Annotated in this window: 34 protein-coding genes (1 of these 34 running past the window's edge); 24 read left to right on the plus strand and 10 right to left on the minus strand. The window is 41.1% G+C overall.

The window, feature by feature from the left end; genetic code table 11:
- Nucleotides 1-154: 154 nt before the first annotated feature.
- Nucleotides 155-1,078 (minus strand): RluA family pseudouridine synthase, encoded by a 924-nt coding sequence (locus A372_RS0114410; protein WP_019421567.1) that lies wholly within the window; start codon nt 1,076-1,078, stop codon nt 155-157.
- Nucleotides 1,079-1,356: 278 nt separating this feature from the next.
- Between A372_RS0114410 and recQ the strand changes: the two genes are divergently transcribed.
- The 5 genes from recQ (at nt 1,357) to A372_RS0114435 (ending at nt 7,307) form a co-directional block, all read left to right on the plus strand.
- Complete coding sequence (gene recQ, locus A372_RS0114415) at nt 1,357-3,186, plus strand: DNA helicase RecQ (RefSeq protein ID WP_019421568.1); 1,830 nt, start codon at nt 1,357-1,359, stop codon at nt 3,184-3,186.
- The gene (csaA, locus tag A372_RS0114420; RefSeq protein ID WP_019421569.1) at nt 3,183-3,539 is read left to right on the plus strand and encodes a chaperone CsaA; all 357 of its coding nucleotides are present in this window, start codon (nt 3,183-3,185) and stop codon (nt 3,537-3,539) included. Before recQ ends, csaA begins: the two co-directional genes overlap by 4 nt.
- A 43-nt stretch (nt 3,540-3,582) precedes the next feature.
- On the plus strand, nt 3,583-5,379 hold the full coding sequence (locus tag A372_RS0114425) for a B12-binding domain-containing radical SAM protein (RefSeq protein ID WP_019421570.1): 1,797 nt from the start codon (nt 3,583-3,585) through the stop codon (nt 5,377-5,379).
- 482 nt (nt 5,380-5,861) lie between these two features.
- Nucleotides 5,862-6,764 carry a DUF2167 domain-containing protein gene (locus A372_RS0114430; RefSeq protein WP_019421571.1) on the plus strand — a complete coding sequence of 301 codons (903 nt, stop codon included), beginning with the start codon at nt 5,862-5,864 and terminating at the stop codon, nt 6,762-6,764.
- Between the two features lie 75 nt (nt 6,765-6,839).
- Complete coding sequence (locus A372_RS0114435; protein ID WP_019421572.1) at nt 6,840-7,307, plus strand: hypothetical protein; 468 nt, start codon at nt 6,840-6,842, stop codon at nt 7,305-7,307.
- 104 nt (nt 7,308-7,411) lie between these two features.
- Here the strand turns inward: A372_RS0114435 and A372_RS0114440 are convergent, their stop codons facing one another.
- From A372_RS0114440 to A372_RS33970, 6 genes are all read right to left on the minus strand, one after another.
- Complete coding sequence (locus A372_RS0114440) at nt 7,412-8,152, minus strand: ABC transporter permease (RefSeq protein ID WP_019421573.1); 741 nt, start codon at nt 8,150-8,152, stop codon at nt 7,412-7,414.
- Nucleotide 8,153: 1 nt separating this feature from the next.
- Entirely contained in the window at nt 8,154-8,867 is a 714-nt protein-coding gene (locus tag A372_RS0114445; protein WP_019421574.1) for an ABC transporter permease, read from the minus strand.
- A complete protein-coding gene (locus A372_RS0114450; protein ID WP_019421575.1) occupies nt 8,864-9,778 on the minus strand; it encodes an ABC transporter ATP-binding protein in 915 nt (304 codons plus the stop codon). Before A372_RS0114450 ends, A372_RS0114445 begins: the two co-directional genes overlap by 4 nt.
- A 70-nt stretch (nt 9,779-9,848) precedes the next feature.
- The gene (locus A372_RS0114455; RefSeq protein ID WP_019421576.1) at nt 9,849-11,213 is read right to left on the minus strand and encodes a sensor histidine kinase; all 1,365 of its coding nucleotides are present in this window, start codon (nt 11,211-11,213) and stop codon (nt 9,849-9,851) included.
- A complete protein-coding gene (locus A372_RS0114460) occupies nt 11,210-11,884 on the minus strand; it encodes a response regulator transcription factor (protein ID WP_019421577.1) in 675 nt (224 codons plus the stop codon). The genes A372_RS0114455 and A372_RS0114460 overlap by 4 nt, the downstream gene beginning before the upstream one ends.
- A 380-nt stretch (nt 11,885-12,264) precedes the next feature.
- The gene (locus A372_RS33970) at nt 12,265-13,500 is read right to left on the minus strand and encodes an MFS transporter (RefSeq protein WP_019421578.1); all 1,236 of its coding nucleotides are present in this window, start codon (nt 13,498-13,500) and stop codon (nt 12,265-12,267) included.
- Nucleotides 13,501-13,622: 122 nt separating this feature from the next.
- Between A372_RS33970 and A372_RS0114470 the strand changes: the two genes are divergently transcribed.
- Nucleotides 13,623-13,946, plus strand: coding sequence for an ArsR/SmtB family transcription factor (locus A372_RS0114470; protein WP_019421579.1), 324 nt, complete (start codon nt 13,623-13,625; stop codon nt 13,944-13,946).
- Between the two features lie 25 nt (nt 13,947-13,971).
- Here the strand turns inward: A372_RS0114470 and A372_RS0114475 are convergent, their stop codons facing one another.
- Nucleotides 13,972-14,820: a CPBP family intramembrane glutamic endopeptidase gene (locus tag A372_RS0114475; RefSeq protein WP_019421580.1), complete on the minus strand. Its 849-nt coding sequence runs from the start codon at nt 14,818-14,820 to the stop codon at nt 13,972-13,974.
- 171 nt (nt 14,821-14,991) lie between these two features.
- Here A372_RS0114475 and A372_RS0114480 point away from each other — a divergent pair, with 171 nt between their 5' ends.
- Nucleotides 14,992-16,842, plus strand: a complete 1,851-nt coding sequence (locus A372_RS0114480; RefSeq protein WP_019421581.1) for a helix-turn-helix transcriptional regulator — start codon at nt 14,992-14,994, stop codon at nt 16,840-16,842.
- A 644-nt stretch (nt 16,843-17,486) separates the two neighbouring features.
- Here A372_RS0114480 and A372_RS0114490 read toward each other — a convergent pair.
- Nucleotides 17,487-17,963 (minus strand): small multi-drug export protein, encoded by a 477-nt coding sequence (locus tag A372_RS0114490; protein WP_019421583.1) that lies wholly within the window; start codon nt 17,961-17,963, stop codon nt 17,487-17,489.
- A gap of 202 nt (nt 17,964-18,165) precedes the next feature.
- Between A372_RS0114490 and A372_RS35490 the strand changes: the two genes are divergently transcribed.
- The 3 genes from A372_RS35490 to A372_RS0114505 are packed head-to-tail and all read left to right on the plus strand — an operon-like array spanning nt 18,166 to nt 21,932.
- Nucleotides 18,166-18,933 (plus strand): helix-turn-helix transcriptional regulator, encoded by a 768-nt coding sequence (locus A372_RS35490; RefSeq protein ID WP_019421584.1) that lies wholly within the window; start codon nt 18,166-18,168, stop codon nt 18,931-18,933.
- A 51-nt stretch (nt 18,934-18,984) separates the two neighbouring features.
- On the plus strand, nt 18,985-19,257 hold the full coding sequence (locus A372_RS33980) for an acyl carrier protein (RefSeq protein ID WP_019421585.1): 273 nt from the start codon (nt 18,985-18,987) through the stop codon (nt 19,255-19,257).
- A 29-nt stretch (nt 19,258-19,286) separates the two neighbouring features.
- Entirely contained in the window at nt 19,287-21,932 is a 2,646-nt protein-coding gene (locus A372_RS0114505) for an alpha/beta hydrolase (RefSeq protein ID WP_019421586.1), read from the plus strand.
- A gap of 204 nt (nt 21,933-22,136) precedes the next feature.
- Here A372_RS0114505 and loaP read toward each other — a convergent pair whose 3' ends face one another.
- Nucleotides 22,137-22,718: an antiterminator LoaP gene (loaP, locus tag A372_RS0114510; RefSeq protein ID WP_019421587.1), complete on the minus strand. Its 582-nt coding sequence runs from the start codon at nt 22,716-22,718 to the stop codon at nt 22,137-22,139.
- 836 nt (nt 22,719-23,554) lie between these two features.
- Here loaP and A372_RS0114515 point away from each other — a divergent pair.
- From A372_RS0114515 to A372_RS0114580, 14 genes are all read left to right on the plus strand, one after another.
- Nucleotides 23,555-24,637, plus strand: a complete 1,083-nt coding sequence (locus tag A372_RS0114515) for a serine hydrolase domain-containing protein (protein ID WP_019421588.1) — start codon at nt 23,555-23,557, stop codon at nt 24,635-24,637.
- Nucleotides 24,638-24,669: 32 nt separating this feature from the next.
- A complete protein-coding gene (locus A372_RS0114520; RefSeq protein WP_026011075.1) occupies nt 24,670-26,286 on the plus strand; it encodes a carbamoyltransferase family protein in 1,617 nt (538 codons plus the stop codon).
- A 41-nt stretch (nt 26,287-26,327) separates the two neighbouring features.
- Nucleotides 26,328-27,314, plus strand: coding sequence for an ABC transporter ATP-binding protein (locus A372_RS0114525; RefSeq protein WP_026011076.1), 987 nt, complete (start codon nt 26,328-26,330; stop codon nt 27,312-27,314).
- The gene (locus A372_RS0114530; RefSeq protein WP_019421591.1) at nt 27,311-28,108 is read left to right on the plus strand and encodes an ABC transporter permease; all 798 of its coding nucleotides are present in this window, start codon (nt 27,311-27,313) and stop codon (nt 28,106-28,108) included. Before A372_RS0114525 ends, A372_RS0114530 begins: the two co-directional genes overlap by 4 nt.
- 2 nt (nt 28,109-28,110) lie before the next feature.
- On the plus strand, nt 28,111-28,926 hold the full coding sequence (locus A372_RS0114535) for an ABC transporter permease (protein ID WP_019421592.1): 816 nt from the start codon (nt 28,111-28,113) through the stop codon (nt 28,924-28,926).
- A gap of 56 nt (nt 28,927-28,982) precedes the next feature.
- On the plus strand, nt 28,983-29,993 hold the full coding sequence (locus tag A372_RS0114540; protein ID WP_019421593.1) for a PLP-dependent cysteine synthase family protein: 1,011 nt from the start codon (nt 28,983-28,985) through the stop codon (nt 29,991-29,993).
- 9 nt (nt 29,994-30,002) lie between these two features.
- Nucleotides 30,003-31,235 (plus strand): ATP-grasp domain-containing protein, encoded by a 1,233-nt coding sequence (locus A372_RS0114545; protein WP_019421594.1) that lies wholly within the window; start codon nt 30,003-30,005, stop codon nt 31,233-31,235.
- A 108-nt stretch (nt 31,236-31,343) separates the two neighbouring features.
- Nucleotides 31,344-32,378 carry a GntG family PLP-dependent aldolase gene (locus tag A372_RS0114550; RefSeq protein ID WP_019421595.1) on the plus strand — a complete coding sequence of 345 codons (1,035 nt, stop codon included), beginning with the start codon at nt 31,344-31,346 and terminating at the stop codon, nt 32,376-32,378.
- Nucleotides 32,379-32,455: 77 nt separating this feature from the next.
- On the plus strand, nt 32,456-36,253 hold the full coding sequence (locus A372_RS0114555; RefSeq protein WP_019421596.1) for a non-ribosomal peptide synthetase: 3,798 nt from the start codon (nt 32,456-32,458) through the stop codon (nt 36,251-36,253).
- A gap of 25 nt (nt 36,254-36,278) precedes the next feature.
- The gene (gene fabD / locus A372_RS0114560; RefSeq protein WP_019421597.1) at nt 36,279-37,541 is read left to right on the plus strand and encodes an ACP S-malonyltransferase; all 1,263 of its coding nucleotides are present in this window, start codon (nt 36,279-36,281) and stop codon (nt 37,539-37,541) included.
- Entirely contained in the window at nt 37,528-41,316 is a 3,789-nt protein-coding gene (locus tag A372_RS35495; protein ID WP_019421598.1) for a type I polyketide synthase, read from the plus strand. Before fabD ends, A372_RS35495 begins: the two co-directional genes overlap by 14 nt.
- A gap of 13 nt (nt 41,317-41,329) precedes the next feature.
- Nucleotides 41,330-45,922, plus strand: a complete 4,593-nt coding sequence (locus tag A372_RS0114570; RefSeq protein WP_237728538.1) for an SDR family NAD(P)-dependent oxidoreductase — start codon at nt 41,330-41,332, stop codon at nt 45,920-45,922.
- A gap of 20 nt (nt 45,923-45,942) precedes the next feature.
- A complete protein-coding gene (locus A372_RS0114575; protein ID WP_019421600.1) occupies nt 45,943-53,658 on the plus strand; it encodes a non-ribosomal peptide synthetase in 7,716 nt (2,571 codons plus the stop codon).
- A 149-nt stretch (nt 53,659-53,807) separates the two neighbouring features.
- A protein-coding gene (locus A372_RS0114580; RefSeq protein WP_019421601.1) for a non-ribosomal peptide synthetase crosses the window boundary here: on the plus strand, nt 53,808-57,671 show its 5' portion. Its footprint extends 639 nt past the window's final position; 3,864 of the gene's 4,503 nt are visible here — the first part of the coding sequence; its start codon is at nt 53,808-53,810; its stop codon lies beyond the right edge, outside the window.

Here is a 57,671-nt window from a genome sequence, read left to right on the forward strand (position 1 = left end):
CCAGTGGGAGAGTGAAGCAAAGAGCGCCACGAAAACTATTGCTTCGCTCAATCTGAGGCACGGGTGGCGAAACCGCATTCAGTATACAAAAAAACTCAAGCCTTATTTCAGCTTGAGCTTATAGCTCACCACCTGTGCTGTCTGGGTTAGTCCCTCATTCGGCCGAATCGTTGCGGAACGGACTCAGCAGCGCCTTGGGGATGTTAGTTTCGAATCGCATGTTGGTTCCTGTGGTCGGATGCACAAAAGCCAATACCCGCGCATGGAGTCCGAGCCGGCCAATCGGCTTTGTTTTCGCTCCGTACTTTTTATCCCCTACAATGGGATGTCCGATATCCTGCATATGGACACGGATTTGATTTTTCCGTCCTGTCTCCAGATGGACCTCCAATAAGGAGAAGTTCCGATTGGATTGCACGGTCTTATAATGAGTGATGGCATGCAAGCCGTCATTTGGATAGGGGCTCGAATACATTTTTAACGTTTTGCTTTCTTTCAGCCACGAGGAAATCGTACCCTCCGGCTTCTTGACCAATCCCTCCACCAGCGCGATGTAGGAGCGCTCCTGCACCATATCCTTCCACGATTGCTGCAGCTTCTGCTGCACCTTCTCGCTCTTCGCGAACATCATGACTCCGGATGTATCCCGATCCAGCCGGTGCACGACAAAGATCCGATGCTTGGGATTGTCTTTGCGAACGTGCGTCATCAGCTGCCGATAGGCTGTCAGCTCTTGCTCCTGCGCTGAAGCGATCGAGAGCAATCCGGCTTCTTTTTGAATGACGATAATGTCTTCGTCTTCGTGTAGAATGTTAAGCCCAATGAAAGGGGGCTCATCGGATATTCTATCCTTGGAAATCGTGATAGTGTGCCCAGGTTGAAGCGGGAAATTGTATTTCGTCACCACCCGGTCATTTACGGAGACTTGTCCGCGCGCCAAAATGGATTTAACAGAGTTGCGTCCCATATTGGACATTACAGTCAATAAATAGGGCAGCAATTCCATCGGTTCCTTGACCGTATACCGTTTAGGCGCGGAATGGTGGCTGGAATGTGAATGATGTGCTTTCTTCTTCATGTCATACCTCCTGTTACATCGCTAACGAAGCTCACGAGAAGCAGACGACGGTAAAATCTTCTCCATCCAGTTCTAACCTCGCATATCGAATGTTCTTACTATAGCAAAAAGCCCGTTCGGATGCACGGAATCCCATCGTGAACAAGGGAATTCAATACCGTGCGCACAAAGGCCATGATATAATGGGGTCAATGTGATTTCGATTATAGACGTCGTTCGTGAGCTCGTTAATTATCGCTAACCTTGTATTAAAATGGGAGAAAAAAGGAGTTATTGCAATGATATCGATGGACCAAGCGCGAAGCACGTTGAAGCGGGTGTACGGCTACGATGACTTCCGCGCGGGACAGAAGCGGATTATACAATATATTATAGAAGGAAAAAATACGGTGGGCATCATGCCGACGGGAGGCGGGAAATCGATCTGCTATCAGCTCCCCGCACTGCTTCTGCCGGGCGTGACACTGGTCGTATCCCCGCTCATTTCGCTTATGAAGGATCAGGTTGATGCGCTGCATAGCTTGGGTGTCGACGCGGCCTTCATCAACAGCACACTGGAGCTCGGGGAAGCGGGAGGCATTTTGCGCCAGGCGCAGAACGGGCGCTTGAAGCTGCTCTACGTGGCCCCGGAACGGCTCGAAAGCGAATGGTTCCGAGAGCGCGCCAAGACGCTCCCTATCTCGTTCGTGGCCGTGGATGAAGCGCACTGCGTCTCGCAATGGGGGCACGACTTCCGCACGAGCTACCGGGCCATCGCCCCGTTCATGAGAGAACTGGAGGTAGCCGGGCGACCGCGGCCGTTGATGGCGGCGTTCACGGCGACCGCCACGCCCGAGGTGACCGAGGATTTGACCCGGCTTCTGGAGCTCGGAGATTCGGAGCTGGTCGTCACTGGTTTCAAGCGGGACAACCTGGCCTTTACCGTGCTGCGCGGGGAAGAGCGCAAGGCGTTCGCGCTGGATTACGTGCGCAGGCGCGAGCATCAAGCGGGCATCATATACGCCTCGACCCGCAAGGATGTGGAAGATCTGCACGAGATGCTCCGTCGTGCGGGCGTCGCGGCCGGCCGCTATCATGCGGGCTTGGACGACGAGGAGCGGGTGCGCATGCAGGAGGCATTCCTGTACGACGACGTCCGCGTCATCGTGGCGACGAATGCGTTCGGCATGGGCATCGACAAGTCGAACGTGCGCTATGTCCTGCACTATAACATGCCGAAGCATATGGAAGCGTATGTGCAGGAGGCGGGCCGTGCAGGGCGGGATGGCGAGCCGAGCGAGTGCGTGCTGCTGTTCCATCCGCAGGATATTTTGACGCAGAAATTTTTCATTGAACAGAGCGAAGCGTCTCCGGAACGGAAGACGCACGAATATAAGAAGCTGCAGTCCATGATCGACTATTGTTACACGACGGGCTGCTTGCAGAACTACATGCTGCGTTACTTCGGAGAAGAAGGGGAAGAGCCGTGCGGCACGTGCGGCAGCTGCAAGGACGAGCGCGAATCGATCGACATTACGACGGAAGCGCAGAAGATCTTCTCTTGCATCTATCGCATGCGCGAGCGATTCGGCGTATCGATGGTCGCTTCCGTGCTGAAAGGCTCACGCAACAAGAAGGTCATTCAATACGGCTTCGAGAAGCTGTCGACGCATGGGGAAATGCGCCACTTGACGGAGAAGGCGATTGCCGATCTGATCTACGTGCTCATTGCCGAAGGCTATTTGCAGCTGAGCGAGGGCCAATATCCTGTCGTCCGTCTGCTTCCGCCTGCGGCAGAGGTGCTTAAGGGACAGCGGCAAGTGACGCAGCGTGTAGCTAAGTCGTTGAAGCCGAAGACCGCGTCAGCTGTGGATGAAACGGTATTTGAACAGCTGCGGCTGCTGCGGCGTGAACTGGCCCAGAAGGCAGGTGTCCCGCCGTATATCGTATTTAACGATAGCACCTTGCGTGAATTGGCGGAGGTGCAGCCGACCACGGAAGCAGATATGCTGCGCATCAAAGGGGTCGGTGAAGCGAAGCTGAAGCAATTCGGCTCACCGTTTTTGGCGTTTTTTCAGCAACGGGATGAAGAGGCAGCCAAGCTTGATAATCAGGAGGAATGGATATGATGGAAGATAACGAAATAACTACCCTTGCATCTATTGAGGATTTCATGAAGCTGGATGTGCGTGTTGGCACGATCGTAGAGGCTGAGCCGTTCGAGAAGGCGCGCATACCGGCGATTAAGCTATGTATTGACTTCGGTCCGCTCGGCAAGAAGCGCTCAAGCGCGCAGATTACAAAGCGTTACACACCAGACACGCTCGTCGGCCGGCAGGTTGTAGCGGTCGTGAACTTTCCGCCGCGGCGCATTGCGGGCTTTGATTCCGAGGTGCTCGTCCTAGGCGGAGTTCCGGACAGCGGCGATGTCGTCCTGCTTCGACCGGATGAGGAAGTCCCGAACGGAACGCCGATTGCGTAAGCGGCTGGCATGTCCCGGTTGTGCAGACGAGAAAGGAGCTACCATGAAAGTTGTACTTACTACGTTGAATGCGAAATATATTCACACCTCGCTCGCCATCCGTTATTTAAAGGCGAGTTGCGAGCATGAATTCGACGTCGAACTAGCCGAATATACGATTAAAGATCCGTCGATGAATATCGTCTCCGATCTGTATCAGCGGAAGGCAGATGTTATCGGATTCTCCTGCTACATTTGGAACATCGAAGAAACGATTCAAGTGGTCAGCATGTTGAGAAAAGTTCGGCCTGACGTGCGCATTGTACTGGGCGGACCGGAGGTGTCCTATGACACTGACTATTGGATGAAGCGGCTGCCTGACGTCAACTTCATCGTCATCGGCGAAGGGGAGGAGACATTCCTTCACCTGCTCCGTGAAATTCGCGATGAACAGAAATATCACTTTGTATTTGGACTGGCGTACCGCAAGGGAGAAGAGGTCATAATCAACGCTCCCCGTCCGAAGCTGGATCTGAATAACATTCCTTCACCACACCGTTTTGCGGAGGATGTTCCGACACTGGGCAAACGTGTCGTCTACTTCGAGACGAGCCGCGGCTGTCCGTTCAGCTGTCAATTCTGTCTGTCGAGCATCGAGGTGGGTGTGCGTTATTTTGATATTGAACGGACTAAGGCAGACTTGGTCTATTTAATCGATAACGGCGCCAAGCTGATTAAGTTCGTCGATCGGACGTTCAACATTAAACGTGAGTATGCGATGGAAATGTTCCAATTCCTCATTGATAACCATCGGGGATGCGTATTCCAGTTCGAGATTACGGCGGACATTATGCGTCCGGAGGTGCTCGACTTCCTGGCGGAGAATGCGCCTCCCGGTATCTTCCGATTTGAAATCGGCGTGCAATCGACGAACGATCCGACGAACGAGCTCGTCAAGCGGCGTCAGAACTTCACGAAGCTGACGCGCACAGTGACAAAGGTGAAGGAGAGCGGCAAGATTGACCAGCACTTGGACCTTATCGCAGGCCTGCCGCTGGAGGATTACGACACGTTCCGCAAAACGTTCAACGACGTGTTTGAGCTTCGGCCTGAAGAGCTGCAGCTGGGCTTCTTGAAAATGCTGCGTGGAACAGGATTGCGTCTGGACGCGGACAAGTACGGCTATGTCTATATGGATCATGCGCCCTATGAGATGCTTGGCAATGAGGTGCTGCCGTTCGAGGATGTAGTCCGCTTGAAGCGATTGGAGGACGTGCTCGAGAAGTACTGGAACTCGCATCGCATGGACCGCACGATGGAGCATCTCATGCAGCGTGAATTTGCATCTCCGTTTGATTTCTTTCAGGCGTTCGGGGATTATTGGGAAGCGAATGGCTGGCAGAAGATTGGCCATCAGCTGGAAGATTTGTTCGTGCGGCTGAGCTCCTTCCTGACAGACCATGGCTTGCAGCGGCCTGACGTGGCGCATGGTCTGATGAAGATGGACTACTTCATGAACCACAAATACAAGCCGCGCAAAATATGGTGGGACGTCGCGGTGAGGAAAGAGGAAGCCCTGCATATGCTGCGCGTGGCTGCGAATCATCCCGACCGGATCTCAGCAGACTTTGCCGCACTTGGTCTCAGCGAGAAGGAACTGCTTAAGCACGCGGTCGTGGAGCGGTTGCCGTTCGATACAGCCCAGTGGCTGCGCCTGGAACCATCCGTTGCGGAAGCTGTGTCCGCACAGCAGGGGGCGAAGCTGGAAGAACCGACGATCCTTATCGTACTTTACCAACAGACGAATGACGAGACACCTCTCCTGTTCGCTGTACCTGAACGCGTTATAGCCGGCAAGTAAGGTAGTTAGCTGATAGCAGCCGTTTTGTTTTTCAAGTGCCGCACTCCAAATTCAAGTAATTAGATGCCGCAAGAACAGCCCTAGATAATGTCGAAGTTTGTCGCATGAATATTCCGTATTTTAATAGTCCAAGCCTGATTGAATAAGGTAAGGATCTAAAGATACAAATTTTTTGCGGAAACATCTCTTCTGGGATGTGACACAAATAGACTATTCGTGATGAGAGTGCTGCAGAGAGTTTTCCTAACCAGCGCCGTTGAGAATGCCTGTTCTCTGGGTCTTGAACGTAATATTGATGAAGGCGCAGATGGTTCACTCATCTTCCACATCGGGTTAGATGACTGCAATGCAACGATACTGAGCGGCTACAGAAAATATAAGGAAAAAAGTCATGGTCTTTTTAGCTCATTTATCTCTGGTAATTATTCCTGTATAGTATATCGGGGTTAAAAAAGAGATAAATGTTCTAGGAGGAAAAGACCTTGAAAAGTTGGTTACAAAGATGCACTGTGATCGTTGCTAGTGTTGCAATCTTGTTCGGGGGCATCTCGCAAGCGGGAGCAGAACCGGTATTGAATTGGGTAGAAGGAACGGGTCAATCCATCGATATGGGTGAGGGTTTGGCGTCCTTTACGCTGCAAGAAGATATGATCTTTTTGAATGGCAAGGATGCACAGACGTTCCAAACGGAGAGTGGCGGCAAGCCGTCCGGCGAAGAAATTGGAGCTGTGTTCCCAGCAGCTGAAGATGCGACTTGGGGCGTATTCATTGAATATACCAATTCCGGTCATATCAAAGACGATGAGAAAGATAAGATTGATGCAGATGAGCTGCTTCAGAGCTACAAGAACGGAACCGAAGCTGCGAATGAGGAGTTGGATCCGAGCCGACACCTATTCGTGGATAGCTGGGATATCGAGCCTTCCTATAACGCAACGACGAAGCGGCTAACGTGGTCACTGCTTGCGCACAACTCCAGTAATGAGAAGATTGTAAATTACAACGAACGGATTTTGACGCGTGAAGGTTATATTTCCATCGTTCTGGTTTCTGATCCCGATCATCTGGCGGCAGACCGTGTCGAAATGGAGAAGACGGTACTGTCTAGCTTTAAGGTGAAGGAAGGAAAACGGTACGAGGATTTCGATAAATCTACCGATAAGGTGGCTGAATACGGCCTTACCGGACTCGTACTTGGCGGTGCGGGTTTGGCCGTTGCCAAAAAAGTCGGATTTTTAGCGCTAATTTTGGGCTTGTTCAAAAAGTTCTGGATCGTGGTAGTAGCTGCGATCGCCGGGCTATGGCGCCTTATTACGGGGAAAAAGAAAAAAGAGGAAACTACGGTTCCACCTTCTAATGATGACACTCCACAGTCGCTGACATAGGAAGATGGATTCTGCCGGTATGTGATATGGCAGGGCATCATCTTTGGAAAGTGTGGACATGAGGAGAATGAATAGATGACAGCGATGATGAAATATCGTTCGCAATCCGATCCAGACACGCATACGCAGAGCGCAAAAGAACTGTTCAACCTCGTATGGGAGCTGCTGGAGAAAACGACCCGCACGCAGGAAGAGACGGATCAGATGATTCATGCGGCTCATGCTTCCCGGTATCATTGGGGGGTAGCAGGAAATGAACTTCAATTCGCACGGGGAGAATGGCAAATTTCCCGCGTATATTCGACGGCAGGAATGGCTGAATCCGCGATGTATCATGCGAGACGGTGTGTGGATATATGCCGGAAATATAACCTAGGCGCATTTGATATGGCTTACGCCTATGAAGCTCTGGCCAGAGCTTCCAGTCTGCTGAATAAAGCGGAGGATGTAGAAGGTTATATTTCGAGGGCGGAAGAGCTTGCCCGGCATGTTGAGAACGAAGAGGATCGCCGTTATCTTACAGATGACTTAAAGACAATATAACACCGATATGACGCATGAATAACGCAACGCAGCGCAGCGTCCCAATGCTTGAATGGCAAGGAGTTTTCTCCTGGCCGTCCGGCATGAGGGACGCTGTTTTTGCTTTATATTTCTTTTCGGCTGAAATACATTAATCCCGCACTCAGGAATGCGATGAAGCTGCCGGCAATGATGAACAGCAGCGTCTCCATCGGCATGTTGAAAGCTCCGTAGTTATTATCGCTAATCAGCAGCATGGATCGAGCCGGTTGGGACCAGGGATACCACGGCCCGTACGTCTCCGAACTGACGACAAGCATGTTCGGCAGCGTCAGCATGACGTTGATGGCGAGCGGCGCCGCGAAGCTGGCCCAGGCCGTGGAAACGAACAACTGCAGCGCGGCAAGCGGCAGCGTGGCGAACCAACCGCTGCATGCGCGTCTAGCGAACTCGTCCCACGGAACAATATTCATCTCATATCCCTTCAGGAAGCCGACGGCAATAATGCCTGCTGTGAACAGCAGTTGAGCCAGCGCCAGCAAGAGCACAACGTGGAGGAACTTGGCCATATATAACCCGCTGCGCGATACAGGCAGGGCGAGGAGCTGCTTCCAGCCCCCGCCGTTATGTTCATAGCGGCATACGAAGGCGGAGAATACGCCTGTCAGCAGCGGCAGGAACAAAAGGGCGTGTATGCTGGCCATAATAGTCCACAGCAGCGGCCAAGCGTTCAACTCGGCATCCCTGTTCACCTCAAGCAGGCCGAGCAAGGACGCGAGCAGTGGACTGACGAATATTAGGAGCCAGATATTTGACTTGCGCAGCTTCATTCCTTCCGAATGGAACACATTCATAAAGGATTTCATGCTAATTCACATCCCTTCTGGCAAAATGGACGAGGCTTGCCGTGTAGATGACGGCGCCTGCCGCCAACCCGGCCAGAACGGAATATTCGGGCACGTCCGCCGCGTTTACTAAATGAGGCCATTTCAGCGGGATCCAATCCGGCATTTTTATGGAATACAGGGACAAAATCGTGCCCATGATTCCGCAGGTAAGCGGGATGGCTTGATTGCGCATCACGATGGACAGCCATAGCTGCAGGGCCAATACCGGCATGGCGGCAAAGAATGGATAGAAGCTGATGATGAACAGTCTTTGCCAAGGAATATCCCAACCGAATCCGAGTCCGGCGCCGAGAAGGATGGAGCCGGCCGCAAGCAGCACACAGGCGCTAAGCAGAAGGATGAGGTTGAGTGCGAATTTGGCGGTAAAGACGTGAAAGCGCGATACGGGCAGCGCCAACAGCTGCTTCCATGAATTCAGCCGATGCTCCAGTCCGGCGATCATCGACGCAATGAGCGTAATGCCGAACAGAAGCGCCGGTGCAGCCAAGTATTGAACATTATTCAGCAAGCCGCCCCACAGATCATCGGCATACAACTTCGTCAAATAGTCATAGCGCAGGCTGAAGTTGATTGCTTGCAGACTGACAACGCCGAACGGACCAAGGAAGATGAGCAGCCAAATCCACGTACGGCGGATTTTCATAAAATCGGACGACAGCACCTTGCCTATCATTGTCTGCTCCCCTCCCTGGTAAGAGCCAGGAACATCTCTTCGAGCGATTGGCGTTTCTCTTCCACCCGGTAGACGGAATGGTTGTTGCGAACGAGCAGCTCGACAATGGCGGCTACCTTGTTGTCCGGCATATAATCGAGAACTAACGATTCCTCGTTGAATTCTGCGCTGCAGCCAGAGGAGGCAAGCGTACGGAATGCCTGATCCGGGTTCGACACCGCGATTTGAATGCGATGCTGCGCCTGATTGTGCAGCGAGTCGATCGTGTCTTGAAATACCATCTCGCCGTGCTGGATGATACCGACGCGATTCGCCATCTGCTCCACTTCGCTCAACAAGTGGCTCGATACGAGCACCGTAATGCCGTGCTGCTGCGGCATGCTTTTAATCAGCTCGCGAATTTCCAAAATACCGGACGGGTCCAGACCGTTCGTTGGCTCGTCCAAAATGAGCAGCTCAGGCTGGCCCAGCAAGGCGCAAGCGATCCCAAGCCGCTGCTTCATGCCGAGGGAGTAGCCTTTCACCGGGCGCTTCGCATCTTGCGTCAAGCGGACGATAGACAATACTTCATCGATGCGGGATTTCGGCACATCCAAGATGCGGCGAATCGCCTCCAAATTTTCGTATCCTGTCAAATGACCATAGTAGGACGGATATTCAACCAAGGAGCCGACCTTTTTCAAGATCGACATCCGGTGCTTGTGCAAGTCTTTGCCGAAAATGTGAATGCGGCCCTGGCTCGGGCGAATCAGACCGAGCAGCATACGAATGGTCGTCGTCTTGCCAGCGCCGTTCGGGCCGAGAAAGCCGTAAATATCACCGCGCCGTATGTTCAAGGTAACTTCATTCACCGCTTTGCGCGCGCCATATTGCTTCGTTAATCCTTGAGTCTGAATAATGTACTCACTCAACTGGAATCACCTCGGTATATATGCTAACTGCCGAAGGTTAAATGAACGGGACTCGCAGGTTAATTCCAGTTTAATTTTTCGGATACATGAGGGTGATTGTGCCTCCGGAATTGCTGGCGACCTCCCAATGCAGCCGCATCTCCTGCACCATGAGCGCCACGATTGTCAGGCCGATGCCCGCGCCCTTTCCTTGGGAGACGGCTTCCATGCCCGGACCGCGGTCCTCGATGACGAGCGCTTCGCGTCCTGTGCGCATCTCCGTGCGTATCCCGATATAGCGGCCAGAAGCGGCGTGGCGCAATACATTTTGGAATAGATTGTCCAAGATGCGGGCGAACCATTGCGGGTCCACCTCCCATATAAGGGGATGCTCCGGCAAATCGACATTCACTTCGAAGCCCTCTTTCTCCCATACAGGGAACCATCCTGCCGCGGAAGCGCGAACGAGACGCAAAATATCGGTCCGCTCCGGATGAAACTCGTACTTTTTGGCGGACAAGAGGGTATAGGAGAGCAAATTGTCGATAAGCTGGGCCAAGTCGCCCACTTTCGTATCAATAAGCGTCAAAGACTGCATGCCGCGGTCGGACAGCGGCTCCTGCTGCAGGGAATGGGCATGGCCGCGTATCGTCGTCAGCGGGGTGCGCAGATCATGCGATAGATTCGCGATAAGCTTCTTGCGCAGATCCTCCTCTTCCCGTTGCCGCTGCCGGCTTTGCTGCAATTCGCCAATCATGCGGTTGAACGCGTGCTCGAGCTGGCCGATTTCATCGGAGCTCCTAACTTCTACAGGCGCCGGTATCCCGCTCCCGTCAGGCGATGTCATCGCTTCTTCCAGATGGACGAGCCGGCTTCGCAGCCGATAGAAGAACCACCAGGAGGACGCGATGAACAGCACGAATACGGCAATGACGATGATGAAGACGTGCGCGCTGTCAAATGAAGCGTTGGACACCATCAGCTTACGGGGAACCTGGATAACGATGAAGCCCTGTTCTGGCTGTTGCCCGATAAAGGCGACGGCGGTGAACGGATCGCCATTGAAGCTTTGCTTCATGAAGGCGATGCTGTCACCGGCGCTCCACTGCCGCGGGATGCCGGGCCGCTCGGGCAGCATGAGGCGCGTTCGTCCCGTCTGATCGACCCAGAATAGGTCGGCTTTCGGAAATTCCCGCTTCAATTCGCGCAGCCTCTGCGCAATCGCTGCTTCCTTCGCATCCTTCAAGGCGGCTGCCTCTTCGTGCCACCGTTTCTCAAGACGATCGCCGCCCGCATAAATATTTTCCTTCAGCTTCGCCTCATTGCTATAGTCAGTCGTTAACTGATACAAGATGGAGGCCAGCGGAAATATAATCGGCCATATGACGAGCGCGGCGAAGACGATGAGCATGTAGCGGACTAACAGCGACTTGCGAAAAAGAACGCGCGGCTTCATAGCTTCAACCGGTAGCCAATCCCGCGAATCGTCTCGATGATGCCGGGTTGGCTGGGATCGGATTCAATCTTTTCCCGCAAGTGCCGGATATGAACCATGAGCGTCTTGTCCCCCTCGATGTAGGACTCTCCCCAGACGCCTTCATATATTTGTTCCTTCGTTAAAATCTGATTGCGGTGGCGCAGCATGTATGTAAAAATATGATACTGTTTGCCTGTCAGCACAAGCTCTTCGTTGGTACGCGTATCCACGATGCGATTTTCCCCGAGATAGACGTGCAAATGCTTCAGTTCCGTAATTGCCGCCTCCTGCTTCTCGTAGCGCCGGAGCAGCACCTCGATTCTCGCTGCCAGCTCGTCAGGGTGAAACGGCTTGGTTACATAATCATCTGCGAACTGCAAGCCGTACAGCTTATCGTCGATGGCCGTGCGTGCGGACAGCATCAGGATGGGGGTATGGGGGTGTTCTTTTTTGAGCCGCTGACCGATCGTGAAGCCGTCAAGACCAGGCAGCATCACATCCAATAGAACAAGATCGCTGTTCTCTGCTGCATCTAAAGCCTGATCCCCAGAAGTAAGCCAGACCACCTCGTATCCCTTCTCGTGCAAATATTCGCTTGTCCACTGACCAATCTCTTGATCGTCTTCAATATACAGAAGTCGTTGTTTCATATTTGTTCGTGTCCCTTTCCGGCGTTATTGATGTGTAATCACAAAAAAGAAGCTGACGTCATGGGACGCCAGCTCAATAAGGGTAGGGTTACTGAGTTGGACTCATGTAATTGCGTGTATCCCTTCAATTCCAATTTTAAGAGTGCGGTAAATCTTTATATAGAAGACGGCGGCCCCATCTCGTATGAAAGAACAGACGTTTCAAGATGAAATATAGTTTATTCGCGGTCCAATAAAGTCCTAGAGCAACTGGCATTCTCCATAGGAAGAGAAGCGATAAGCCTGTCGCAAGCACAGGAAGCAGGCTCGCACCTAGCCCTTTCGTATAGTTATTCACTTTATACGAAAGACTGGGCGAAGTGTTTCACAAAATCCGGACGTTAGCTCCCAACGTTCGACGCCGAGGCGGAAGAGGTGACAGTTGACACGATCGTTATTGGTTTTAATATATGGCGAAACAGGATTAACGCAGCGGTATAGCTAAGCATCGTCAGGATAACTATAGCGGGAAAACCCGCTACCCGGGCATAGAGCAGGCCGGCCAATGAAGAACCGATCATCGTTCCGCCATACATAGAGCTGTTCGCCAGCGCGGCAATCGTTCCTCTTGCGGAAGGCTGCTGCTTCTGCAGCGTGTTCATCAGAAGCGGGAACAGAATGCCTCCCATGCAAGCAATCATCATATAAGCGAAGCCGACGACAGCAATATGATCGCCCCACATGACGAGCAAATACATGCTTATCATGCCGAGCAGAGCTGCCGTTACAGTAGCGCGAGTGCCCAGCCAGCGCTCGACTGGCGCGGTCATCAAGCTGCCGGCCAAATTGCCGATGCCGAAGACGAGGATGAACAGCCCTGTCTGTTGCACGGATAGCGCGAAATCATCCGCCAGCCAATTTCCCAAGAAGGAGAAGGTGGCAAAGGTGCCGAGCTGATATAAGAAATAACCGAGAAACGCCGCAATGGTTCGTCGCTCAGACAGCACGAATCGATATTGCTTCGCCAGCACGGTGACGGATACCCCATTCCGCTGTCGCGGCGGAATCGATGGCAGCTTCACAGTCAGAAGAACTGTGATGATTAGCGCTGCCCCGGCTACCGCAAAGAACGGGAAGCGCCAGTTGCTTGCGGCCAGCACACTGCCGAGCGGTACACCCATGCATTGGGAGACGGCTAGCCCTGCAGTGGCTGCGCTCATTGCTTTGACGACGTGGTGAGCAGGCAATAGCTGCGGAATGGAGGCCCACACTTGGGGAGAGGCGATGGCTGCGCTGATTCCCGCGAGTGCACGCAAGGCAAGCAGGGTGGAAAAATCAGCTGCCAGGCCACAACCTGCAGTAAAGAGGGAAAATCCAATCATGCCTGCCACAAGGCATGATTTGCGATTGAATCCGTCGGATAACGGACCAGCGATTAGGGCAAAGCCCGCATAGCCGAGCGCATAGGCCGATACGAGCCATCCCGACTGCTCAGCCGAAATATGTAATACCTGTCTTAAGGTAGGCAGCAAAGGGGAGACGATAAACGTGTCCGTGCCGATAACAAACATCGTGAAGAAGAACAATGCCATTATAATTCGAGCATGTGGTTGTGTGTCCGTTGATTTTAGTTGCATGTTGCTTGTCCTCCTGAAGAGCATCTGAATGAGTTGCGATTGAAAAGGCGCGCACCTAAATTCAATAGTTCGAGTGTATTCGAACTATTGAATGATGTCAACGATTGAAGTACAATGTTACTATGAGAACTTTATACCATCCGGAAACGGAACAGATTGAATTGCAGCATGTTTTCTACGCATTAAGCGAGCCTATTCGCTTCACCATAGTGCTGCAGCTAATGGATGCATCGGAATTGTCTTGCGGCGGATTTGAATTGGCGCTGCCAAAATCAACCCTGTCCCATCACTTTAAAGTGCTGCGGGAGTCAGGGGTCATTCGGACACGACTGGAGGGGACTCAGCGGTTTATCTCATTGCGGACGATGGATTTGGAATCACGCTTTCCTGGATTGTTGAAGGTCATTCGGGAGAGTGCCGCGGGAAACGTGGCACACGAAGCATAAGCAGATTGATCGCAAGCTGACCGCCCTATAGAGGCGGTCTTTGCGTTGAGGATGCTGCTGCTTGCCGAAGCGGAGCTATTGGAAGACGACGGAATACCCATACAGCTAATCCAACGTAACACAGCATGGTGATTACACTGTTGTCTCCGCTAATATAATAGGCAGAATCAGATGTTGGCGTCGTAATCACAGCCATAATCATCCAAGTCAAATTATGCGCCGTATGCAGAATGGAAGCCGGCCATACGCTTGAAGTACGCAGGCGCACATAACCGATAAATGGCCCGAGGCACAAGGTGCTGACGACAATGAATACACAGGCGAGCAAGGGATTCTGTTCCGCATGATAGCTGCCTGCGATGAGAATCATCGGCACATGCCACACTCCGTGAATGAACCCGCTAATGAGCAGGGCCCGGCGTTCTCCGCAGGCGGATGCAAGCAGCGGAAGCCAATATCCCCGCCATCCCAATTCTTCGCCTAAGGAACTGGTCAATACGTTCATAAGGAACGTAATCACAATTACGATTGGAAATTCACTCCATGGATATCCTTGGAAGTCATTTGGCACATGCAACGTCAGCAAAGAGGCTGCCCAAGCAATAGCATAACTGAGCACAATGATGGCAACTGGTATGATTAGACTTGCCGCCCACATGTGCAGTCCGAGACGGTGCAAGCCAAGTCTTGCCCATCCTGCTCGCTTCCAGCCGTCACGCGTCACGATGAACATCATAAGCACAGCGGCGATGGTAGGCGTCAACATATAGGCAAAGGAACTGATGTTCGGAATGAAACTGAATCCGAGTCCTAGGACGAGCACAAGTGCCATATAGGTGTAAGCTTTTGACCGATCTGATAAGTTATAAAACATGATGCATTCCTCCATGCTTTTCTTTTTTTCGCCTTATTAGCGCGTGTTCAAAGGGTGACTTTTTGAACAACCTCTATTAGCATATTAAAATGAACATTAGACACCTAGTGAGGAACATCGGAAATTGCAATCATATGAATATCACATTTTGCGAATGAAAGAGGAATGGTCATGAAAGAACGGCAATGGCATTGGATTGATTGGGCTTTACTGAGCCTTTATGGATTGTGGATAGTCTCCGGCATCTTGTATATGCTATTCACTCCCGGCTTTGTAACGCTTCCGGCTTGGCAAGCCTACAGTTTGTTCATTCTGTCCGGTGTAATTCCCTTATGGTTTTGGAGACCGGGATACATACGTCCGCGCCTATTTATTGCCTCGGAAATAATTTGTGCGGGCGGAATCAATGTGATCATGCATTTCTCGATGCCGATGTATCTAGACAATATGGTTGTTCCTTCGCTGTTAGCCGGATTTCTTTCATCCAAAAGGATGGTTTGGTGGTCGGCTCCTATCTTTACATTGTTTCCGTTACTAGGAATTTGGAGCGGAAAGATTGCCTGGTTTACTGTGCCGGATGAGATGATAAACCACCTCATTTTGTTTGGTATCGGATATGGCTTTAATGTCTTCTTGCATACCCAACAGCGGTTGCAGCAGCTGCTGCGTGAGAACGAACGGCAATTCCTCACGATTCAACAATATGCGGAGCAAGTGGAAAGACTTACGGTGCAGGAGGAGCGCTCCCGTGTCGCGGGGGAGTTGCATGATGCTCTGGGTCATTCGCAGGCAGCGCTCATTATGGGACTGGAGACGGTAAATTCGTTGCTGGACACTGAGCCGGAACAAGCGAAGCAGCGCTTGCGCAGTGTGCTGCAGCACGCCAGAAGCAGCTTTGCAGCGGTGCGTCATCATATACATGGCATAGCCTTAGTAGAGGATTCGGAGATAGATATGACCGAGCATGTGCGGAACATGCTGAACAGGATGAGCGAACAGACAGGAATCAAGAGTCGTCTCAATGTGAGGGGAACGCCTCAGTTCATACCATTTGTTCATCGTGTGACGTTGGAGCGGTGCGTGCAAGAAGCGATTACGAATGCTGTGCGCCATGGTCAAGCGGAACAAATTGAGGTGGAAATGACGTATGCCGCCAGTAAAATAAGTGTGACAATTGAGGATGATGGGGTTGGGAATGACGGACTCACATTTGGCTATGGGCTGACGTCGATGCAAGAGCGTCTGCAAGCTTACGGAGGCTCGCTGGACATCGCGTCGCATCCTGATGGAGGCACACGGGTGAGTTGCTGTCTTCCCGCTGTGCAGCAGCCTGAATCTGAACCGCCAATACGATTGTTCATGGCAGATGACGAACAGCTAATAAGAGAGAGTTTGAGTTTTTTGGCAGAAAAAGAGCAGGGGCTAATTGTTTCAGGAACGGCTGCCAACGGTCGTGAAGCCATTGAACGCATAGCCGGGGCGGAAGCAGAACCGCATGTTGTTCTGATGGACATTCGTATGCCTGAGATGGACGGTATTGCTGCGGCACTAGAAATAAAGGAGCGCTGGCCGCATATCAAGCTGATTATGCTGACTACGATCGATGAGATGGAGCATGCGGTACAGGCCATCGAAGCCGGAGCGGAAGGCTACTTGCTCAAGTCTATTCATCCGCAGGAGTTATTTGCGATGATTCGCCTTGTATCCCGTGGCAGCACATTTGTGCCGCAGTCGTTGGCGCTGGCCATGACCGAACAGATAAAGCGGGGGCAGACGGAAGGAGCAGAAATAACCGGAGCTGAAGAGGCCTCCACCGAAGATCCGTTTGGTCTTACAGAACGGGAACGCGAGGTGCTGCATTATTTGGCGGAAGGAATGAAGTATCGGGAAATCGCGGCAAAGTTATATTTGTCGGAGGGTACCGTACGCAATTACGTGTCCAGCCTGTATGCGAAGCTAGGCGTTCATGACCGCCAGTCCGCAGCGAATGCGGCCCGCAGGGCCAAGCTCGTGCGAGATTAATAAACACAAAATACTGCTGAAAGAGCTTCGAAGAAAGGGCAAATTTAAGTTAACTAATCAATTATTGAGGATGCGGCGTTGAGTGTCTAGTGACACCAACAGATGTCAGCAACCTCTTTCTTTGGCACATCTTTGCTGCAATACAAAATCAATTCCTGCAACGTCCCAACTTATACATTGATACGGCGTCGATCTGAAGCCGGGAGATATTATCTTGACTATTGAGGGGAAAAACGCCATAGCTCATTTTAAGCAACTAGAAAAAATTATTTCCGGAGCAGTGCAGCATAAACGGTTTAGTGCTTCTTTTCAATTTGTTAGAGGGAAGACATCAAGGGAAGCAAAGCCGAAGGATAGATGATTTTTGGAGGATACAGCATACCTTGGACGGGAAGGAAAGTATTGAAACATGATGGCAGCTAGCATCATCTTATCGGCATCGAGCCTACCGTGCCGATCGTTCGAACGCTTCAGGAGCTTCGCGAAGGGCGGGACGTGTTTATGGAACAAGTGATCCAAATTATAACGCCGCGAAAAATAATCATTAGAATAGAGCGGTTCTCTGCTTGCAATCTGGGCTGGACAAAGCCCCGCCGGTGGCTCTGTGTGCCAACTGGGGTTCCAGCCACCGGCGTTTGCAAGCTTCAAGAGGTTAAATATATAACAAAATCAAAGCCGTGCACGGTGCCGAGGGTCAACACGATCGACCAGACAGCTAGGCTTACGGTCATCCATACAATGACCCATTTGCGAGGAGAGCCGAACGACAGCGCAAGTATAGTGGCAATATCTGTCCCGATGAGAATTGGAGCAAGCAGTGATAATCCGGGGACGCCGTAGCGATCCCATATTTTTTGCGCCTTTGCCCATCTCGGAGACGGCTCAATGGGTTTTCCTCGTTTTTGTCTCCACTCCTGCCACTTTTTAAATAGCAGCCCAATGAGCAGTATCGGGATTAAATTGCCGAGAAACCCGGCCACAGCAACGGGAATCGGCGATAAGCCCATTAATATGCCTAGCGGAATGACGACAAATACTTCTAACCAAGGTAAAGCGGCAAACAAAAATAAGACTCCGTATTTCCATTCATCGGGTACGGAATATAGAAACTCCATGTCCATGTCCATTCCTCCCTAATATGTTTTGATTCATTTAGAAGTATCTCTCTGAAACGGGAACGGGGTGTCATTTTTTATTGATACATTTGTATAAAAATGTACGTATTTAGTTGAGAAAAAGCAAAAAAATCCAAGTATTTCCTGGCGGAAAAGAAAACAACTTGGTAACATAATGGAAAAAAATTATTTTTGGGGGATTTAGAGCATGTTTTTTTACATTACCCACTATCTCTTATTACCACATAGTATAATAACTGTCTATCCCACTAATGAATTTTCATTGTTTTTCTTTGGTACAGAAAATGAAGTAAGCGTGAATACTGATAAGGAAACCATTCTATTGAAAAATGGAATGTTATTCACTGGATTAAAAGTACAGATTTCTAACCTCAGCAACGAAATAGTTAAAGTATATGGTGCTTCTTTTTATGTACCAAAAAATATAAATTATCATAGGGAAATGTACAAAATCTCTATACAAAATATAGAAAATAATATGGCTAGAGAAATAATGAATGAAATAAAAAAAGTTGATTTTGATAGCAGTAAAATCGAAAAGATGACTTATAAGCTCATTGACTCATGTTTTGAAAAAGAATACATCTTTCGAAATGATAATGAATTTGCTAAGAAAATAGATTCTCGATTGTTAATAGTGAATCGCTATATAAGAAAAAATTATAGTCAACCATTAACACTATCTGACTTATCAGAAATAATCGCCTGTAATCCAGTTTATTTATGTAATACTTACTCAAAGGTATTTAATACTACTCCCATGCGCTATTTGCAGACGATCCGAATGCTTAAAGCTAAAGAACTAATTCTCCATACCAATCTTAATATTTCTGATATTTCAAAAGAAATCGGTTACATTTCAAATTCGCAATTTTGTAACACTTTTAAGAAATATTATAACATGTCTCCTGGGAATTATCGTTTGAAGTTTAGGATTAATTCACATATTCAATAGTTATTAATTATAAGTGGTAAAATTCCTGCTCATAAAAAATAGGAGGATAAAATGCAAACAGAGCTTATTAGCGGTTTGGTAGATTTAAAAATTGAAATAACCATAACAAAAATTGTTGAAAAGATAATAGACAAAGTTGAGGTAAAGAGTTGTGAGAATCTTTACCAAATTGGCTTCGATTCAGTGAAAATACTTAATTTAGTAGCGAAAATAGAAGAAGCTTTCAATATTGCATTTAGTGATGATGAGCTTTTATTAGTTAATTTTAAAACTATTAATGAAATTACAGAAAAAGTTCACATTAAACTGAAAAAAAATAAATGAATGTAGTGAAAAGGAGAAAATAGGGGAAAATGAACATTAGTAGAGAATTGTTGAAGAAAATAACTGTTAATTTAGGTGAAGAAACAAGAATTACTAAGTGTCTTGCGATTGGGCCAGTAGATAATCCTCACGAGAACGATTTTTTCAATTATAACTTACAGAAGATATTTCGTAACTTGAATCAGGAGTTGCACGAAAAAACACAAGTAGAGTTTGTTAACGGGAAAGAGTATCTAGTTAAATATTTCGACAATGTAGAGAAATTTAATGGGAATTGTAGCAGACCTTCACTTGATTTTAGCGAACATGATTTAACGAGTGAGCAACGTATTTTTATTATCGCAAATATCTATAGTAGCGAAGAAAAAGAAGTAATAATAAGGCTCGGGAGAACAAACAAATTAAAGCTATGGATGAACGAAAAATTAATATATAACAAGCATTGTGAAATTTTGGAGGGGTTTTATCAACCAGTCGGATTTTCTGATACTATTCTCATAAGCACATATTTGACAAAAGGAGATAATGTAGTTGTAGTTGAATTAAATTCAGCAATGGTATCAATTAAGATAAATGAGACTGAAAAAGAATTATCAGATATAGATGGGGAAATTCTAAAAGACTATTATAACCTTACTTGTTCCAATAAAATCAATGTAATTCAACAAAAAAGCAGCTATATTGAAGAAAAAGAATGTAAATTCATGGTTATACCAAGAGATTTCATTAATTTATCCTCTGATAGTAAAATACAAATACAGCTTAAAAATAAAAACTTTATAATAGATCACTGTATATCACAATTTTACGAAACAATAAATATTGATTTGGAACAAATAAGACAGACGTGGGATGAACTTTTTATATTGTCCATGGAAATTCATTATTTAGATAAAAATTCTTTCAAGCATAAATCTGAGTTTAAAGTCCTCGTCAGAGATATTGATGAAGAAGTGGAGCGAATTAATAATTATTTTATAGAAATAAATAATCAATATAAGCTGAATAATGAGGATAAAATAAATATAGCAGGAAGAATTGCTGATTTCAAAAAAAAGTTACCCATTGAATATGAAAATACAAGACCCTGGGCTATGGAAAGAGAAGCAACGAATCTTAAAAAGATCTTTGAAATGATTGAATCAGGAAAAAAAATTATTGATTATATAAAAAAAGGAGGTATAAATCGAGTATATTTCTTATCGAATTTAGACGATAGCATGCAAAGTTATACAATTCGTGTTCCGTTTGATTATAAGGAATCTAATTCGTATCCTATAATAATCAATTTGAGAGAAGACTCTAATACAGATTTTTTAGAGTTTCATGATAAGTTCAGACATGATGATATTTTAATGGCGGAAGTTTCGACTAGAGGATTTACTCAAGGAAGTTATATAGGTGAAGCAGCAATACTTGAAGCAATACACCAAATAATAGATACTTTTAATATTAATCCAAAACAAATTAGTTTAATCGGGTATTCAACAGGAGCTTTTTCTGTTTGGGGAATGATACAAAATTATCCGGATTTGTGTTCATCAGTAGCGACAATATCCGGATTTCCTTATGAACCTAATTTGAAAAATGTCTCCAATGTACATATTTTAAATATTTCTAATGATAATGATGATCTTATAGAGAGGGCATTTATTCAGCCCAACGAAATATTAGGGGGAATAAGCGACAAATACGAAAATATTCTTTTGAGAGATGGTGATCATCTAACCTTATATATTGCTTCATATAGTAAATACTTAATCGATTGGCTTCGGAAGTTTCAACGAGATGAGCGGCCTAGAAAAATCTATTTTAGAACGGAAAGATTAAGACATAATAAAGCCTATTGGGCTGAAATAGTAGATTTTTTTGAAGATTTCGGATTAATAGAGGCAGAAATTACTGATAAAGATATTTTACTGAACCTAACAAATATAAAAGAAATGTTAATAGAACCTCCATATGGAATTGAGAATGAGAACTTCTGTATTAGAATCAGAAATGATAATTTAATTGAGGACGTTTTTAAAATTAATAATTTTAATGCGAAACTTTGTATCTATCATGAAGATGGCCACTACAAAATTAGAGAAAGCAAATCATCGTATCAAAATACTATCAAAAAAAATAAAGGTATGGGATTACTGGATATTTACATGGACAGTTTGAAGATTGTTGTCCCTAGCCATTATGAGAATGAAGAAATAAGAATAGCTATAAATAAAACAGCAAGTAAATTGGCCAAAATAAATACCTTATCAGTAAAACCATCCATACAAGTAAATTACCCTATAGTAACAGAGAAAGAAGTTTCTGATTCTGATACAAGCAACTTAATTTTAATTAGCGCAGAGGATACTAGAATTAGTATTTATAATAACGCTTTGCCTTTTGAATTATATAAAGAGGGTTTCTATTATAATAATCATTTTGTAGAGGGTCAATATTGTATATTGTTTATTACTTATAGTAATCAACTTAATAAAAATAAGAAGATTATGGTGATACATACCAATCAGTATGGATTGCTCGAAAAGAATTTGTTTTTGAGAAAAATAATAATGCCTAGTTATTCTAACGGACTACACCCATACTTAAATAACGAGGCACTCATTTTTTGCAATAATAAATACTATGTAATTGATTGTATAGGGAATGAAATCAAAAAATTGTAAGATTATAGTGTGCAATAAGAAAAAAAGACGTTATTTTCTTAGTAATTGAACGAAATGTATTTCAACTAGTCAATGAACTAAAGCGGCTAATTCTCAGTGCTTCAGCAGAGAATGCCGCTTATTTTAAAAGCTAGTTTCTAGTCTGGGAGCAGCAAAATATGGCAGTAACCGTTCTTCCGTGCAGGATTGCTTGGTACAGGAAAATTATGTGGATAGATGTTTTAACATAATCACACCTACATCTACTAATTTAGAAGTATCAAAAAAATTAAGTAATATTTTAGCTCTGCCTTTACGTTTATCTAGTTTTTTGATGATTGCTTCATTTCCGACTAGTGGTCCAGATTTGACAAATACTTTTGAATTTACTGTAAAAACCTCAGAGTAATCAATTACTCCATCCCCGTTAATTAAATTTAATATCAAGGAGATATCTTCTTTTTTTAGTTCCTTGAAATATTGTTCTTCAACGTTTGAATTTTTATAAAATTTTATACTGTAGTAGTTTTTTAATTCATCATATTTGTTATTTCTGTAATTCAATAAACTATAGACTTTGGGAATTTCTTTGATTTTGTAATATGTTTCAAAATTCATCTCTGTATTAATTAGAATATATCCTGGGAATAATAACTTTGTTGTATCGTAGTTTAGACCCTTGTGTCTTTCTGAAACCCGTCTTTTTGGAACAATGCAATGAAGTTTATCTTTATCAAATCTATTTGATAACATCTCTCTTACCATGTCTTCCTTACCTGTTTCTACGAAAAGCACATACCATTTCATCTATGGCCCTCCTAGATAGTTACTCAAGAAATATCAAAAAATCGTAAGGAGAATTAGCTAATTGCCCAAATGAGCTGAAGTTCTTATCATATTAAATTTGATTATTAAGTTAAATTTGAAATTATAATTACATTAATGAGTTGTGTTAACGTTGATTTTTTGATTATCTCTTTAAGTTGGTGAAACTGACGTGCTTCAACTCATCTGGCATATAAAAATTTTTATAGCGCTTTCAATTGTTGCAAAGTGAACTAGATTAGGAATGCAATTAAAATGTTAACTTGTTCGAAAAAGTTCTTGAAATTATACTATCTGTATGTGTGATATAGAACAAGATTGATATAGTAATGATAAGCAATATATTAGTATATGAACAATAACTAATATTAAATAAACTAATTCTGGATACAGGTATAGATTGAATTTTTATAAAATTACTAACTTTAGTTCGAAAAAATTGTCGTTTATCAATTATGTAAAACGAATAAAGGGCCTCACTTTTGTTAAGTAAAGTTCGATTCAATAGTCCTTTTAGCAGTTTTTGTATTGTAATATTTTGATATAGGTAGTATAATGAAATTAATAATTTTATGATAAATATTGACACTAATCGATGTTTCGGCTCGTTAGTTCGGCTCGTTAGTTAATAAAGAATTAGTATTTGATAAATAATGCAGTTTTATTTGTGGACTGCATTATTTTGTGGTGGAATTTTTTGGAGATACGCTTATGAGTGCTCGAAGCTCATAAGCGTATCTCCCTTTTTATGTAATTTTAAATTGTTAGCTAATGAACCAATTGTACATTGAAAAAAGAAGAGATGGAGCCAAATTACAATGAGCAGCAATTTGCAAGAAAAATTAAATGATTTAGTTCCAAATTTAATGAAGAAATATAGGGTTGCTGGTTGTTCCCTTTCATTAATCTGGGGGGATAGAGTTAATATTACTAACTTCGGTTACAAGTGTAGCAGAAAAAAAATCAAAGTAAACGATGGGACTCAATTTCAAATTGCTTCTATATCCAAAGCTTTATCAGCTTTGGGATTGTTAAAATTATATCAAAAGGGTTTAGTTGATTTAGATATGCCAATATCTGTTTATATTACTCGTTGGAAATTTCCGAAAACAAAATATGACTGTTCGAAGGTTACACTAAGAAATGTCTTATGCCATACTTCGGGGCTTGGCGTTCCTCATTACTTTGGTATACATCCAGATAAACCATTGCATTCTATAGAAGAATCTTTGGATGGAAGGAGGTTTTTAAAAAAGGGTTTAAGCCTTGAATATCCCCCAGGGGAAAAATTTTTTTATTCTGGCGGGGGGTATACATTATTACAACTGGTTATTGAGGAGGTTACAGGTAAAAGCTTTTCCGAGTATATGAAAGAAGAAATTTTTACCCCTTTTGGCATGGAACAAAGCGGATATTTTGCGACTGAAAATACTTCTAAGTCATACTTTTTTGGTTCCTTTGAATTACCATGCTATAAGTTTACAGAGAAGGCAGCTGCTGGCCTATTTAGTACAACAGGCGATCTATCCAAATATGTTGTGGCTCATCTCAATCACATAGACGAGTGCATAGGAGGACTCCGAAGGAACATTATTCACTCCATGCAAAATCGGGTCTACCGCCAATTTCCCTATGGGCTAGGGATGCAAGTTAACGTGTTGCCAAACGGTCATAAGCTTTTTATGCATAGGGGGATCAATATAGGGTGGAGTGCAAGAATTATGGCAATACCGAAAGAGCAAGTGGGTATTGTTCTCTTAACGAATAGTACAACAGGGGAGAAACTAATATCTCAAGTTTTTTATAAATGGTTAAGTGCATTATGCGGGGAAATTCCCGGAAGTTACCATAAGAGTTTATGTATAAACAGTAGTGTATTTAGTTTGTTTAATTTTAGATGATTAATTTTCTATTGAAGAAACCGGAGGAAAAGATGAAAGTATTAGGACTTGGTGGCTCAACCCATGATTTATCAGCTAGTATAGCAATTGACGGGGATATTTTATGCGCGATTGAAGAAGAACGAATAACGAGGGTAAAACATTCAATTAATTTGGGTCTGCGTTCCTTTCGCTGCCGGGCTGGAGATTATTGTATGGAAGCAGCGGGAGTATCTATTAAAGATTTAGATTTAATTATTGGAAACGATATTTTAGATCCTAATTATTACTATAAATATAAAAATAACATTATGTTAATTAACCATCATTTATCACATGCAGCTAGCTCATATTATCTTTCTGGGTTCGATGAAGCGGCTTGTCTTGTAGTAGATGGATATGGAAGTCAAGTATCTGAAATGGATCATGAAACAACAACGATGTACCATATAAAAGGTAAAGACTTTACTCCAATAAAGAAGAGTTCAGGCCTTGTTGACAAAGAGCATGATTTGCATTTGTATTACAACTCTATAGGTGGTTTCTATTCTGTTGTCACAAAGGCGCTTGGATTCGGATTCCTGCAAGAAGGGAAAACTATGGGTTTGGCTGCATATGGTTGTGATAAATATGTGAATGAATTTTCGGAATTTTATAATTTAACCAACAATATGGATTTTATTTTTGAAAGGCGAGATCACGTAGCAATAAAGCAGTTTATATCTAATGTATTGAGCAATGAAATGGATGAAGAGAAGATTTTCTTGGAAAAAGCAAATCTGGCATATGCCTTACAGCATCATTGTGAAGTTGTTCTTATTCAACTGTGTAATGAGTTGTATAGAAAAACTAAAACAAGAAATCTTTGTATTGCGGGCGGAGTAGCACTGAATAGCGTCGCAAACTATAAAATATTACAGAATACTCCCTTTTCCAATATTTTTATACCTCCTGCTTGCGGTGATGCCGGCACTGCATTGGGGAGTGCGTTATACGGTTATTATAATATACTGAATCAAAACTATACACCTTTAAAACGACTGTTTTCTCCTTATCTTGGAAAGGCGTATACAGAACATGAAATAGACACTTCCATTTTAAAGAACAATGAGCTGATTCATGCTGAAAAACCGTTTGATTTAAATTTGGAAGTTGCCAAACTCCTTTCTAATGGAAATATAATTGGTTATTTTCACGGTAAATCGGAAATTGGTCCGAGAGCATTAGGAAATAGAAGTATTTTAGCTGATGCCCGTAATCCGGATATGAAAAATACCATCAATAGAAGAATTAAACATAGAGAAATTTTCCGGCCATTTGCACCAATTATACTAGAAGAAAAGCAAGAATTATACTTTGCCATGAAGCATCCTTCATACTATATGTTATTTGTCCCACCTGTTTTAGAGCATTGCAGAAGTGAACTTCCATCTGTTACCCATTATGATGGCACAGGCCGGGTGCAGACTATTAATAAAAATATCAATCCAAATCTTCATGATCTATTAACTAAATTCGAATCTTTGACAGGTACACCTGTACTTTTAAATACCTCCTTTAACGATAATAATGAACCAATTGTTGAATCTCCAGATAATGCATTATCCTGTTTTTTGAAAATCGATTTAGATTATTTAGTGCTTGGAGAATATCTTATTAGTAAAAAATGAAAGAGGACGTTTGATTTTGATAAGGGGCTATGAAAAATATGATGAATATAATTGAAGTTAATAAATTGAGTAAGACTTTCAGTTATTACAAAAAGCAACCTGGTTTAAAGGGAGCTTTTAAAGGTTTTTTTAGTAAACAGATAGAATGTAAAACAGCTGTAAATAAAGTGTCGTTCAATGTTGGTGAAGGTGAAATTATTGGCTTTCTTGGCCCGAATGGAGCAGGGAAAACAACAACGTTAAAAATGTTATCAGGTATCCTATTCCCATCGGATGGCGAGGCAACTGTACTGGGGCATGTGCCCTGGAAAAGAGAAACAGCCTTGAAAAAACAGATATCTTTTATAATGGGGCAAAAAAATCAATTGTGGTGGGATCTTCCGGCCAGAGAGTCTTTCATGCTGATAAAGCATATATACGATATAGATAATACAGAATATAAGCGAAATTTGGAAGAGTTGATTGAGCTAATGGAAGTCAAGGATTCACTTCACATGCAGGTGAGAAGACTGTCCTTTGGACAAAGAATGAAGATGGAATTAATTGCAGCCCTGCTGCATAGGCCGCGTGTGGTTTTCTTGGATGAACCTACCATTGGTTTGGATCTTATTTCACAAAAAAAAATAAGGAATTTTTTAAAAGACTATAATAATGAGAATAAAACAACCATCATTCTTACTAGTCATTATTTGGAGGATATACAAGAATTATGTGAAAGAAGTGTGATCATTAATCATGGAAGTGTTGTCTTTGACGGCAATCTCAATCATGTAAACGAGCTGTTCACCAAAAAAATTATAAAAGTAACTTTCTCCTCACCAATTAGAAATGATAAACTAGAAAAAATAGGGAATGTTAGATTGTTCGAGGAACAAACCGCAACACTTGAAATTAATAAAAACGAAATTAATAACTCTTTAGCAGCTTTAATGTCAGAATTCCCTGTTGAAGATATTAATATCAATGATATCCCAATTGATGAGGCTATTACATGGTTATATCAGAAGGAAGGATCGGAAGAATCATGAAAAGAAAATATCTGTATGCATTTAGATTGGGTCTATTAAGCTCAATGGAATACAAAGTTGATTTTCTTTTCAGCCTATTCGGGGCATTCCTACCAATCGTCATTCAATATTTTATGTGGAAATCGATATTTCACTCTAGTGGTGAATCTGTTGTGTTCGGATATACCTTTTCTCAAATGTTTATGTATACAGTTATTTCAGCAATAATATCAAAAATTATTTCTACAGGCATTCAATTCGAAATATCAGAGGATATTAAAAGTGGAAATCTAAGCAGTTTTTTGTACCGACCGGCATCGTACTCCATTTATAAAATCGCTTCTTATTTAGGCGGGAAAGTAGTTTATTTAACTGTATCTTTTTTTGTTATTTACATTGTGCTTTATGTATTGAACATGAGTCCAACAATGAATGGTTTTATGTTCGTTATGTTTATTGCCGCAATTATTTTTTCATTTATTCTGAACTTTTTAATTTACTATTTAATTAGCGCTTTGGCGTTCTGGTTAGAGCAGATTTGGTATTTTTATTTTGCAATGGGTTTCTTGATTAATTTGTTGAGCGGAGGAATTTTTCCTTTGGACATTTTTGGCGACGTTGTTTCTTCAATCTGTAGCTATCTGCCTTTTCAATATACTATTTTCTTCCCTGTAAATATACTAAATGGCAAGTATGGACTGAGTCAGATCTTAAGTAACATGTGCTTACAAATAATCTGGATTTTTATAGTGGGAATTTTCTCGAAATTGTTATGGACGATTGGAATGAGAAAATACAATGCAGTGGGAGGATAATTATGGGGAAGTGCGGTTCTCTAAAGACCATAATCCGATATCTATCCATATACTATATCATTGTTAGAAACTGCTTTCTGAATGAGTTGGAGTATCGAACTAATTTTATAATGCAAATATTCGCTTCTCTTGCGTCACTTTTATCTCATTTTGTATATGTTATCGTCGTATACAAATCAGGAGCCAATATTGCCGGACTTACTCCAGATCATGTTTTGTTGTTTATGGGCACGTATTTTATTTTGACAGCCGTCTATGCTTTCTTTTTTGTCAATAATTTTGTTGCTTTTCAACATCATGTAAGGCAAGGGACTTTGGACATGTACATTACGAAACCGGTCTCTTTACAGTTCATTCTTTCGGTGCGATTAATAAATATAATGGGTATATCTGATTTTATAGTTGGGGTAATAGTTGTTTGCTTTGCATGGAACAGATTAGGGATACAGGTAGATGCGGTGAATTTATTTGGATATGCGGGTTACATCATTTGTGGCGTCATTTTGACATATGCGCTGTTTATGCTTCCGCAGGTTTTAGCATTTTGGATTACTAATACAGGGAATTTGTACAACATCGGAGCTCAACTTTGGGATGCGAATATAATGCCTATGGTAATTTATAACCGAGCTATAAGGACAATTGGAACTTTTGTAATACCGGTATTTGTAATTTCCAACTTTGCTCCTCTCTATTTATTAGATAAATTGAATTTTTATGAGCTTCTATGGGGCATTTGCGTGCCTTTTCTTTTTTTGGGATTGGTAAGATACCTTTTCGTCCAAGGGTTAAAGAGTTATACAAGCGCAAGTCAATAATGGTATGACCTATGGAATTTTGAAAAATATTATCAAAAACAGGAGGGAAGGAAAAGTTGTATAGTTTAATAGATACGATAGGAAACACTCCAATCGTCAAGTTGCGTTTAAATGATTTATCTATTGGGAATGTCTTTGCGAAACTTGAATTGCAAAATTATTTTGGCATGAAAGATAGAGTTGCAAAGCATGCGATTTTAGATGCGATTCGCACGGGAGAATTACTCCCCGGAGCCCCAATTATTGAAAGTTCATCAGGTACTATGGCATGTGGGGTTGCATTGGTTGGGAGAGCTTTGGGGCATGATGTTCATATTGTCACGGATCCTCGGCTGGATAGAATTACACATTGCAAGTTAACATCCCTTGGTTGTCACGTTCATATCGTAAATAAAATGGGGAAACACGGGTGGCAAAGCGCACGTTTGGACAAACTGCGCAGCCTGATGGATAAGTTCCCTGGTGCCTACTGGCCTCGACAGTATGATAATCCAAACAATCCACTTGCTTATGAGATGTTGGCGACAGAGGTAATGGAGAGTATAGGGCACGTAGACATACTAATTGCACCTGTTGGTAGTGGGGGCTCACTGTCTGGAACTGCGAAAGCGCTTCAAAAAAACAATCCTAAACTTCGTGTGATTGCTGTGGATGCAACCGGCAGCGTTGTTTTTGGGCAACCTGATAATCCTAATCGTTTACAAAGTGGTCTCGGCAATAGTTTGATTGCTGCTAATGTTGATTTTTCAATAATCGATGAGGTTCATTGGATGAACGATGAAGAGGCCTTTGCGGCAACACTAGAACTTGCCAAATACGAACAAGTTTTTGCGGGCAATAGTTCAGGTTCAACCTATGCAGTTGCTCGGTGGATTAGCAGCCAAGTCAACGCTGATACCAATATTGTAGCTATCTTTCCCGATAGGGGGGATAGATATGTTGATACTATTTATAACGGAGATTTCCGTGCTCAACATGGCATTAACGGTTTAAAGATTCCCGTATGCCCTAATGAGGTTGCGGGAAATAGAGTTGTTCAAAGTTGGTCCTATAAAAAGCTTAGGTGATGGTGGAAAATGTGTGAAAAAAAAATTATTTTTATTGAGTCTAACACGTCAGGAACGGGAATGTTAGCTTTGGAGAAAGCAAAATCATGGGGGTTTAAACCTGTTTTTGTAACAAATGATCCTAACCGTTATAAAGGGTTGGATTCAATTCCTTGTGAGTTATATATCACGGATACAAACGATTTAGATGGATTAAAACAAATGAGTTCCATTTTCGATCCTTTGCAGATTGCAGCAGTAGTAACGACCAGCGAATTTTATTTGATTACAGCTGCGGAATTAGCCCTTCATTTGGGGCTTCCCAGCAACAATCCTCTATCTTTACAAATTTGTAGAAATAAGTATTTTACTCGTGAAAAGTTAAAGGAAGAAGGGTTTTTACAACCTGATTTTGTTGTCGTCCGTAACTTGGAAGATATTAAAACGGCTATTAACAAAATTGGTTTTCCATGTGTTGTTAAACCTGTGGACGATAGTGGTTCTAACGATGTGCTTCTTTGTTTTACTGAGGATGAAATATTTAAACATGTAGGCTTATTATTGTCAGACAAAATAAACGTTCGAGGACAACTAAAAGCGTCAGCTGTATTGATTGAAGAATATGTGAATGCTCCAGAGTACAGCGTAGAGACTCTCACCATTAACGGGGTAACAACAGTAGTTGGTATTACGGAAAAGCATACCACTTCATTCCCATATTTTGTTGAGTGCCTTCACGTTTTTCCATCGCAGCTTTCTGTAGAGGAAGAAAAAGAAATAGCACATACAGTATTGAAAGCCCTGGAAAAGATAGATATTTTAACAGGGGCTGTCCATACGGAAGTAAAGCTTACCCCACGAGGATGTTGCATTATAGAGATTAATTCCAGACTTGCGGGAGGAATGATACCAGAATTAATACGTCTCGTTACGGGTGTCGAAGTGCTTGAAAAGCATATACGTTGTTTTGCAGGCCAGTATGAGGTGGAGGATTATCGTAAAAACGGTTATGCAGCTATACACTTTATAACTCATTCGACGTCGGGTGTTTTGAGAGGTGTATCAGGAATTGAACAAGTCAAAAAAATGCCTCTTGTCAAAGACGTACATATCACATCTAAAACTGGCGAATGTATAAGAAAACCGAAAAATGCAAGCGATCGTTTAGGTTATGTGATTGTAAAAGGGAACTCATATGCTGAGACTATATTATGTGCAAAAGAAGCAGTTTCAAAAGTTGAATTGATTGTCACGAAAGAGTAGTCCCTAAATGAAGAACTGATGTTTAAAAATTGAATTTAAAAGTCACGCATGGTGTAAAAACAAATCATTATTTATGCACGCCATTAATTTATTGTGGAGGGACTAACAATGATAGAGCTTCGCAGTGATACCTTTACATTACCGTTACCTGAAATGCTGGAAACGATTCAATATGCTGTGTTAGGTGATGACGGGTACTCAGAGGATCCGACAGTGAAACAATTGGAGGAGCTTGCAGCCAGCAAATTGGGGAAAGAAGCGGGCGTTCTCTTGCCAAGCGGTGTAATGGCTAATTTGGCATCGATGATGGCTCATTGTCCGAGGGGAACGAAAGTGCTTGTGAGTAATGAATCGGATATCTATATATATGAAGCAGGTGGCGCCTCTGTATGCGGGGGATTAATTTATGAGCCAATTACAACTAGTTCGGATGGTTGTTTAGCAATTGATGAGTTGCGAAAGGCTTTTCCTTGGGATACACAGGATCCGCAGTATGCACATCCCGCTTTGATTTGCTTGGAGAATCCGCACAATCGAATGGGTGGGAAGGTGTTGCCGATTTCCTATTTACAGGAGGTACGCCAATTTGCAGATGAGAAGAAAGTGCCCATTCATATGGATGGAGCCAGAATTTTTAATGCAGCGATAGCTTTGGATATACCTGTAGAACAAATCGCGAAATTCTCTGACTCAGTACAGTTTTGTCTATCGAAGGGCCTCTCTGCACCACTCGGTTCTGTAGTTGTCGGCACGCATGTATTTGTTGAAAAAGTTCGTTGGATAAGAAAAATGTTAGGTGGCAGCATGAGACAAGCTGGTGTGATAGCTGCGCCAGGGATATATGCTCTTACCAATATGATTGATCGGCTAGAAGAAGACCATCAAAATGCCCGTCGATTTGCAAATGGTATTGCGGCCATACCAGGCATTGAAATAGACGTTTCGGAAGTGGAAACAAATATTGTAATCTTTCGCGTTTCAGAACGGCGAGTTAATTGGATAACTTTCATTGAAGAAGCACGCATTCGAGGACTACATTTGACCGAATTCGGATATGGAAGAATTAGGGCAGTTACCCATTCCGGCATCAATTCAGAAGACATTGATAGAGCAATACGTATAATCAGGGACATTCTCGCCTGATTTCAAACTCTTCTTCAAATTAAATTGCCTAGAAAATACCGGTGATTACAAGTAGTTTATGATGAAGGGAAAATACTATGAAGATAGAAAAAAGTCACGTAGAAGATATTCTTGCGTTAACCCCGATGCAAGAAGGAATGTTATTTCATTATTTAAAAAACCGGAATAAATCTGCTTACTTAGTTCAAATGAGTTATACGTTTTCGGCAATTATATTGAATATGGAATATTGCAAGCAAGCATGGGAGAAACTTACCGAGACAAATGAAATGCTGCGAACAGTGTATCGATGGGAGCAACTGGAGCATCCGGTTCAAATTATTTTAAAAAATAAACAGGTTCCCATTCATGAACATGATTTATCTCATCTTGAAAAAAATGAGCAAAAAAATGAACTCGACAGAGTTAGAGTATTGTACAGAGAGACAGGTTTGGACATTCGTACTAATCCTCTGATGATAAGTATTTGTATACTTAATAAACACGAATTCGAGATGATATTGACCTATAATCATATTATTTTGGATGGATGGAGCACGATGAATTTGATTCGAGCATTCATTCACAATTATCAACAACTCATGGGAATGAGTATATCTCAGACTCATTATAAATCGAAATACAAAGAATACTTATTATGGATTCAAAATCAAGAGGCAGATGCGCAGGAGTTATTTTGGAATGAATATTTCACAAATTTTGTTGGAAAGACGACTCTCATAAATGTGGCCCGTAAGGCAGAAGAAGTAAAAGGAATTCGAAGATTTCAATTCCAATTTCCAGAGCAGACAAAATGTCTACTTACTGAGTTTTGCAGCCATCATAAAGTGACGCCGGCTGCTATTTTTTATACAGCTTGGGGCATTTTGCTTCAGCAATATTGCAATTCTGACGACGTTCTTTTTGGAATTGTTGTTTCTGGAAGACCTCATGACATTTTAGGTGTAGAAGATATGGTTGGCCTCTTCATGAATACTTTGCCTTTGCGGGTAGTATCAGTAACCAATGAAACCATGATTGAGGCAGTGAACCGGGTAAACAGACAGTTAATTCAACGTGAGAATATGAACTATACTTCTCTTTCAAATATTAAGAGAAAGATCGGGCTTACACCGATGGATGAACTGTTTGATTCATTATTAATTGTGGAAAACTATCCGTTGCATGAAGAAATGGTATCTGGACAAGATAATATAATGAAAATCGTTGATCACAAGGCATATGAGAACATTCATTATCCTTTGACTATTGAAATAACCGTGTGGAAAGAACTAACCGTTAATTTTATGTATAATCCTGAACTTTTGAATTCAGAAACCATTAAACAGTTTTCTAGCCATTTTGCCAATATCGTTAATTCTATTTTAGCAAATCCTTATAATAAGCGCATCGATGTTGAAATGTTGGATGAGTTTGAAAAGCATGAACTTGTTTATACTTTAAACGAAACATCGGTTAATTTTGAAAAGGGACAAACAATTCATTCGCAGTTTATGAATAGTGTTGAACGGAATCCCAATAAGGTGGCAGTTGTTTGTAACCAGAAAAGTTACACATTCTATAAATTAAATGAAATGGCGGATTGCTTTGCTGCTTATTTGACTGATTTTGAGGGAGTAAGAGCAACTGATTTAGTAGGTATTTATATGGATAAAACCTGCGATATGATAGTTGCTCTATTATCCGTTCTGAAAATAGGCGGAACATATGTGCCTGTTTCTAAAGACCTTCCCCTGCAGCGGATTACTCAAATTTTCGAAGAGAGCAAGATGGCATTCATCATCTATGATAAAAGCCCGCAATTTGATTTGGATTCGTTAAAGTTAAGAAAGATCTCGATAGATACAATAATGAAATTAAAGAGCAATAAAGTGGAAGTACAAACAGAAGGTCAATTATCAGATACAAATCTAGCTTATGTAATATTTACTTCGGGTTCGACAGGAAAACCGAAAGGAGTTATGGTCACACATCGAAATGTTGTTAATTTTTTTGCAGGAATGGATCGATGTCTGAAATTGGAGGGAGATGACGTTATGCTATCTGTAACGAATATTTCCTTTGATATTTCGGTTTTGGAGATTTTTTGGACCTTAACCAGAGGAATAACAGTGATTTTAAAGCCAGATGGAAAAGAATACTTGGACAATTATGATCGGTATCTTTCTGGAGTATCTCCCCATAAGTTGGAATTCAATCAACCTATTACTATAATGCAGAGTACCCCTTCCAGATTAAAAATGTTACTTGATGATAAGAACTCAAGGAGATTTTTGGGGTCGCTTAAAGTGTTATTAGTCGGGGGAGAGGCTTTCTCGCTCAATTTGGGAAAAGACCTTCAAAATGTCACCAAAGCGAGAATCTTTAATTTATATGGCCCTACAGAGACAACTATATGGTCTACCTGTTATGAGCTTCCTCCAAATATCACGGAGCTTTCTGTCGGAAAACCAATTGCTAATACACAGATTTTTTTATTGAATGACAATCTAAAGCTGGTTCCTAAAGGGGTTACAGGTGAAATTTTTATCGGCGGTGAGGGTGTAGCGAAGGGGTATCTCAATAATGACAAGTTAACAGAAGAAAGGTTTATTGCAAATATTATTAATTACAATCCCGAAACACGCCTATATAGAACTGGTGATTTGGGCAGATACAATCTGGATGGGACAATAGAGGTGCTTGGAAGAAAAGATGATCAGATTAAATTTCACGGTTATCGAATAGAACTTGGCGAAATTGAAACGATCCTTAGCACCTATTCCCCGATTACACAAGTGGTTGTTGTTCCTTACAGCAGCGAGTCAAGTAATCAAAGTCTGATAGCTTATTATTTATCAACTGAAAAACTTGATTCGAATAAGCTGATATACTATGCTAGGTCAACTTTACCCGAATATATGGTTCCTGTTGCTTTTATAAAATTGGAAGAAATCCCACTTACACCTAATGGGAAAATTGATCGTCAGAAACTTCGTGAAATAAAACCGGTAATTGAAACTAAGAACCATTTAGCCCCACGTAATGTTGTGGAAGCCCAATTAGTCGAATATTGGAAAATGTTATTGGGTATAGAAAATATTGGTGTTGATGATAATATCTTTGACATGGGGGGGAATTCCAGCCTCCTTGTTCAATTTTATGGGAAAATTGACGCTTCTTATCCAGGGCAAATCTCGATATCCGATATTTTTACATATCCATCAATATCAAGGTTGGCCGAATATCTAAATCATAAGCTCGAAAGAGAATACGGGGAAAGTGAACGTTTGTCAAGTGTTTTTCCGGACTCCTTTTATACGAAAAAGGACATTCCATATGAAAAAACAACTTTTCATACCCAGCTAGCAGGTACTAGATTAAAGCAAATCCAGCAATACCATGAAAATTTTGGAACACCATTTTTTGAGATATTCATTTCCGCTTTCTTTTATTCTTTATGGGAGGAACTGGACTCAAATCTGCTGAGCACTTATACGATGCTTCACAAACCGAATATGCTAAAGCATATCCTCATAGATATGGAGCAAATTAACGGGGACAAAATTTTGGAATTTATTCAAAGTGTAGGTTTAAAGCATGCAGCAGCGAAATGGATAAATATTACTGACTTAAGCTCTCCATCAAAATTATACCCCGTTAAAAATAGTGATAGTAAAGGGCCTATATTAACTCTGATCGGTAATAATAAACTTGCAACAAACGGAAACAATCTTTTAGAAATATTCGATTTATTGATCGACATCCAAGATTATGATGAGTATATCGAAGTATTTCTAGAGTTTAATAGTGCCCTTTTGGAGAAAGAGACTATTCGCACATGGTTCAATCGAATACTTCAGATTACTCAATTCATTTATAGAAGTTTGAACTAAAAACTACAAGAAAGGAGAGGGGTTAATGAGGAAAATTGCATTGGTTTTTCCAGGTCAAGGGTCCCAATATTTAGGGATGGGAGAAAAGATGTATCATAATCATGAAATAGTAAAACGTACCTTTGAGGAAGCATCAGATATTTTACAGCTCAATTTAAAAAAACTGTGTTTTGGTGATAGTCCGGAAATAAACCTTACTTCGAATACGCAACCTGCAATTTTAACGGTAAGTGTTGCTTATTATCGTTATTTGACACAATTATATGATATTACTCCTTCATTTTTGGCGGGACACAGCCTGGGGGAAATATCAGCTCTAACCTGCAGCAATGCGATTCACTTTGAGGATGCATTACGGATAGTGAGGCGAAGAGGACTCCTTATGCAGGAGGCTGATGCTGGTGGAACTATGGCTTCCATACATGGAATGCCAAGCGATGTACTTTTGGAAATTTGCCAGGAATCATCAACAGACACTGAAATAGTGATTTTATCCAATTATAATTCCTTGCAACAGTCCGTTATATCTGGACATCATGCTGCCGTTTCAAGAGCTTTAAACCAAGTTAGCGGCCGGGGATTTTCAGCCACTCCTCTCTCGGTAAGTTCAGCTTTTCACAGTCCAATGATGAGACAAGCGGCCGAAAAATTCAGGAGTGAGCTCGAAAACCATACTTATCTACCGATAAAATATCCGGTTCTTTCTAATGTCAGCGGCTTTCCTTATCTTGGAGCCGAAAGTATTGCAGGGAATTTATTCCAACAAATGACAGAGCCTGTTCAGTGGTTAGATATTATGAATTATTTAATCCGCCACCAAATAGATACTATTATTGAAATCGGTCCTAAGAGCACATTGAAAAACCTGTTCTTGAGTCACGCTCCTTCACTTATATCACTGTCAATAGATATGGAAACAGATCGCGATAGCTTAGCGAGGATACTTAGAAGCAAGAGGGGGTATGAGTTATCATTTCTAGATTTATGTATGACATTGATTGTAACGACAAGAAATAATAATTGGGACCAGAATGAATATGAGTCAGGGGTTGCAATTCCATATAAGAGATTGCTTTCCATGCAGGGGGACGCGGGATATAATAGGGAAAATTTATCTGATGCCCAATACTGCGACTTATTGGATACAGTTATTTCAATTTTAACGACCAAAAAAGTACCCGTTTCTGAACAGAAGCAAAGGATACAGGAGATTGCTTTAATCACTGGAACGGAGCGTTTGCTTTCTAATTCCGATTATTTATGGAGTGATATTATTGAAAAAAAATAAGTTTCAGTTTATGACGGATAAAGCTCTCGATGATGATATTTCTATACAAGAAATTACTCCAAATAACTTTGCAATTATCGGTTTATCAATTAAATTTCCCGGGGCCGATTCATTGGAAGAATTCTGGAGTATTTTGAAGCATGGTATAGACTGCGTAGATGTGCTATCTCACTCTAGGCAGAGTGACTTGCTTTCATATTTAGAGTTTACGAAAAACAAACACAAATTAAATACATCTCTACAGGGAGCGTATTTAAAAAATATTAAGATGTTCGATCATTCTTTCTTTGGCATTTCTCACAATGAGGCTTCATTAATGGATCCTAATCACAGATTGTTTTTAGAAACAGCATGGTCTGCTATTGAGGATGCTGGATATGGCGGGGGCAAAATAAAGGCGACGAATACAGGAACTTTCGTAGCTTTTCATAGCAATTTATCCAATAAATATGCGGATATGATTGCAAATGTATCCCCGGAATCGTTGCCCATTGCGCTTACGGGTAATGTGGCAGGAATTATACCGGGAAGAATAGCATATTTATTAGATTTAAAAGGTCCCTCCATGTTGATAGATACTACCTGCTCTTCTTCCCTTGTTGCTTTACATACGGCTTGCCAGTCTATACGATCCGGAGATTGCAAAATGGCAATAGTGGGCGGCACTCATGTCGATGTTATGCCTGGAGTCGGAAAAGTAGAGATCGGCATTGAATCCTCTGATGGACGAACTAAAACGTTTGATGAAAGCTCGGACGGTACCGGCTCCGGTGAGGGAGTAGCCGCGTTCGTCATAAAATCATTGCCAGACGCCAAAAGAGATGGTGACCACATTTATGCCATTATTCGTGGTAGCGCTATCAACCATGATGGAGCCTCTATCAGCTTGACAGCACCGAATGGCCACTCGCAGGTAGAGGTTCTCACGAAGGCATGGAATAATGCCCGCATACATCCTGAAACATTGTCCTATTTCGAAGCTCACGGGACGGGGACAAAGCTGGGAGATCCTATAGAAGTAGAGAGTTTAACGAAGGCATTTCGAAAATATACAGAAAAGAACCAGTTTTGTGGCATCGGTTCAGTGAAATCCAATATAGGGCATCTCGACACTGTAGCAGGGTTTGCAGGATTAGTAAAATGCATATTAGCGTTACAGCACGGGGAAATTCCCCCGACCCTTCATTTTCAAGTACCAAATTCAAAAATAAAATTTGAAAACTCCCCTGTGTATGTAGTAGACAGGCTTACTAAGTGGGAAGATGATAATTCGCCCAGAAGATGCGGGATAAGTGCATTTGGTCTAGGGGGAACAAACAGCCATATTGTTCTTGAGGAGTCTTTGAATAACACGAATAATAAACCCTTGACAAGCGGCCCGCATATTTTAGCTATATCGGCTAAAAGTCGCGAGTCATTAATTGCATATATTGAAAAATATGCAGATTTTATTACATTATCTCATCCTGTTAATATTGCTGATTTATGTTACACAGCAAATTGCAGGAGAGACCATTACCGGTACCGCTGGGCTGTGGCTTTCAATGATGTGGAGGAATTGTGCATTAATATTCAGAATACTTTGAAAGCAAAGTCGGCAATCTTGAGCGATACAAGCTCTGCTTCTAATGGGAGTGATTTGACCTATTGTGATGATATTTCCTTGCTCTTTAATAATTTTGAAAGCCAGTCTAAAGAAAAAAAATATGAAATTCTAAAAAAAATCGCAAGTACTTACGTGGCCGGCAGCCCGGTTCCTTGGGAAGAATTATACAGAAAGGGCCACTATGCTGTCACGCATGTCCCAACTTACCCTTTTGAAAGGAAGAGTTGCTGGCTGGATATCTCTTCAAATCAACAGGGAAACGAATTGAAAGACTGCTTCTATCAAATGTGTTGGAAGCAGTCTAAATTGCCAAATAACTTTAAAAAGGAAGATATATCTGATACAATTGCTGTTTTTTCGGATGCCTCATCTCATGCAAATTTATTTGTAAACTCACTCCGTAAATCAAATAGATCCGTGCTTGAGATTTTCTTTGGCGAAAGATTTGAAATAGATGAGCGCAAAGTATTTATTCGCGAAAGCCAGGAAGATATGAATGATCTCCTTTATCATTTAAAGGAGATGAATGTAACAAAATTTGTTTTTTCTCGCTTTAATCATCACAAAATTTTATCCAGCAGTGCGGACGTGTGTCGATATTTGGAACAGAGTGTTCTCTCCGTAGTACGCTTTTTAAAATCAGTCGTGAATTGCAGATGGAATCAAGTTATAAACTTGTTTTTCTTGGTTCAGGAAGTAAATCGCATCTTACCAGAAGATAATATCATGCCGGAGGGCGCAGAATTAATTGGTCTAGGAAAATCAATTTCAAGTGAGTTCAGTCAAATTCGTTGCAGAAGCATTGATATAGACAATAGAACTGATATGGAAACGGTAATAGCAGAATTATTTTCACATAGTTACGAATATTTAGTCGGGTATCGCTGCAATAAAAGGTACGTAGAAATGTTGGAGCACATCAATCGTGGGAGTGAGCAAGAGAAACCATTACTTCTATCTGATAATGGTGTATATATCATTACAGGCGGTACTGGAGGTATCGCCTTGGAAATGGCACATTTTTTGGCGCAACAAAATGGTCAAATCCATTTAGCACTTCTAAGTCGAAGCTCACTTCCAGCACGCAATCAATGGAAAAACCTTATGGCAGATGAAACCGATAACGGATTAGTTCAAAAATTGAGAAAAATAATATCGATAGAGCAGTGTGGAGCTACTGTTGAAACATTCGGCGTCAATGTAAATGATGAAGAAAAAATGAATGATGTCTTTCGGAAATTGAGAGGGAAGTATGGGGCTATTCGTGGCATTATTCATGCAGCAGGGGTTGCTGGTGAAGGATATCTGGCAAATAAATCATTGCAAGCTATATACGAGGTGCTGTCCCCTAAAATTGTGGGCACCCGCATTTTGCATCATTTGACCAAAGATGATAACCTTGATTTTTTTATTTTGATGTCTTCTGTCAACAGTCTTATCGGGCAACTTGGTCAATGTGATTACTCTTCTGGAAACGCTTACTTAGATGCTTTTTCAGAATACCGCAGCCAAAGTTCATTGAAAACGATTGCTATTAACTGGCCTGCATGGAGAGAAACCGGAATGGCTTATAATTACGGCGTGGATTTTGATAACCTGCCATTTAAAGCTTTGTTACCGAAAACAGCCGTAAATTTATTTCAAGCGATTATGACATTGGAATTGCCTAGGGTAATAGTTGGCGAGTTTAATGAACATTCATCATTCTTTAAAAATTTTAACAATGAACAAATTAAAGTGTCACCAGAAATAGAGAATGTTATAAATTCAGTAAGATCATCGATACAGAGGGCAGATCAAAGAGAGACCCCAAGACTTTCACAAAATGGCGTGCAGGATACGTTAACGGCAATATGGAGGGGGTTATTGGGCGAGCGAAATTTTGCATGGGACGATAACTTCTTTGAAATTGGCGGGAATTCTATCATGGTCATCAACATGGCAAAAAGGATAGATGAAATCTATCCGGGAGCTGTTAGTGCGGTTGATATTTTTTCCTATCCAACGATTAACGAATTGAGTACGTTTATAATGAAAAATCAAGATAAAGATTGCACACAAAAGACGGATGAAAATTTGAGTGTAGATGTAATTTCTCTTCTGGACGAAGTTGAAAATGGGGAGATAAGCCTCGAGCATGCTTTAAAAAAAATAAGAGATATGGGGTGACAGCGTGAATAGAATGACCGAGTTTATTTTTGAAAATACTGTGAATGGCAAAATAGATAAACATGTTTCGAAAGAGATTCTAAAAGCATTAATTGATGCCAATAAGAAAAAAAACCATGATATAGCCATAATTGGGGTATCTGGAAGATTGCCTAAGGCAAGCAGTGTCCATGAGTTTTGGAATAATATTCGTCAAGGAATTGATTGCATCGGTCCTCTTCCTGCTGAGCGCCGAGAAGATGGAGATGCCTTTCGCAAACATTTCAAATTCGATGATTCGATTGAATATCCTGAATATGGATATTTGCGGGACATTGACCTTTTTGACCCCGTTTTTTTCAAGATATCTCCTAACGAAGCCGCATTAATGGATCCAAGCCAGAGGCTATTCTTGGAAACTGCCTATGCATCACTTGAGGATGCAGGGTATGGAGGAGAAGCGCTCAAAGGCACTAAGACAGGAGTTTATGTCGGATACAGCAATTGGCCCATTTATGGACAGTATATTATGCAAACAAATCCAGACTTAGCGGTTAGTGCTTTCGCGGGAAACATACCTTCTATTATTGCAAGTCGAATATCATACTATCTGAATTTAAAGGGACCAAGTATGCTGATTGATACGGCGTGTTCCTCTTCATTAGTAGCTGTTCACGAAGCTTGCCAAAGCATCAGGCGCGGGGAATGTGATGCAGCCATCGCTGGAGGGGTAACCATTAATTTGCTTCCGAGATTAAGGGAGGGGGTTGGCATAGATTCCAAGGATTACCGGACCCGCTCTTTTGATGATAATTCAGACGGTACTGGGTGGGGAGAAGGGGTTGCATCCATATTTTTGAAGCCGCTTGATAAGGCTATAGTTGATGGAGATCATATTTATGCTGTCATTAAAGGAAGTGCGGTAAATCAGGATGGTAATACAATCGGGATTACCGCACCCAATTTAATGTCTCAGACTGAAGTTCTCCTGCAAGCTTGGAAGGATGCCGACATTGCTCCTGAAACGATTACTTATATTGAAGCTCATGGCACAGGCACAAAATTAGGGGATCCTATAGAGATTGAAGCGCTCACGCGAGCATTTAGCAATTATACGAGTAAAAAACAATTCTGTGCTTTAGGAAGTGTAAAAACCAATATTGGCCATTTGGATAATACTTCGGGGATAGCAGGGGTTTTAAAAGCGATATTCTCTTTAAAGAATAAAGAGATTCCTCCTATTCTTCATTTTGAAAAACCGAATCAAAATATTCAATTTGACGAGACGCCCTTTTTCGTAAACACTCGGCTATCTTCTTGGGAAACGAATGGTTCTCCAAGAAGATGTGGTGTAAGTTCTTTTGGTTTGAGCGGTACGAATTGCCATATTGTGCTGGAGGAAGCTCCGAATGTGGATTTGAATCGGAAAACACATCAAAATCCATTTATTTTCACTGTTTCTGCAAAAACACTGACAAGCTTGAAAAATATAATCGAACAGTATGCTCTCTATTTTGACAAGTTGAATAGAAGTGAATTGGCCATAGAGGATTGGTGTTATACCGTAAATACAGGAAGATATCACCATCAATATCGGCTGGCCTTTGTAGTGGAGACTTTAGAAGAACTAAAAAATATTATTAACAATACTCATGGAAATGGTTTTTATCCCGTTCCGAAAGGTGTTTATTTCGGAGAAGTTAACATACATGCAGTAACAAAAGAAATGGTATCAGAAGAATATAGAAAGCTATTTGAAGAAGGCAACTTGGAAGATAGACAAACTCTAGAACAGATTTGCATGCTTTATGTTCAAGGGGCAACAGTGGACTGGAATGGCTTGTTTCAGCCTAAATTCAACTATCGTAAAGTATCTCTTCCTTACTACCAATTTGACAAAATCAGATGTTGGGTTCCATACAATCCAAAAATAAATATTCTTCAACAAGATAAGTCAAACCGGATTACAGGAGGAGATTACTTACTGCATAACCAACTTGCCGATTCTTATGAAAAAGTTATTTACCAGTCGTTTTTTTCTCCAAAGGATCAATGGGTATTAGATGAGCACCGGATTTTCGGCAAAGCTACAGCTCCAGGAACGACTTGGCTGGAAATGGGCTATCAAGCAGGGAAAAAGAATTTGGCAAGTGAAGCGTTGGAATTCGAGAATATAACATTTCATAATCCATTAGTAGTCGCTGATGATGAATGTGTAGAAGTGCATACGCTTTATCAAAAGAATAAGGATGCACATCTTTTCCGCATTGCGAGTCGTGTTGGAGGAAAGTGGAGCTTGCATGCGGAAGGGACGGTGAAAAAACTTCATCAATCAGAACTGGCGCGAGTGCCAATTCAAAAATTGAAAGAAGAATTAAAAAAGCAAGAGTTTATCCGTGAGCAAAGCGGTTCATCCAATGATATGTTGTTTGGTCCACGATGGATGCAGACATCTATCAGCGAAGCTTATAGGGGGCAGAAGGAGCTTCTTGTCGAACTTAATCTATCCGATGAACATCGAATGGATCTTGAGGACTTTGCTCTGCATCCAGCATTAATGGATTTGGCTACTACGCTCGGAGGCGCATTGTACGAAGGATTGCTTATACCGATTGGATACAAACATGTACGGATATATTGCCGTACGCCGGTGAACTGTTACAGCTACATTCGGATTATAAGCGGCACATCCGAGCAAACCGAAACGATTGCGTTTGACATTGTAATCACAGACAGGGAAGGAAAAATATGCTGCGAGTTTGATCATTTGGTGCTGAAAAGAGTTCGAAGCACAAATGTTGCATTGAACGAGCTAATGTTAGAACCTATTCAAACCTATTACACTTCTGAATGGATACCGCGCGAAGCGGAAATAGAAGTGAATGGGATTGAAAGTAATAACATCGCCATCTTTTTAGACGAATGGGGTTTGGGGGAACAATTTGCCGATAAAATGCAACAGAACGGCCAACGTGTAATTATCATCGATATTGGAGATGAGTATTGCAATCATTCCAATGATAGATATACGATTTCCTCCCGTCAAGAAGATTATAACCAGCTAATAGCTGATTTAAAAGAAAAACAGGTATCTTGCTTAATACATCTGGCAACCTTGAAAAGTGAAAAAAATATTGGTCATATACAAGATAGCAATCGATTGAATGAAAAAGGGCTGTTTAGTCTTTTTTATTTGGCGAAGAGCTTAGCCCATAATCAAGTGTCTGATTTAATGAAAATTATTATATTGACTGAACAGGTTTATGAAGTGTCAGGTCGAGAACAATACTTACTTCCATATCACTCAAGCATGATTGGGTTGGGAAAAGTGATTCCTATGGAATTATCGAATGTGATAATTAAATGTATAGATGTGGATAGGTATTTCGATGTTCAAGATCTGCTGTCAGAAATCGGAAACAGCCAGCCTCAATATCAAGTGGCGTATCGAGAAGGGAAAAGTTATGTTCAACAATTGAAAGCTGGAAAGATAAAGGAAATGCATAGGGATAAAATCGTTTTAAAGAATGAAGGAGTCTATGTGATAACCGGAGGAATTGGCGGTTTAGGCCTCACAATAGCAAAATATTTAGCAATAAAACAAAAAATTAATCTTGCCCTTGTAGGGAGAACACCTGTTCCGCCAAGGGCGTTATGGAACAATATCCTTGATAAAGGGGAGGATCAAAAAACAATCGATATAGTTAAAAAAATGATTCAATTAGAAAAAAAAGGATGCAATGTTGCGTGCTATGCTGCGGATGTAACAGATGAAGAGGAAATGAAAAAGTTGTTTTTAGAGCTGCAAGCAACCTTTGGTAAGGTTAACGGAGTGATCCATTGTGCCGGAGTATCCGGAAATGGAAGGCTTGTTCAACAAGATATATCGGAACTGAAGCGCACAGTATCTGCCAAAATCGAAGGCGCTTTGATTCTTGACCGAATTGTTGGGGACAATTGCGATTTCTTTATTATGTTTTCCTCGATAAACAGCATTTTTGGCATGATAGGACAAAGCTTCTATACCGCAGCCAATTCATTTTTGGATGCGTTTTCTTTTGCGAGAAAACGTGCCGGTAAGCCTGCTGTGACTATGAGTTGGCCTGCATGGAATGAAATCGGAATGGCTGTAGACAACAATGTGAATATGGAAGCCGGTGTTTTTAAATCAGTGACAACCACGCAGGCGCTCTATGCTTTTGAACATGCTCTTGCGTCCCAAGAGAGTCATCTGATTATTGGTGAAATCAACCCTGAAAGCCCGTACCTTGCTCATTTAGATACACATACATGGCTGTTGCCCCCTGAGTTGTTGAAGGCGACTAGGGCACATCGGCGTGAGGCTTTTAATGACATAAAAAAGGATGGCAATGAGAAAGAAATTATTGGTATAGATGAGCAGGAGCTGACGGATAGAGAAATAGAGATAGCGACAATTTGGTGCGAAGAGCTAGGCATACAGAGAGTTAGCATATTTGATAATTATTATGATCTTGGCGGGGATTCCATTCAAGCTATAAAAATTGTAAATCGAATGAACCAAATCTATCAAAGAAAAGTAGATATTTCAGACATATTTAATCACCTGACCATCCAAGCTTTAGCTGCTTTTCTTGATAAAGAATAATAAATAATAGGAGATTAGCAATGTATAAATTAACGCACGCTCAACAAAGAATTTGGTTTATGCAAAAGTTGAATCCTAATATGTTGGCGTACAACTTGCCGACTGTTACGATAATTGATCGTCCGGTTGATACCGAAATATTAGTGAAATCTATCCAATTTGTAGTCAAGCGGCATAGTTCACTTCGTACCGTATTTATGCAAAATGAGGACGGCGATCCTGTTCAACTTATAAAAGAAAAAATAGAGATTCCATTTGAAATGATTGATTTATCTGATCACCATTCCCCTGAAGAATCATTAAAGGCATCACTGAAGGCAGCCAATGAGGAAGTGTTTAATTTAGAAGAATGTGCTATTAAAGTTAAACTTTTCCGACTCAGCATGAAGAAGTTTTGTTTTTATCTTCATTTGCATCACATTGTTGCCGATGGTTGGAGCACGGGCATTATCGGCAAAGAAATTCTCAGCTGTTATTCTGCATTTGCTAATGGTCAACAGCCTCAATTAAATACATTGTCATTGGAATATATCGATTGGCTTGAGCAGCAGGAACAATGGATGAGCAGCGAAGAACGGATGCAAAACGAACAATATTGGTTAAAAGAATTCTCTTATCCACTGCCTTCATTAAACCTCCCTGCTGATTTTGAGAGACCAGCTCGAAAGTCTTATAAAGGGAGCTTTGTGGCTACATCGATTGAGGCATCGTTGGCGAACCGCCTTAGAGGTATCGCAAGGCAGCTAAGAGTATCAGTCAATAATCTTTTTCTGACATCATTTTTCACTTTATTGAACCGACTGACAAACGATAACGATATAGTTATTGGGATGCCGATCATGGGACGGGATAAAAAAGAGCTTGAGGATGTAGTAGGTCTTTTTATCAATACTTTAGCAATACGAATTGATTTTTCTGAAGTGAATACGTTTTCTGACTTGGTAAAAAAGGTGAATCATAAAGTTTTGCAAGCAGTTAAAAATGGGAAATATCCTTTTGACCTATTAGTTTCTAAAGTTAATCCAGAAAGAAATATGAGCCACTCTCCGGTCTTTAATACATTTTTTCAATTTTTTGATTATTTGCCTCCTGCGAATGAGGAAGCTACTTCTTTTGATTTAACTGTTTTCTGTCGGAATATGGGCGAGTCCATTGAATGCAGAATGGAGTATAGCTCGGACTTGTTTAAACATGCAACAATTGAGAAGTTTCAAAGGTATTTACTGCAAATATTACGTGCTATTGCAGAAAGTCCGGACATTTCTCTGAAGGAAATCGAAATACTATCAGAGGAAGAGATGCTACAAATTTTAGTTGATTTTAATCAAACAGACTCGGATTATCCTGATGAGGCAACACTTCAGCAACTTTTTGAAGAGCAGGTGGAAAAAACGCCTGATAACATTGCAGTGAGATTTAATGGGCAGACATTAACGTATAGCGAACTTAATAACAGGGCTAATTATTTTGCAGAAGGGTTGAGAGAAAGGGGGGTAAAGGAGGAGGATATTGTTGCGATCCATACCCAACGCTCCTTGGAGATGATTGTGGGGATCTTGGCTATTTTAAAAGCAGGTGCAGCTTATTTACCAATTGATCCGAGTTTACCTCAAGAGCGCATTCAGTACTTATTGGAAGATAGCGGAACTGATGTAGTAATTACTCAATACCCTCTTCCTGAAGTGTCTTTTCAGGGACATGTTTTTTTGTTGAATGCTGAAGATATACCTGAAGGAAACTACCCTAATTTAATGGTTAAAGGAAAGTCAAATTCTCTCGCTTATGTAATCTATACTTCGGGCACTACCGGTTTCCCTAAAGGTGTATTGATCGAGCATGCCTCAATCATAAATCGCTTGCACTGGATGCAAAATCAATTCCCTTTAAAGGCAGACGATGTGATATTACAAAAAACGATCTTTACCTTTGATGTGTCTGTCTGGGAACTGTTTTGGTGGATGTTGTCTGGAGCGAGCGCTTGCTTGCTGGAACCGGAAAAAGAGAAAGAACCTGATGCGATTATTGATGCTATTGAGCAGAACCGTATAACGACCATTCATTTTGTTCCTTCTATGTTGCAATTATTTCTTGAAGCTATTGATATTAACAGTGATGTGAAACGATTATCGAGTTTAAAGAGAGTTTTCTCAAGCGGCGAAGCATTGAGCATTGTCCACGTTAAAAAATTCAATGCTTTGCTGCAGAGTTCTACGACGAAGACTGAGTTAATTAACTTGTATGGACCTACGGAAGCAGCGGTTGATGTAACCTATTATGTTTGCACTGATTGTGATGTCAAAACCGTACCGATCGGAAAGCCTATTGATAACATAAAGATATTAATTTTAGACCAATCCGACCGCATTCAACCTGTCGGTGTTACAGGAGAATTGTGCATATCAGGAGTTGGGCTTGCGCGCGGGTATCACAAGCTGGAAGAATTGACTGCCAAGAAATTTGTGGATAATAGGTATCTTCCAGGGCAGAAAATATACCGTACTGGTGACTTAGCCAAATGGAGAGAGGACGGTTCTATAGATTATATCGGGAGAATCGATAATCAGGTAAAAATTAGAGGATATCGAATCGAACTTGGGGAAATTGAAAACCAAATCATCACGCATTCTGAAATAAACAAAGCAGCAGTGACTGTGCATGAAAGTAGTAATGGCTTCAAAACTCTTATTGCCTTTTATGTAGCTACTCGTAGACTGAATAATATCGATCTAAGAAATTATCTTGTTGAGAAGCTACCAGCTTACATGATTCCACACACTTTCGTGCAGATTGACAGCATGCCGGTCACTGCTAATGGGAAATTAGACCGGAAATTACTAATGACAAAAAGAGATAGCGTTTCCGATATCGTTAACGTCAAACCTCAAAGCTATTTGGAAATGAAAATGTTGGGAATATGGAAAAATACACTTAATAGTGAGCAAGTGGGGATTTATGATAATTTCTTTTTGTCAGGAGGAGATTCAATCAAGGCGTTACGCTTGATTAACGCCATTAATCTCAATTTTTCAGTCAAACTCAGTTTAGCCGACCTTTATTCAAACCAGACTGTTCATCAGCTTATTACGTGTATGAATGCAACCCATAACAGTGATACTGCTGACGATTTAGAGAATGGTCTTGCTATCATTGAGGAATTTAAGCAAAATATTCTGCAAGATGAGCAACAAGCCTCATTACTGCCAGCTGACTATGAGGATTTTTATCCTTTAAGTAAAATTCAGCACAGTATGTTTTACTATTCTTTGTTGAAAGTGGATGAACCTGTTTACCACGATCAATTTATGTATCAAATTCGAATCAAAGATGGCCTAGATATTACGTTATTTAAACAGGCTATACAATTGTTGTGTAAAAAACACCCGATTTTACGCACAACTTTCCATATCAATGGGTTTAAAGAGCCTATTCAAATATTGCGTAAAGATGCAATGCCTAAGATCTGCTTTGAAGATATATCACATCTGAGAAAAAAAGAGCAGAAGGCTTTAATTCAAGATAAATTGCGAAATGATCTGCAAAACAAATTTGCTTCTCAGGAATTGTTGTGGTACATTACCGTCTTTAGAATGAGCGAAGAAAATTACTCGCTATTTATTTCATGCTTCCATGCAATTTTGGATGGCTGGAGTGCCGCATCTATGGATACAGAGTTATTGTCGATTTATAATACTTTGAAACAAAAGAAAGAGTACGCGTTGGTCCCTCTAAAAAGCAGTTACAAGGACTATGTGGCTATAGGATTAGCTAAGGAATTGTCAACCGATGCTAAGAAATTTTGGAAAAATACATTGAAGGGTTACACTCGCAATAAGATGCCTTTCAATATCTCTGGGAAAAAAATTAATAATATTTCAGGTATTCGTGTTTATCGGCGCGATTTTGATTCAACATGGTTGGATGCTTTGGATAAGCAGGCATATCGTTATGGATGCACGTTGAAAGAAATCTGCTTTGCGGCGCATATTTATCTGCTGTCCATTTTAACAGGTGAAAGCGAGATTATTACAGGTGTTGTTACACATGAAAGGCCGATTCTAGAGGATAGCGATAAAATATTGGGTTGTTTTTTGAATACTATACCGGCCAGAATTCAAGTTAACGATGGTATGACTAAGCAGGAACTCATCAGTCAAGTTAGATCTTATCTCCAAAATGTAAAGCCTTACGAAGTTTTTTTGGGGGAGATTGCAAATATTATTGGGGACTTTAGCACTTTGGAAAACCCAATTTTTGACACCATGTTTAATTTTACAGATTTTCATATCCGTCAATTAGCAGATTATTCGGTTATCCAGGATAACGCAGGAACGGAAAACTATTTACAGCTTGATCCGAACGATATGACGAATACTCCATTTGACGTGGAGATTTCAAGAATGAATGGACGCTGTTTTGTTATGATCAAATATTCTCCTAGCTATTTTATGGATGAGGATATTAATGAGGCATTTCAGTTATTTATTCATATTTTGGAACTATTTGCGCAAGAGTCTGTTGAGCGACTTTCCATATCTGAACTTTGGTCTGAAAAAGACAGGATGCAGATGATAAACGGATATTGCCGGACATTTGATAAAGAAGTGGCCAATGTACCGGTTCATTGTATGTTTGAGGAAAAAGCCATACTTATGCCCCATGCTATTGCAATAAAGTATGAAAATAAAGAAATTACTTATGAGGAATTAAATAAGCAGGCGAACCGATTGGCCCATAGATTAAAGAAAAATGGCATAGGGCGCGAAGAAATTGTTGGGGTGATGATGGAACGCTCTCCAGAAATGGTAGCTGCGATTTTAGCAATTTGGAAAGCAGGGGGAGCTTACTTACCGATTGACCGAAATTATCCCAATAAGCGGATACAATATATTTTAGAAAATTCACGTATCACTAAGTTAATTACAGATGCAACTAATTCTCCCATCCCGGATTTATATCAGGGGGAGACAATATGTTTGGATTTAATAAGTATGGAATTGGATGAAGAATCGGTAGATAATCTTGAGTGCGTAAATGATATTCATGATCTAGCCTATGTCATTTATACTTCTGGTTCAACTGGTCAGCCTAAGGGAGCTATGATCGAACATATTGGCATGCTAAATCATATCGATGTTAAAATCACTGATTTGGAAATGGATAGTCAATCTAAAATCGTCCAAAATGCTTCCCATTGTTTCGACGTATCTGTATGGCAGTTTTTTGCGCCTCTAATTTTAGGCGGCACTATGGTAATCTATCCTAATCATATAGTTGAGAATCCACCTTTATTAATAAGAGAAATGCAAAAAGACAAGATAACCATACTGGAGCTCGTACCGTCTCAATTGGTAGAAATGCTGGAGCATTTGGACAGTAACCCATTGTTTAGTGAATGGCCCTATCTTAAGTACGTGATTTTGATGGGTGAAGCCTTAAAATCCAACTTAGTTGAAAGATGGTATTCGCTATACCCTCACACAAAAATGATTAATGCATACGGGGCAACCGAAGCCTCTGATGATACAACGCATTACGTAATTGACAAAGAAGTTAGTTATCATAATGTACCTATCGGAAAGCCGATCCCTAATTTTCATATTTATGTGATGGACCCGAATATGAATTTATGTCCAAGGGGAGTCGTTGGAGAACTATACTTTTCTGGCTTTGGAGTTGGAAGGGGCTATTTGAATAATCACGATAAGACAAAGGCCTCCTTCATGAAAGATCCTTTCTTTCCGGGGCGAAGATTATATAAAACCGGAGATTTCGGTCGATTACTTCCGGATGGAAATCTGGAGTTTCTCGGAAGAAAAGATTATCAAATCAAAATTAGAGGAAATAGAGTTGAAATTGAAGAGATTGAAAATCAATTATTGAATCACAGCCTTGTTAAAGGTGGAATTGTTATTGACAAAGAAGATAATGAGGGTAACAAGTATCTCATTGCTTACTATATGAGCGACGGAGATATTACAATGGAAGAATTAAGGGATTTCCTTAGCCAGACTTTGCCCAATTACATGATTCCAGCTTATTTTGTAAGAATTAACAACCTCCCTTTAACTGATAATGGAAAAGTGGATCGGAAGGCGCTTCCAGATGTTGAATGGAAGCGTGAAACTGGGATAGTAAAACCGGCAAATGAGACTGAGGAGATTTTGCTAAAAATATGGGAAGAATTAATTTGTATACAGGATATAAGTATCGAAGATAATTTTTTTCATATAGGCGGTCATTCGTTAAAAGCAATTTCTATGGCGGCAAGAATTTTTAGAGCATTTCAAGTGGAGATTCCCCTGAAGGATATTATTAGAAATCCGACAATCAGGGAACTTGCAATGTTAATTAAAAGTACAACTGTAAAGAAACATGTACCTTTAATTTCAGCAGACAGTAAACCTTATTATGCGCTCTCCTCCGCACAAAGAATGATGTTTACTAATTTCATGGTTGACATGGATACCATTTCATACAATGTCCCTTTAGGAATATTGATTGAGGGAGCGCTTGATAAGTCTAAATTGAACCAAGCTGTGCATGGACTAATTAGCCGTCATGAAATATTGCGGACGACATTCAGCTATATAAATGGCAATGCAGTCCAACAGATACATGATGACCTGTCTCTGAAAATTGAATATTATTCTGTTGGTAGTGACAGCAAAGCCAAAGAAATTATTCGTTCCTTTATCCAGCCGTTTGATTTAGAGAAGCTTCCATTGTTTAGAGTCGGTCTCATCCGGTTACAGGATGACAAGCACATTCTCGTTTTTGATTTGCATCACATCATATGTGACGGTTATTCTTTAAGCATTCTTACCAAAGAATTTTCAGAGTTATATACTGGAAAAGTGCTGCCAGAAGTTGATTTCCAGTATAAAGATTATACTGAATGGCAGCAACTACAGATAAAAACGGAAAAATTTCTACTGCAAGAACAATTTTGGCTAAAAAATTTGTCCGGAAATCTCCCAAGACTGGAACTGCCGACTGATTTTTCTAGACCTTTAAAGATGCAGTTCGGAGGAGCCAGACATGAGTTTTCCATGCCAGATGCTTTGTCTTCCAGGCTATTTGATTTATCACGAAAGACTGAGACGACCTTATATATGGTGATATTAGCTTGCTTCAATGTTTTGCTATCCAAATATGCCGAGCAAGAAGAAATAATCATAGGAACGCCTGTAGCGGGTAGAGCGCATGTGGATCTTGAACAAATCATTGGGGTTTTTATCAATATGATACCTATGCGAAATTATCCTCGGAGTAATATGTGTTTTACGGAGTTTTTAATGGATATTAAAAACAACTGTCTCAATGTGATGGACAATCAGGACTATCCGTTCGATTTGCTGGTAAAAAAACTCTCTATTCAACGTGAAGTAAATCAGAATCCGATTTTTGATGTTCTTTTCGTTATGCAAAACACCGAACGTCCAAACTTAAAGATGGATAATCTCAACATTTCTCCTTACGGAATAGAGACTGATACAAGCAAGATGGATCTTATTCTGGAGGCCGTGGAACAAAAAGGGGAAGTACGGTTTCATTTTGACTATTCAACGGAATTATTCACCGCTGATACAATTCAAAAAATGGCTGACGATTTTTTAGTTCTTTTGGATCAAATTTGTGAGGAACCACAAATAAAATTAAAAAACATATTTATAAGTGACAACTCTTCCTCAACTCACATAAGTAATTTGGTTGAAAATATTGAATTTAACTTTTAAATTAATGTCGCAATAAAATTTCCACCTTAGTAGAAACATTAATCTATTGAGGTGGAAGTTTTTTTATAATCTTGGTGTGTTTTCATTGTCCTAAAGCAATCATGCTGTGCTATTATTTTACATCTCCAGCAAGGAGGATAAAATTCTATATGACAGTCAACGAAAGAAAGCTGCACCCATTGACGCATCCTCAGCGACGTATTTGGTTAACAGAACAGTTATATCCAGATACTACTGTGCATAATTTGGGGGGGGCAGTACATATCAAAGGTAAATTGGATATAAAAATATTAGAGCAAGCGATTCTTATGTTTATTAAACAACACGATGTATTCCATCTGAAATTTGTATTGGAGCAGGATAATATATTTCAGGTCTTCGAACACTGTGAATCAGATTCCGTAGCGTATTATGATTTTCGACATTATGAACAACTGGCTAAAGAAAAATTTGATACTTGGTCTCAAAAAAAATTCAAAGAGAAATTTTCAATATTAAAAGATAAGTTATACTATTTTGCAATATTTCAAATATCCGACGAAGATATTGGTTACTTCAGCAAATTTCATCATATTATCTCGGATGGCTGGTCTGTAAACATTATGACCAAGCAAATTGCCGAGAATTATACAAGAATAGCAAGCAAGTCAAAGGACACAATAGAAGTTCCGAGTAAATCCTATATGACATTATATAACAGGGAACAAAAGTATGAGAATTCTCCAAGATTCGATTCGGATCGAACATTCTGGCTTGAAAGATTAGGTGAACTAGAGGGCTATGCACTGCCTAAATCTAGTCGTTCCACGGAAGGAAGCAGATTATCGTTTCATTTATCTCAGGAACAAACAGCTAAAATTCATCATCTCATTACCTTGCACAAATGTTCATTAAATACGCTGTTTTTATTGTTAATATCCATAATTTTTAAACGGAATTACGAGATAGAGAATGTAATAGTCGGTCTGCCCATTTTAAATAGATCCGGTGCACACGAAAAAAACATTTTTGGAATGTTCACTAGCACAATGCCCTATCCCGTTCCAATTGATTGGAGTGTCTCTTTCGGTTGCTTACTGAGCACCCTTCAAAGCGACGTGATGTCTTATTTCTCTCATCAGCGATATCCTTACAATTTGCTGGTTCAGGATATGGAACTTAGAAAAAAAGGAATTGAAAATATTTACCAAGTATGTATTAATTATTATAATACAAAGTTAGTCAATTCAATCGAAAACACAAAAATTGAAAACGTTGAATATTATAGCGGAAATCAAACTTATTCATTACAGTTGATTATTAAGGAATGGGAGGAACATCTTACTCTTCAGTTTGATTATAAAAATGATGATTATTCAGAAGCTGAGATATATACTATTTTCGGTCAAATTAATCACTTGCTTAGTCAGCTCTTTATTGATTCAAGTACGATTGTCGATCAGTTAGAAGTTATCTCAGATGAAGAGTTTCGAAATTTGATTTATGATGTAAACAAGACGGAAACTTATTATCCCAATAATACGACAATACACCAATTGTTTGAAAAACAAGCAGATCTCACTCCCGATGATATAGCTTTAGAATATAATGGGAAACAACTTACCTACAGAGAACTCGACAATTGGGCAAACCATGTGGCAAACGATTTGCGGCTAAGAGGGGTAGAGCGTGGGTCAATAGTGGGCATATTGACAGAACATTCATTTGAAATGATAGTTGCCCTATTAGCTGTTTTGAAGGCGGGAGGAGCTTATCTTCCTATTGATAAAGATTATCCATTATCTAGAATTGATTATATGTTAAAGGATGCGAAGGTACGGGTTTTAATTACGAATATAGAATTGTCAGGCGAGCTTGATTTCGAGGGAGTTAAATATGCGATTAATAAGGCTCATTTCGACTTTAACGGGCCAAGCGCGAAAAGATTAGACTCAACTGCAACTGCAGAAGATTTAGTTTATCTAATATATACATCCGGTTCCACCGGCAATCCGAAAGGTACAGTGATACAGCATCGGGGACTCGTTAATTATATTTGGTGGGCTAAAGAAACGTATATCAAGGAGAAGTCGGAGACATTTGCGCTATATTCTTCCCTGGCCTTTGATTTGACCGTTACGTCTATATTTACCCCGCTTATAAATGGAAATCGAATTTTAATTTATCCACCACATTCCGAAGATTTTGTTTTATATACGATTTTGAAGGAAAATCGGACTAACATATTAAAATTGACGCCGGCTCACCTGTCTTTGATTCAAGAGCTAGAGCTGAAGGATTCTAATATGCGCTGTTTAATTGTCGGAGGCGAAGAATTAAAAACAAAGTTATCACATCGCATTATAAAAGCTTTCAGATCAGTTGAGATTTATAACGAATATGGTCCGACAGAAGCAATTGTGGGATGTATGATTTATAAATTCAACCCGGATATAGATGTATGTGAAACTGTTCCAATTGGCTCACCTATTAACAATCAACAGGTCTATATTCTAGACAAAAATTTAAAACCCAAACCGGTAGGATTAAAGGGCGAAATCTTTATCTCAGGCGATGGCATTTCCTTGGGTTATATGAATCAAATCAAGCTAACTCAAGAAAAATTTGTAGAGAACCCTTTTATCCCCGGTAAATTGATGTACAAGTCTGGGGATCTTGGCCGCCGATTGTCTAATGACGTAATTGAGTATTTGGGACGGATTGATCATCAGGTTAATCTAAATGGCTTTCGTATCGAACTAGGAGAAATTCAGCATCGTTTGCTTCAACATCCTTTAGTCCAGGAAGCGCTAGTTGTTATGCAACTGGATGTCAATCAAAAGGCAGCCTTGTGTGCTTACTTGATTGCTGATCCAACTCTCTCCGATTCTGAATGCCGTAGATTTTTATCCAATTGTTTTCCGAGCTATATGATACCAAGATATTATGTATTCTTGGAGACCTATCCACTCACTGTGAATGGCAAGATCGATCGTGCGGCACTTCCTAAACCGCAGCAGCAATATAAAAAAAGCGAAGAAGAATATATTAATGATACCGAGCATGAGGTTGCTATGGTATATGCAAAAGTGCTTGGTGCCAATCAAGTAAGGCCAACTGACGATTTTTTTCAATTAGGCGGAGATTCGATAAAGGCAATTCAAATAAGTTCTAGACTAAAAGAAATAGGCTATTCGGTAAGTGTTAAAGAAGTAATGGAGCGGCTTACGGTTAGAGAGATAGTCTCCCATTTAATCGTTGAAAACAATCATTGCGTTCGTGAGTCTCCAGGGCTGTGTCAGGGTGAAATATGTAAAACACCGATTATAGAGTGGTTTTTGAATCAAAATTTTAAAAATCCCCATCAATGGAATCAATCTGTAACGCTGTCACTTAACAAGAGGATTTCTGTCAATGATTTGAGCCAAATCATTGAAGCAATCATTTTACATCATGACTCGTTAAGAATTAATTATGACTTCATCACAGATCGGCTGTTCTATAATGAGAACCATATTCATTTTAAACATCAAGACACCATCTTTTCTTTTGATCTTTCCAATGAACGAACAGAAGAAATGCAGAAACATCGAATGAGCGAGATTTTGGAAAACGTACATCAACAATTTATTTTGAACAGCAGTCTTTTGTTTAAAGCTTGCTTGTTTGATTTTGGAGCAAATCATAATCAGCAATTGGTCTTCATTGCGCATCATATTGTTGTGGATGGGGTATCGTGGAGAATTGTATTAGATGACTTTTCTAAAGCATGGGAAATGGTGCTTTCTAAAGAGCCGATTGTTTTACCTAACAAAACAAACTCTTTTCAGGAGTGGGCTAATCAATTCGCTAGAATGGATGAGAATACCTCTAAGGAGAATTGTTGGAGGATAAATCATGAAAGCGATGAGATTAAGAATGCCGATGGGGCAACGGTGCAGACGAAATTGGGGACGAACATAACGCTTACTCGATATGTGTCTCCCTCTCTTACACATCAATGGATTAATAAGGCTCACAGAGCATTTCATACG

This window comes from Paenibacillus sp. OSY-SE (genome assembly GCF_000283315.1).
Classification (GTDB): domain Bacteria; phylum Bacillota; class Bacilli; order Paenibacillales; family Paenibacillaceae; genus Paenibacillus_B; species Paenibacillus_B profundus.

Coding starts and splice junctions, on each gene's coding strand:
- A372_RS0114520 (WP_026011075.1), top strand. CDS start 24,670: ATGAAAGTATTAGGACTTGGTGGCTCAACCCATGATTTATCAGCTAGT.
- fabD (WP_019421597.1), top strand. CDS start 36,279: ATGAGGAAAATTGCATTGGTTTTTCCAGGTCAAGGGTCCCAATATTTA.
- loaP (WP_019421587.1), bottom strand. CDS start 22,718: ATGAAATGGTATGTGCTTTTCGTAGAAACAGGTAAGGAAGACATGGTA.
- A372_RS0114490 (WP_019421583.1), bottom strand. CDS start 17,963: ATGGACATGGAGTTTCTATATTCCGTACCCGATGAATGGAAATACGGA.
- A372_RS0114480 (WP_019421581.1), top strand. CDS start 14,992: ATGAAAGAACGGCAATGGCATTGGATTGATTGGGCTTTACTGAGCCTT.
- A372_RS0114570 (WP_237728538.1), top strand. CDS start 41,330: ATGACCGAGTTTATTTTTGAAAATACTGTGAATGGCAAAATAGATAAA.
- recQ (WP_019421568.1), top strand. CDS start 1,357: ATGATATCGATGGACCAAGCGCGAAGCACGTTGAAGCGGGTGTACGGC.
- A372_RS0114410 (WP_019421567.1), bottom strand. CDS start 1,078: ATGAAGAAGAAAGCACATCATTCACATTCCAGCCACCATTCCGCGCCT.
- A372_RS0114515 (WP_019421588.1), top strand. CDS start 23,555: ATGAGCAGCAATTTGCAAGAAAAATTAAATGATTTAGTTCCAAATTTA.
- csaA (WP_019421569.1), top strand. CDS start 3,183: ATGATGGAAGATAACGAAATAACTACCCTTGCATCTATTGAGGATTTC.
- A372_RS0114460 (WP_019421577.1), bottom strand. CDS start 11,884: ATGAAACAACGACTTCTGTATATTGAAGACGATCAAGAGATTGGTCAG.
- A372_RS0114545 (WP_019421594.1), top strand. CDS start 30,003: ATGTGTGAAAAAAAAATTATTTTTATTGAGTCTAACACGTCAGGAACG.
- A372_RS0114425 (WP_019421570.1), top strand. CDS start 3,583: ATGAAAGTTGTACTTACTACGTTGAATGCGAAATATATTCACACCTCG.
- A372_RS0114435 (WP_019421572.1), top strand. CDS start 6,840: ATGACAGCGATGATGAAATATCGTTCGCAATCCGATCCAGACACGCAT.
- A372_RS33970 (WP_019421578.1), bottom strand. CDS start 13,500: ATGCAACTAAAATCAACGGACACACAACCACATGCTCGAATTATAATG.
- A372_RS0114505 (WP_019421586.1), top strand. CDS start 19,287: ATGAACATTAGTAGAGAATTGTTGAAGAAAATAACTGTTAATTTAGGT.
- A372_RS0114550 (WP_019421595.1), top strand. CDS start 31,344: ATGATAGAGCTTCGCAGTGATACCTTTACATTACCGTTACCTGAAATG.
- A372_RS0114535 (WP_019421592.1), top strand. CDS start 28,111: ATGGGGAAGTGCGGTTCTCTAAAGACCATAATCCGATATCTATCCATA.
- A372_RS0114445 (WP_019421574.1), bottom strand. CDS start 8,867: ATGATAGGCAAGGTGCTGTCGTCCGATTTTATGAAAATCCGCCGTACG.
- A372_RS0114525 (WP_026011076.1), top strand. CDS start 26,328: ATGAATATAATTGAAGTTAATAAATTGAGTAAGACTTTCAGTTATTAC.
- A372_RS0114440 (WP_019421573.1), bottom strand. CDS start 8,152: ATGAAATCCTTTATGAATGTGTTCCATTCGGAAGGAATGAAGCTGCGC.
- A372_RS0114475 (WP_019421580.1), bottom strand. CDS start 14,820: ATGTTTTATAACTTATCAGATCGGTCAAAAGCTTACACCTATATGGCA.
- A372_RS0114575 (WP_019421600.1), top strand. CDS start 45,943: ATGTATAAATTAACGCACGCTCAACAAAGAATTTGGTTTATGCAAAAG.
- A372_RS0114530 (WP_019421591.1), top strand. CDS start 27,311: ATGAAAAGAAAATATCTGTATGCATTTAGATTGGGTCTATTAAGCTCA.
- A372_RS0114455 (WP_019421576.1), bottom strand. CDS start 11,213: ATGAAGCCGCGCGTTCTTTTTCGCAAGTCGCTGTTAGTCCGCTACATG.
- A372_RS35490 (WP_019421584.1), top strand. CDS start 18,166: ATGTTTTTTTACATTACCCACTATCTCTTATTACCACATAGTATAATA.
- A372_RS0114470 (WP_019421579.1), top strand. CDS start 13,623: ATGAGAACTTTATACCATCCGGAAACGGAACAGATTGAATTGCAGCAT.
- A372_RS33980 (WP_019421585.1), top strand. CDS start 18,985: ATGCAAACAGAGCTTATTAGCGGTTTGGTAGATTTAAAAATTGAAATA.
- A372_RS0114555 (WP_019421596.1), top strand. CDS start 32,456: ATGAAGATAGAAAAAAGTCACGTAGAAGATATTCTTGCGTTAACCCCG.